Annotated in this window: 57 protein-coding genes, 1 tRNA gene and 1 pseudogene (2 of these 59 running past the window's edge); 28 read left to right on the top strand and 31 right to left on the bottom strand. The window is 63.6% G+C overall.

Translation table 11 applies throughout. The features are described from left to right. Nucleotides 1-147: the beginning of a Xaa-Pro peptidase family protein gene (locus tag JJE66_RS19425; RefSeq protein WP_200516030.1), read on the bottom strand. 1,050 nt of this gene lie to the left of the window's left edge; 147 of the gene's 1,197 nt are visible here — the first part of the coding sequence; its start codon is at nt 145-147; its stop codon lies off the left edge, out of view. 479 nt (nt 148-626) lie between these two features. On the opposite strand from JJE66_RS19425, the gene JJE66_RS19420 reads away from it, so the two are divergent. The 4 genes from JJE66_RS19420 to JJE66_RS19405 all read left to right on the top strand — a co-directional run bounded on the left by JJE66_RS19420 (nt 627) and on the right by JJE66_RS19405 (nt 6,876). Continuing rightward, nucleotides 627-1,646, top strand: a complete 1,020-nt coding sequence (locus tag JJE66_RS19420; protein ID WP_200516028.1) for a TRAP transporter substrate-binding protein — start codon at nt 627-629, stop codon at nt 1,644-1,646. Between the two features lie 15 nt (nt 1,647-1,661). Then, on the top strand, nt 1,662-3,551 hold the full coding sequence (locus tag JJE66_RS19415) for a TRAP transporter large permease subunit (RefSeq protein WP_200516026.1): 1,890 nt from the start codon (nt 1,662-1,664) through the stop codon (nt 3,549-3,551). An 18-nt stretch (nt 3,552-3,569) separates the two neighbouring features. Continuing rightward, nucleotides 3,570-5,219, top strand: a complete 1,650-nt coding sequence (locus tag JJE66_RS19410) for an acyl-CoA synthetase (protein ID WP_200516025.1) — start codon at nt 3,570-3,572, stop codon at nt 5,217-5,219. Nucleotides 5,220-5,451: 232 nt separating this feature from the next. Next, entirely contained in the window at nt 5,452-6,876 is a 1,425-nt protein-coding gene (locus JJE66_RS19405) for an autotransporter outer membrane beta-barrel domain-containing protein (protein ID WP_200516023.1), read from the top strand. A 63-nt stretch (nt 6,877-6,939) separates the two neighbouring features. Here the strand turns inward: JJE66_RS19405 and JJE66_RS19400 are convergent, their stop codons facing one another. From JJE66_RS19400 to JJE66_RS19360, 9 genes are all read right to left on the bottom strand, one after another. Then, nucleotides 6,940-7,917, bottom strand: a complete 978-nt coding sequence (locus tag JJE66_RS19400; RefSeq protein ID WP_200516021.1) for a TRAP transporter substrate-binding protein — start codon at nt 7,915-7,917, stop codon at nt 6,940-6,942. Nucleotides 7,918-7,957: 40 nt separating this feature from the next. After that, nucleotides 7,958-9,271 (bottom strand): TRAP transporter large permease, encoded by a 1,314-nt coding sequence (locus JJE66_RS19395; RefSeq protein WP_200516019.1) that lies wholly within the window; start codon nt 9,269-9,271, stop codon nt 7,958-7,960. Nucleotides 9,272-9,273: 2 nt separating this feature from the next. Then, nucleotides 9,274-9,873: a TRAP transporter small permease gene (locus JJE66_RS19390; protein WP_200516017.1), complete on the bottom strand. Its 600-nt coding sequence runs from the start codon at nt 9,871-9,873 to the stop codon at nt 9,274-9,276. A gap of 158 nt (nt 9,874-10,031) precedes the next feature. After that, a complete protein-coding gene (locus JJE66_RS19385; protein ID WP_200516015.1) occupies nt 10,032-10,829 on the bottom strand; it encodes an MBL fold metallo-hydrolase in 798 nt (265 codons plus the stop codon). A 13-nt stretch (nt 10,830-10,842) separates the two neighbouring features. After that, complete coding sequence (locus tag JJE66_RS19380) at nt 10,843-11,619, bottom strand: TatD family hydrolase (RefSeq protein ID WP_200516013.1); 777 nt, start codon at nt 11,617-11,619, stop codon at nt 10,843-10,845. Nucleotides 11,620-11,631: 12 nt separating this feature from the next. After that, nucleotides 11,632-13,593: a methionine--tRNA ligase gene (gene metG / locus JJE66_RS19375; protein ID WP_200516011.1), complete on the bottom strand. Its 1,962-nt coding sequence runs from the start codon at nt 13,591-13,593 to the stop codon at nt 11,632-11,634. A 41-nt stretch (nt 13,594-13,634) separates the two neighbouring features. Next, nucleotides 13,635-14,681, bottom strand: coding sequence for a DNA polymerase III subunit delta' (locus JJE66_RS19370; protein WP_200516009.1), 1,047 nt, complete (start codon nt 14,679-14,681; stop codon nt 13,635-13,637). Next, on the bottom strand, nt 14,678-15,364 hold the full coding sequence (gene tmk / locus JJE66_RS19365; protein ID WP_200516008.1) for a dTMP kinase: 687 nt from the start codon (nt 15,362-15,364) through the stop codon (nt 14,678-14,680). Before tmk ends, JJE66_RS19370 begins: the two co-directional genes overlap by 4 nt. Nucleotides 15,365-15,366: 2 nt before the next feature. Then, a complete protein-coding gene (locus JJE66_RS19360; RefSeq protein WP_200516006.1) occupies nt 15,367-16,629 on the bottom strand; it encodes a D-alanyl-D-alanine carboxypeptidase family protein in 1,263 nt (420 codons plus the stop codon). Between the two features lie 151 nt (nt 16,630-16,780). Here JJE66_RS19360 and JJE66_RS19355 point away from each other — a divergent pair, with 151 nt between their 5' ends. Next, entirely contained in the window at nt 16,781-17,737 is a 957-nt protein-coding gene (locus tag JJE66_RS19355; protein ID WP_200516004.1) for an alpha/beta fold hydrolase, read from the top strand. An 11-nt stretch (nt 17,738-17,748) separates the two neighbouring features. Here JJE66_RS19355 and JJE66_RS19350 read toward each other — a convergent pair whose 3' ends face one another. After that, nucleotides 17,749-18,675: a septal ring lytic transglycosylase RlpA family protein gene (locus JJE66_RS19350; protein WP_200516002.1), complete on the bottom strand. Its 927-nt coding sequence runs from the start codon at nt 18,673-18,675 to the stop codon at nt 17,749-17,751. An 814-nt stretch (nt 18,676-19,489) separates the two neighbouring features. Here JJE66_RS19350 and JJE66_RS38480 point away from each other — a divergent pair. Continuing rightward, on the top strand, nt 19,490-19,618 hold the full coding sequence (locus tag JJE66_RS38480) for a hypothetical protein (RefSeq protein WP_283818509.1): 129 nt from the start codon (nt 19,490-19,492) through the stop codon (nt 19,616-19,618). 32 nt (nt 19,619-19,650) lie between these two features. Here the strand turns inward: JJE66_RS38480 and JJE66_RS19345 are convergent, their stop codons facing one another. Then, the gene (locus JJE66_RS19345; RefSeq protein WP_200516001.1) at nt 19,651-19,959 is read right to left on the bottom strand and encodes a hypothetical protein; all 309 of its coding nucleotides are present in this window, start codon (nt 19,957-19,959) and stop codon (nt 19,651-19,653) included. Between JJE66_RS19345 and JJE66_RS38125 the strand changes: the two are divergent. Further along, nucleotides 19,946-20,062 (top strand): annotated as a pseudogene (locus JJE66_RS38125) (TIGR00645 family protein); the annotation flags it as partial. The gene JJE66_RS19345 and the pseudogene JJE66_RS38125 sit on opposite strands and share 14 nt — an antisense overlap. A 31-nt stretch (nt 20,063-20,093) precedes the next feature. On the opposite strand, the gene JJE66_RS19340 reads toward JJE66_RS38125, so the two are convergent. Continuing rightward, on the bottom strand, nt 20,094-20,426 hold the full coding sequence (locus JJE66_RS19340) for a DUF1476 domain-containing protein (protein ID WP_200515999.1): 333 nt from the start codon (nt 20,424-20,426) through the stop codon (nt 20,094-20,096). A 151-nt stretch (nt 20,427-20,577) separates the two neighbouring features. Here JJE66_RS19340 and JJE66_RS19335 point away from each other — a divergent pair, with 151 nt between their 5' ends. Beyond that, the gene (locus tag JJE66_RS19335; RefSeq protein ID WP_200515997.1) at nt 20,578-20,808 is read left to right on the top strand and encodes a hypothetical protein; all 231 of its coding nucleotides are present in this window, start codon (nt 20,578-20,580) and stop codon (nt 20,806-20,808) included. A 37-nt stretch (nt 20,809-20,845) separates the two neighbouring features. Here JJE66_RS19335 and JJE66_RS19330 read toward each other — a convergent pair whose 3' ends face one another. Further along, nucleotides 20,846-21,037, bottom strand: a complete 192-nt coding sequence (locus tag JJE66_RS19330; RefSeq protein ID WP_200518590.1) for a hypothetical protein — start codon at nt 21,035-21,037, stop codon at nt 20,846-20,848. Between the two features lie 481 nt (nt 21,038-21,518). Here JJE66_RS19330 and JJE66_RS19325 point away from each other — a divergent pair, with 481 nt between their 5' ends. After that, a complete protein-coding gene (locus tag JJE66_RS19325) occupies nt 21,519-22,790 on the top strand; it encodes a hypothetical protein (RefSeq protein ID WP_200515995.1) in 1,272 nt (423 codons plus the stop codon). 160 nt (nt 22,791-22,950) lie between these two features. Here the strand turns inward: JJE66_RS19325 and JJE66_RS19320 are convergent, their stop codons facing one another. Together JJE66_RS19320 and JJE66_RS19315 are read right to left on the bottom strand one after the other, a co-directional pair. Next, nucleotides 22,951-23,247 (bottom strand): hypothetical protein, encoded by a 297-nt coding sequence (locus JJE66_RS19320; RefSeq protein WP_200515993.1) that lies wholly within the window; start codon nt 23,245-23,247, stop codon nt 22,951-22,953. 99 nt (nt 23,248-23,346) lie between these two features. Further along, a complete protein-coding gene (locus JJE66_RS19315) occupies nt 23,347-23,616 on the bottom strand; it encodes a hypothetical protein (RefSeq protein ID WP_200515991.1) in 270 nt (89 codons plus the stop codon). A gap of 500 nt (nt 23,617-24,116) precedes the next feature. Between JJE66_RS19315 and JJE66_RS19310 the strand changes: the two genes are divergently transcribed. The 4 genes from JJE66_RS19310 to JJE66_RS19295 all read left to right on the top strand — a co-directional run bounded on the left by JJE66_RS19310 (nt 24,117) and on the right by JJE66_RS19295 (nt 27,288). Next, nucleotides 24,117-25,484, top strand: a complete 1,368-nt coding sequence (locus tag JJE66_RS19310; RefSeq protein ID WP_200515989.1) for an HD domain-containing protein — start codon at nt 24,117-24,119, stop codon at nt 25,482-25,484. Further along, nucleotides 25,472-25,996: a hypothetical protein gene (locus JJE66_RS19305; RefSeq protein WP_200515987.1), complete on the top strand. Its 525-nt coding sequence runs from the start codon at nt 25,472-25,474 to the stop codon at nt 25,994-25,996. The genes JJE66_RS19310 and JJE66_RS19305 overlap by 13 nt, the downstream gene beginning before the upstream one ends. Before the next feature lie 2 nt (nt 25,997-25,998). Next, on the top strand, nt 25,999-26,502 hold the full coding sequence (locus tag JJE66_RS19300) for a Panacea domain-containing protein (RefSeq protein ID WP_200515985.1): 504 nt from the start codon (nt 25,999-26,001) through the stop codon (nt 26,500-26,502). An 81-nt stretch (nt 26,503-26,583) separates the two neighbouring features. Further along, complete coding sequence (locus JJE66_RS19295) at nt 26,584-27,288, top strand: hypothetical protein (RefSeq protein ID WP_200515984.1); 705 nt, start codon at nt 26,584-26,586, stop codon at nt 27,286-27,288. Nucleotides 27,289-27,433: 145 nt separating this feature from the next. Here JJE66_RS19295 and JJE66_RS19290 read toward each other — a convergent pair whose 3' ends face one another. The 8 genes from JJE66_RS19290 to pncA all read right to left on the bottom strand — a co-directional run bounded on the left by JJE66_RS19290 (nt 27,434) and on the right by pncA (nt 36,569). Next, nucleotides 27,434-28,174, bottom strand: a complete 741-nt coding sequence (locus JJE66_RS19290) for a DUF2786 domain-containing protein (protein WP_200515982.1) — start codon at nt 28,172-28,174, stop codon at nt 27,434-27,436. 49 nt (nt 28,175-28,223) lie between these two features. After that, nucleotides 28,224-28,313, bottom strand: a tRNA-Ser gene (locus JJE66_RS19285). A 275-nt stretch (nt 28,314-28,588) separates the two neighbouring features. Further along, the gene (locus JJE66_RS19280) at nt 28,589-28,912 is read right to left on the bottom strand and encodes a hypothetical protein (RefSeq protein ID WP_200518588.1); all 324 of its coding nucleotides are present in this window, start codon (nt 28,910-28,912) and stop codon (nt 28,589-28,591) included. Between the two features lie 372 nt (nt 28,913-29,284). After that, a complete protein-coding gene (ilvD, locus tag JJE66_RS19275; protein ID WP_200515980.1) occupies nt 29,285-31,135 on the bottom strand; it encodes a dihydroxy-acid dehydratase in 1,851 nt (616 codons plus the stop codon). 203 nt (nt 31,136-31,338) lie between these two features. Beyond that, nucleotides 31,339-32,154, bottom strand: coding sequence for a sugar phosphate isomerase/epimerase (locus JJE66_RS19270; RefSeq protein WP_200515978.1), 816 nt, complete (start codon nt 32,152-32,154; stop codon nt 31,339-31,341). Between the two features lie 453 nt (nt 32,155-32,607). After that, on the bottom strand, nt 32,608-34,641 hold the full coding sequence (locus JJE66_RS19265; protein ID WP_200515976.1) for an NAD(+) synthase: 2,034 nt from the start codon (nt 34,639-34,641) through the stop codon (nt 32,608-32,610). Between the two features lie 148 nt (nt 34,642-34,789). Beyond that, the gene (locus JJE66_RS19260; RefSeq protein ID WP_409362849.1) at nt 34,790-35,911 is read right to left on the bottom strand and encodes an alpha/beta fold hydrolase; all 1,122 of its coding nucleotides are present in this window, start codon (nt 35,909-35,911) and stop codon (nt 34,790-34,792) included. Between the two features lie 19 nt (nt 35,912-35,930). Further along, entirely contained in the window at nt 35,931-36,569 is a 639-nt protein-coding gene (gene pncA / locus JJE66_RS19255) for a bifunctional nicotinamidase/pyrazinamidase (RefSeq protein ID WP_200515974.1), read from the bottom strand. A gap of 258 nt (nt 36,570-36,827) precedes the next feature. Here pncA and glk point away from each other — a divergent pair, with 258 nt between their 5' ends. The 3 genes from glk to JJE66_RS19240 all read left to right on the top strand — a co-directional run bounded on the left by glk (nt 36,828) and on the right by JJE66_RS19240 (nt 38,457). After that, complete coding sequence (glk, locus tag JJE66_RS19250; RefSeq protein WP_200518584.1) at nt 36,828-37,808, top strand: glucokinase; 981 nt, start codon at nt 36,828-36,830, stop codon at nt 37,806-37,808. A gap of 143 nt (nt 37,809-37,951) precedes the next feature. After that, on the top strand, nt 37,952-38,155 hold the full coding sequence (locus tag JJE66_RS19245; protein ID WP_200515972.1) for a hypothetical protein: 204 nt from the start codon (nt 37,952-37,954) through the stop codon (nt 38,153-38,155). A gap of 152 nt (nt 38,156-38,307) precedes the next feature. Further along, a complete protein-coding gene (locus JJE66_RS19240; protein WP_200518947.1) occupies nt 38,308-38,457 on the top strand; it encodes a hypothetical protein in 150 nt (49 codons plus the stop codon). An 86-nt stretch (nt 38,458-38,543) separates the two neighbouring features. Here JJE66_RS19240 and JJE66_RS19235 read toward each other — a convergent pair whose 3' ends face one another. Further along, the gene (locus JJE66_RS19235) at nt 38,544-38,921 is read right to left on the bottom strand and encodes a response regulator (RefSeq protein WP_200515970.1); all 378 of its coding nucleotides are present in this window, start codon (nt 38,919-38,921) and stop codon (nt 38,544-38,546) included. A gap of 104 nt (nt 38,922-39,025) precedes the next feature. Continuing rightward, a complete protein-coding gene (locus JJE66_RS19230) occupies nt 39,026-39,853 on the bottom strand; it encodes a Spy/CpxP family protein refolding chaperone (protein WP_200515968.1) in 828 nt (275 codons plus the stop codon). 487 nt (nt 39,854-40,340) lie between these two features. Between JJE66_RS19230 and JJE66_RS19220 the strand changes: the two genes are divergently transcribed. From JJE66_RS19220 to JJE66_RS19195, 6 genes are all read left to right on the top strand, one after another. Further along, on the top strand, nt 40,341-41,681 hold the full coding sequence (locus JJE66_RS19220) for an ABC transporter substrate-binding protein (protein ID WP_200515964.1): 1,341 nt from the start codon (nt 40,341-40,343) through the stop codon (nt 41,679-41,681). Nucleotides 41,682-41,820: 139 nt separating this feature from the next. Continuing rightward, complete coding sequence (locus tag JJE66_RS19215; RefSeq protein WP_200515962.1) at nt 41,821-42,759, top strand: carbohydrate ABC transporter permease; 939 nt, start codon at nt 41,821-41,823, stop codon at nt 42,757-42,759. Then, nucleotides 42,759-43,664, top strand: coding sequence for a carbohydrate ABC transporter permease (locus JJE66_RS19210; protein WP_200515961.1), 906 nt, complete (start codon nt 42,759-42,761; stop codon nt 43,662-43,664). Before JJE66_RS19215 ends, JJE66_RS19210 begins: the two co-directional genes overlap by 1 nt. Nucleotides 43,665-43,670: 6 nt before the next feature. Continuing rightward, nucleotides 43,671-44,771 (top strand): ABC transporter ATP-binding protein, encoded by a 1,101-nt coding sequence (locus JJE66_RS19205; protein ID WP_200515959.1) that lies wholly within the window; start codon nt 43,671-43,673, stop codon nt 44,769-44,771. A gap of 34 nt (nt 44,772-44,805) precedes the next feature. Continuing rightward, entirely contained in the window at nt 44,806-45,795 is a 990-nt protein-coding gene (locus JJE66_RS19200; RefSeq protein WP_200515957.1) for a hydroxyacid dehydrogenase, read from the top strand. A 165-nt stretch (nt 45,796-45,960) separates the two neighbouring features. Further along, a complete protein-coding gene (locus JJE66_RS19195; RefSeq protein ID WP_200515955.1) occupies nt 45,961-46,437 on the top strand; it encodes a hypothetical protein in 477 nt (158 codons plus the stop codon). A gap of 113 nt (nt 46,438-46,550) precedes the next feature. Here the strand turns inward: JJE66_RS19195 and JJE66_RS19190 are convergent, their stop codons facing one another. After that, complete coding sequence (locus JJE66_RS19190) at nt 46,551-47,048, bottom strand: DUF1993 family protein (RefSeq protein WP_200518582.1); 498 nt, start codon at nt 47,046-47,048, stop codon at nt 46,551-46,553. A gap of 114 nt (nt 47,049-47,162) precedes the next feature. Here JJE66_RS19190 and JJE66_RS19185 point away from each other — a divergent pair, with 114 nt between their 5' ends. The 3 genes from JJE66_RS19185 to JJE66_RS19175 all read left to right on the top strand — a co-directional run bounded on the left by JJE66_RS19185 (nt 47,163) and on the right by JJE66_RS19175 (nt 49,515). Then, complete coding sequence (locus JJE66_RS19185; RefSeq protein ID WP_200515953.1) at nt 47,163-47,945, top strand: transporter substrate-binding domain-containing protein; 783 nt, start codon at nt 47,163-47,165, stop codon at nt 47,943-47,945. 169 nt (nt 47,946-48,114) lie between these two features. Next, nucleotides 48,115-48,987 (top strand): DUF2147 domain-containing protein, encoded by an 873-nt coding sequence (locus tag JJE66_RS19180; RefSeq protein WP_200515952.1) that lies wholly within the window; start codon nt 48,115-48,117, stop codon nt 48,985-48,987. Between the two features lie 177 nt (nt 48,988-49,164). Then, nucleotides 49,165-49,515: a hypothetical protein gene (locus JJE66_RS19175; RefSeq protein WP_200515950.1), complete on the top strand. Its 351-nt coding sequence runs from the start codon at nt 49,165-49,167 to the stop codon at nt 49,513-49,515. An 11-nt stretch (nt 49,516-49,526) separates the two neighbouring features. Here JJE66_RS19175 and JJE66_RS19170 read toward each other — a convergent pair whose 3' ends face one another. Both JJE66_RS19170 and JJE66_RS19165 read right to left on the bottom strand, forming a co-directional pair. After that, a complete protein-coding gene (locus JJE66_RS19170) occupies nt 49,527-49,931 on the bottom strand; it encodes a cupin domain-containing protein (RefSeq protein ID WP_200515949.1) in 405 nt (134 codons plus the stop codon). Between the two features lie 23 nt (nt 49,932-49,954). Beyond that, nucleotides 49,955-50,653, bottom strand: coding sequence for a ribonuclease activity regulator RraA (locus JJE66_RS19165; protein ID WP_200515947.1), 699 nt, complete (start codon nt 50,651-50,653; stop codon nt 49,955-49,957). 261 nt (nt 50,654-50,914) lie between these two features. Between JJE66_RS19165 and pxpB the strand changes: the two genes are divergently transcribed. From pxpB to JJE66_RS19150, 3 genes are read left to right on the top strand one after another with little or no spacing between them, the layout of a single operon-like run. Continuing rightward, nucleotides 50,915-51,646 (top strand): 5-oxoprolinase subunit PxpB, encoded by a 732-nt coding sequence (pxpB, locus tag JJE66_RS19160; RefSeq protein WP_200515945.1) that lies wholly within the window; start codon nt 50,915-50,917, stop codon nt 51,644-51,646. Continuing rightward, nucleotides 51,643-52,680 carry a biotin-dependent carboxyltransferase family protein gene (locus JJE66_RS19155; protein WP_200515943.1) on the top strand — a complete coding sequence of 346 codons (1,038 nt, stop codon included), beginning with the start codon at nt 51,643-51,645 and terminating at the stop codon, nt 52,678-52,680. Before pxpB ends, JJE66_RS19155 begins: the two co-directional genes overlap by 4 nt. A 31-nt stretch (nt 52,681-52,711) precedes the next feature. Further along, nucleotides 52,712-53,482 carry a LamB/YcsF family protein gene (locus tag JJE66_RS19150; RefSeq protein ID WP_200515941.1) on the top strand — a complete coding sequence of 257 codons (771 nt, stop codon included), beginning with the start codon at nt 52,712-52,714 and terminating at the stop codon, nt 53,480-53,482. Here JJE66_RS19150 and JJE66_RS19145 read toward each other — a convergent pair whose 3' ends face one another. After that, the gene (locus JJE66_RS19145; RefSeq protein WP_200518945.1) at nt 53,483-53,656 is read right to left on the bottom strand and encodes a hypothetical protein; all 174 of its coding nucleotides are present in this window, start codon (nt 53,654-53,656) and stop codon (nt 53,483-53,485) included. 262 nt (nt 53,657-53,918) lie between these two features. Continuing rightward, nucleotides 53,919-55,271 carry the 3' portion of a sulfite reductase subunit alpha gene (locus JJE66_RS19140; RefSeq protein ID WP_200515939.1) on the bottom strand. Its footprint extends 258 nt past the window's final position, so the window shows 1,353 of its 1,611 coding nt (coding positions 259-1,611); its start codon lies beyond the right edge, outside the window; it ends in the stop codon at nt 53,919-53,921.

Raw genomic sequence — 55,271 nt, 5'->3', positions numbered from 1 at the left:
GCGCTCGGCACCCAGCAGGTACTGCACATTATGCTTGGAGGTCGCGACTAGCACGTCGAGGTGGGCTGCCTCCATCAGGCGGTCGAGCTTGGCGGCATCGAACGGAATGGCGCGCGAGCCGCTCGCGCAGGCGACGTTCTCCTGCATGAAGACCTCCCAAAGAGCCGGCGGTTCGGACCACCTGTGTTCGTGTCGGCGACCATCCGATTAGCAGTCGGAGCGTCGTCCCTTGTCGACCGATTGTCGACCGGGAGCGGGTTTCTGGGTAGCCTCGGATTTGGCTGGTCTGTCCTGCATGGCTATATCCGTAATTCGCATAAGGTATATTATGGAATATATTTATATTCAATCAGATCAGTTATTTAGGTGAAACTCCTGCAACATCGCCTTCGCCCAGCGTCTGTTTTCGGCCCAGACGATCGATGATCCCCCCAGCTCTTGACGGCTACTGTGCATGGGGTTGTTTTTCACTTTTTGAATCCGGCCCATGTGTTGAAAGCCGATATTGCGGCAACGTTGCCCGGCTGCAATAAGCGAACTTCGCGAGATCGCAGATGACTGCTGACCTGACGTCCGTATAGGTTTGCGTCTCAAAACAAAAACAATTCTTCCGAGGAAGCAGACCCATGAGTTTTTCCCGCCGCACGCTTCTCAAGGCCTCCGCTGCGACCGCCGTCTTTGGCGGCATCAGCGCGCCCTCAGTGGCCCGCGCCCAGGCCGCCGAGTTCACCTACAAATACGCCAATAATCTGCCGGACACCCATCCGCTGAACCTGCGCGCCAAGGAGATGGCGGCGGCGATCAAGAGCGAGACCAACGGCAAGTTCGACCTCCAGATCTTTCCGAACAACCAGCTCGGCTCCGACACCGACATGCTGAGCCAGATCCGCTCCGGCGGCGTCGAGTTCTTCACGCTGTCCGGCCTGATCCTGGCGACGCTGGTGCCGGCGGCGTCCATCAACGGCATCGGCTTCGCGTTCCCGGACTACCCCACGGTCTGGAAGGCCATGGACGGCGACCTCGGCGCCTATGTCCGCGGCGAGATCAAGAAGGCCGGCCTCGAGGTCATGGACAAGATCTGGGACAACGGCTTCCGCCAGACGACATCGTCGACCAAGCCGATCAACGGCCCGGATGATTTCAAGGGCTTCAAGATCCGCGTGCCGGTGTCACCGCTGTGGACATCGATGTTCAAGGCGTTCGATGCTTCGCCCGCCTCGATCAATTTCAGCGAGGTCTATTCCGCGCTCCAGACCAAGATCGTCGAGGGCCAGGAGAACCCGCTGGCGATCATCTCGACCGCAAAGCTCTACGAGGTGCAGAAGTACTGCTCGCTGACGAACCACATGTGGGACGGCTTCTGGTTCCTGGCCAACCGCCGCGCCTGGGAAAAGCTCCCACAGGACGTGCGCACCATCGTCGCCAAGAACATCAACGCCGCCGCCGTCAAGGAGCGCGAGGATACCGCCAAGCTCAACGCCAATCTCCAGCAGGAGCTGGCGGGCAAAGGCCTGACCTTCAACCAGCCGGCGGTCGCACCGTTCCGCGACAAGCTGCGCGCTGCCGGCTTCTACGCCGAGTGGAAAGGCAAATATGGCGATCAGGCCTGGGCGCTGCTGGAAAAGGCCGCCGGCAAGCTGTCGTAACGTGTTGGGGCCGTCATGGCTCATGTCGAAGCTGAAGTGACCGACGTGGTGGGCGAGGTGGCTGTTCAGTCCCCTCGCCGACCTTCGTTGCTGGCTTCACTGGAGCGCGTGCTCGGCCTCGCGGTCGAAGTCCCGGCGGCCATTTTGGTGGTCGCCGAGATCGTGATCCTGTTTGCCGGCGTGGTCGCGCGCTACGGCGTGCACCGGCCACTGATCTGGTCGGATGAGCTCGCCTCGATCCTGTTCCTGTGGCTCGCCATGCTGGGCGCGGCGGTCGCGTTCCGTCGCTCCGAGCACATGCGCATGACGGCAATTGTCGCCAGCGCGGGGCCGGCCATGCGCGCCTATCTCGATGTGGTCGCGACCTGCGCGGCACTGGCGTTCCTGGCGCTGATCGTCTGGCCATCGGCCGAGTACGCCTACGAGGAAAGCTTCATCACCACGCCAGCGCTCCAGATCTCGAACATGTGGCGCGCCACGGCGCTGCCGGCCGGCATCTGCTTGATGGCGGTGTTCGCGCTGCTGCGGCTGTTGCGCGCCGCCGATTACCGCATGGTGCTGACGGCCGTGATCTCCGTTGCAGTCATCATCGGTCTGTTCTGGCTCGCGCAACCTTATCTGCGGCCGCTCGGCAATCTCAACCTCGTCATCTTCTTCGTCGGGGTTGCCGGCTTCTGCGTCTTTGCCGGCGTTCCCATTGCGTTCGGCTTTGGGCTGGCGATCTTCGGCTATCTGGCGCTGACGACGCGCACGCCGGTGATGGTGCTGGTCGGGCGGATGGACGAGGGCATGAGCCATCTCATTCTGCTCTCGGTGCCGCTATTCGTGTTCTTAGGGCTCCTGATCGAGATGACCGGCATGGCGAAGGCCATGGTGGCGTTTTTGGCGAGCCTGCTCGGCCATGTCCGCGGCGGCCTGAATTACGTGCTGGTCGGCGCGATGTACCTTGTCTCCGGTATCTCCGGCGCCAAGGCGGCCGACATGGCGGCGGTCGCCCCGGTGCTGTTCCCCGAGATGAAGCAGCGCGGCGCCAAGCCCGGTGATCTCGTCGCGCTGCTTGCGGCGACCGGTGCCCAAACCGAAACCATCCCGCCCAGCCTTGTGCTGATCACGATCGGCTCGGTCACTGGCGTCTCCATCGCGGCGCTGTTCACCGGCGGCCTCCTGCCCGGCGTCGTGCTCGCGGTCACGCTTTGTATGCTGGTGCGGTGGCGCTACCGCCACGAGGACATGAGCCATGTCCGCCGCGCCACTGCGTCCGAGATCGGCAGGACCTTTATCGTCGCCCTGCCCGCGCTCGCGTTGCCCTTCGTGATCCGTTACGCAGTGGTCGAGGGCATTGCCACCGCGACCGAAGTCTCAACCATCGGCATCGTCTATGGCGCCATTGTCGGAATCCTCGTCTACCGCCGCTTCGATTGGCGACGACTATTTCCGATGCTGGTCGAGACCGCGGCGCTGTCGGGCGCCATCCTGCTGATCATTGGCACTGCGACCGGCATGGCCTGGGGCCTGACCCAGTCCGGCTTCTCGCGCGAGTTGGCGGCCTCCATGACGGGCCTGCCGGGGGGATCCGCGACCTTCATCGCCGTCTCGATTCTGGCCTTCGTGGTCCTCGGCAGCGTGCTGGAAGGCATTCCGGCGATCGTATTGTTCGGGCCGCTGCTGTTTCCGATCGCGCGCCTCGTCGGCGTGCACGAGGTGCACTACGCCATGATCATCATTCTGGCGATGGGTATCGGGCTATTCGCGCCGCCGTTCGGCGTCGGCTATTATGCCGCCTGCGCCATCGGAAAGGTCGATCCGGCCGAAGGCATCAGGCCGATCTGGGGCTATCTGCTGGCGCTGCTGGTGGGACTGATCATCGTTGCGGTCTTCCCCTGGATCTCGATCGGATTCCTGTAGGCGCGAAGGAGAATGTCGATGAGTGACCGGCAGAACCAGTACGACATCGGCCTCGGCAAGACCCCCGCCAACTACGTTCCGCTGAGCCCGCTGAGCTTCCTCGCTCGCAGCGCCGCGGTCTATCCCGATCACGTCAGCACGGTCTATGAGGGCCGCAGCTTCACGTGGCGGCAGACGCATGAGCGCTGCAAGCGCTTTGCCTCTTATCTCGCCGGCAGGGGCATCGGCGTCGGCGATACCGTGGCGGCGATGCTGCCGAACATCCCGGCGATGAACGAGGCACACTTTGCCGTTCCCATGACCGGCGCCGTGCTCAACGCGCTCAACATCCGCCTCGATGCGCCCTCGATCGCATTCCAGCTCGATCATGGCGGCGCAAAAATCATCCTGGTCGATCCCGAATTTTCCGGCGTGATCACCGATGCGCTGGCGCAGATGAGCGGGCCAAAGCCGTTCGTGATCGACGTCGATGATACCACCTTCAAGGGCGGCAAGCGCATCGGCGAGATCGAGTACGAAGCCGCCGTCGCGCAAGGCGATCCGAATTTTGCGGCGATCCCGCCAAAGGACGAATGGGATGCGATCGCTCTGAGCTACACCTCGGGCACGACCGGCAATCCCAAGGGCGTCGTCACCCATCATCGCGGCGCGTATCTGAACGCCATCAGCAACATTCTCGCAGGCCAACTCGGCCAGCATCCGGTCTATCTCTGGACCTTGCCGATGTTCCACTGCAACGGCTGGTGTTTTCCCTGGACCCTCGCGGCGGCCGCGGGCGTCAATGTCTGCCTGCGCAAGGTTGAGCCGACCAAAATTTTCGATCTGATCAAGCAGCACGGCGTCACCCACATGTGCGGCGCGCCGATCGTCTACAACACGCTGATCAACGCGCCCGATGCGCCGAAGGGTAGCGCGGCTCGCCGCGTGGTCGGCCTGATCGCAGGTGCGGCGCCACCGGTCGCGGTGCTCGAAGGCGCCGAAAACATCGGCATCAAGCTCACGCACGTCTATGGCCTGACCGAGGTCTACGGCCCCGCCTCCGTCTGCGCCGAGCAGCCCGGCTGGGACGAGCTTCCCGCCGCCGAGCGAGCGCGGATGAAGCGCCGGCAGGGCGTGCCCTACCCGCTCGAGGAAGACGTCACCGTCATCGATCCGCAGACCATGAGGCAAGTGCCGCGCGATGGCGAGACCATCGGCGAGGTCATGTTCCGCGGCAACATCGTGATGAAGGGCTACCTCAAGAACGAGAGGGCGACGAAAGAAGCCTTCGAGGGCGGCTGGTTTCACACCGGCGATCTCGGCGTGCTCGACGCGCACGGCTACGTCACCATTAAGGATCGCTCCAAGGACATCATCATCTCCGGCGGCGAGAACATTTCCTCCGTGGAGGTCGAGGACATCCTCTACAAGCATCCCGCCGTGCTGTTCGCGGCGGTCGTGGCAAAGCCAGATCCGAAATGGGGCGAGGTGCCCTGCGCCTTCGTCGAATTGAAGGACGGCGCCAGCGCGAGCGAGGCCGACATCATCGCCTTCTGCCGCACGCATATGAGCGGATTCAAGACGCCGAAGGCCGTCGTGTTCGGGCCGATCCCGAAGACGTCGACAGGAAAGATCCAGAAATTCCTGCTGCGCAACGAGGTCGGATCGGTCAAGGCGATCACGGCCTGAGGCGCGTTCCGGCCTCAGACACATGTAGAAACATGCGCTGTCTCGCTGCGGTGTTGTCCCGAAACCGATTTTGCATGTTCGACGACATCGAGACACGACAGGAAAAGATTGGAAAACGTTAGAGACGCATTTACGTTTCTCTCCCGTCGGATTCGCTGATTCCACCTGATTCGCCGCGCAGGCTGCGCGGCCGGCGACCGGCGCGGTTGGGGCGCTTCATGCGGTTGGTGTCGTGAGCACAGATGTGCGTGCGCGTCTGGCGCTGCTGCTATTGACGGCCGGATTGCTGCTGCCGCGCGCGGCGGATGCGCAGGTCATGCGCGAATTAGGCGCCTTCGCAGCTTCCGAAAATTTTGGCTATCCCGGTCCGAACGCGCCGGGCGGCGGCTTCGCCAATTTTGGTGGCGGCAGCAACTTTGGCTTCAGCATGGGCGGCCCAACGTTCGGCGCGCCGCAGCAGTCACCGGGTTTTGGCGGCGCGCCGTACGGCTACGGCAATAGCGGCGGCCCGGGGATGCAGCCGAACTATGGCTGGAACGGTGAGCCGCCGGGTCTCGCCGGCGCGGCCAGGTCCGGCATGCGCCAGGCCTTTGGCGGCGACTCCGCGGCCGCGTCGCAGACTGAAACGGCGCAAGCCACATTCCTGGCGATGACGCAGTTCACGCAGACTCTGCTCGATCCCGCCATCGACGGTCGCGGCATCGGCCAGCCCGAGTTCGACGCCGAGCTCTCGGCCTATGCTGATCTCGGCAACGACCGCACGCATGGCGGCATCGGGCGCCAAGCCTACGAGGCGATCTACGGCAAGCCATCGCTCGCGGCCCCGCACTGGAGCATCTGGGCCGCGGGCTTTGGCGGCTCGCAGACAGCGACCGACGGCGCGGGCTCGTCCGCACGCAGCTTCGCCACCGCCGTCGGCGCCGATTACTCGCTCTCACCGCAGACGCAGATCGGCTTTGCCCTTGCCGGTGGCGGCACCGGCTTTGCCAATAATTTCTCCAGCGGCCGCTCCGACCTGTTCCAGGCAGGCAGCTTCGTCAGGCATTCCATCGGCGCGGCCTATGTCGCGACGGCGCTGGCCTATGGCTGGCAGGCCATCACCAGCGACCGTCAGGCGACGCCGGCCGGTAGCGATCAGTTCGGCGCCGCCATCAACGCCAATGCCTATTCCGGCCGCATCGAGAGTGGCTACCGCATTGGGACGCCGTGGCTCGGCATCACGCCTTATGCGGCCGGCCAGGTCACCATGTTTCGCCTCGCCGCCAGTGCTGGCCAGCCGGCTTATGCCGCCGATCCATCCGCGGCGCCATCCGGCAGCAACAGCTTTGCCGACGGCCGCAGCGAGCTCGGCCTGCGTACGAGCACGTCCTTCGTGCTGGCTGGCGGCCTCTTCGATCTGCGTGGGCGTTTCGCCTGGGCGCATGATTTCAGCGCGACGCAGTCGATGCCGGCGGTGTTCCAGGCGATCTCCGGCCAGGGATCCGGTCAGGGCTTCGTGATCGGCAGCACGGCGCTTGCGCCGAACTCGGCGCTGACAGGCGTTGCATTCGAGCTGCGCGGCATCAACGGCTGGTCCGCCAGTGCGAACCTCGACAGCGAGCTGTCGAGCCTGGTGCGCGCCTACACAGGCAAAGCCGTGGTGCGCTACGCTTGGTGATCATCAGCATCGATAGATGAGGGCGCCCGAGCGCCCTCACCCGTTCGTGCCGCGATCTCCCCATCACATCTTCTTGTAAGCGTCGATCACCGCCTGGCCGTCTGCGCCAGCCTTTTTGAGCCAGTCGGCGGTGAGCTGCTGACCGATCTTCTCGAAGCCGGCCTTCAGCGCCGGGCTCGGCGGCTCGACCGTCATGCCCTTGGCCTTGAGTTGATCGATGTACCAGTTGGCCTTTTCCTCCCAGGCCTTCCAGCCGCGCGTTTCGGCCGTGGCGGCGGCCTTGAGAATGGCTTCCTGGGCAGGCTTGTCGAGTGCCTCGAACGCCGCCTTGTTCACGAAAGTATAGTCCTTCGGGATCCAGGCCTGCACGTCGTAGAAATATTTCAGCGACTCCCAGGCTTTCGAATCGTAGCCCGTGCCACCCGACGACATGAACGAATTCACCACGCCGGTGGCGAGCGCTTGCGGCAGTTCGGCAGCCTGGATCGTAACCGACTGGGCGCCGACGAGGTCGCCGATACGCGCGGTTCCGACATTGTAGGCGCGCCATTTCAGGCCCTTCATGTCCTCGATCGAGGCGAGCGGCTTGTTGACGTAGACGCCCTGCGGCGCCCACGGCACCGCGAACAACAGCTTCAGCCCCTGCGCATCCAGCTTCTTCGCGATCAGGGGTTTCGACGCCTGATACAGTTTCATCGCTTGCGGGAAGCTGGTCGCAAGAAACGGCACGACGTCGATTCCGAATATCGGATCCTCATTTTCGTGGACCGAGAGCAGCAATTCGCCCATTTGCGCCTGCCCCGTCGCCACCGCACGCTTGATGTCGGGCGCCTTGAACAGCGAGGCATTCGGATGAACGGTGATCAGGAGCTTGCCGGACGTTGCAGCCTCGACGTCCCTCGCAAAAGCGACCAGATTTTCCGAGTGAGGATTGTCGGCGGGGTACGCTGCCGGCAAATTCCATTTGGTCTGGGCCAAGGCAGGCGTGGCGGCCAGCACCGCTCCGGCAATTAGTCCTGAGAGCAACAAACGAGACTTCATCGAACTTCTCCTCACGGTAAAGCGGAAAAACCTGACGCGATCAGTCGGGGAAAGCGAGCTTGGGTAGAAGCAGCACGATCTGCGGGTATTCGGTGATGATAAACACGGCGGCCAGCAGCATCACAAAGAAAGGGAACGCCGCTCGCGCGACGGTCAGGGTATCGCGACCGCTCATGTTTTGCAGCACGAACAGGTTGAAGCCAACCGGCGGCGTGATCTGCGCCATCTCGACATGGATGATGAGGTAGACGCCGAACCAGACGAGATCGAGCCCGGCCTGCTTGACCATCGGCAACACGATGACGGCGGTCAGCACGATCATCGAGATGCCATCGATCAGGCATCCAAGGATAATGTACATGACGCTCAGGTAGAGCGCGAGCATGCCTGGCGTGAGCTGCTGCCCCTGGACCCAGGTGGCGAGCGCCGCCGGAATGCCGGTATAGGCCATCGCGGCTGTGGTGTAGGCGGCCCCTGCCAGGATCAGCATGATCATACAGGTCAGCCGAGTCGCGCTCATCACGCTCTCGAGAAAATTTTTGCGCGTCAGCGTGCCGCTCCACCATGCCAGGATCAGCGCGCCGGAGACGCCCCATGCTGCACATTCGGTCGCGGTCGCAAAACCGAGCACCAGCGAGAGGAAGACCGCGAGGATCAGCAGCAGGCACGGGGCAAGCTTGGCCGACTCGCGCAGCTTCTGCCCGAACGGCATCGGCGGGTCGCGCGGCGGGACTTTCGCAGGATTCAGCAGCGACCAGATGATGATGTAGCCGGAATAGAGCACCATGACGAGCACGCCGGGCAGGAAGCCGCCGAGGAACACCTGCAATACGGAAACGTTCGCCGTGACCGCATACACCACCATCGGAATTGACGGCGGAATCAGCAGGCCGAGCGTGCCGGATCCCGCCAGCGAGCCGAGGCTGAGGCCCTTGTCGTAGCCGCGCTTGTCGAGCTCGGGCAACGCGATCTTGCCGATGGTCGCACAGGTCGCGGCCGAAGAGCCGGATACGGCAGCAAAGATGCCGCAGCCGATGACGTTCACATGAGTCAGCCGTCCGGGCAACCATTGCACCCAGGGCGACAGGCCGCGGAACATCTCTTCTGACAGCCTGGTGCGAAACAGGATCTCGCCCATCCAGATGAACAGCGGCAACGCCGCGAGGGTCCACGACGCACTCGCGCTCCAGGTCGTCGTCGCGAGCACGCTCCCGAGCGGCAGGCTCGTGGTCAGCGCCATCGCCACGAAGCCGACGAGCCCAAGCGAGACCGCGATCCAGACGCCGCTCGCCAGCAGCAGGATCATGACACCGAGCAGAATGAACGATAGTTCGATCATGCCGAGACTGGCCATCCTCAGCCCCCGCCGCCCTGCGAGATGCGCTCGATGAACTCGTCCGGCGTTTCCTCCGGCGACCCCTTCTCGTAGCTCGGCCGACGACCGCGCAGGACATTGACCATTTCATCCATGACCGCGATCCCCAGGATCACGAGGCCGCCGGCAAAGCCCAGCTGCGGAATCCAGAGAGGAACGGCAACGACGCCTTGTGCCACGTCGTGAAAGCGCCAGGAGTCGTAGGCCATCTGCATTGCATATCGGGTGAAGTAGAGAATGAAGGCTGTCGCGATGCCGAGCGCCACGATCTCGGCACACTGCCTGGCCCTGCCATGCAAACGCTCGAGCAGGAGGCCGACGCGGATCATTTCTCCGCGCTTGAATGTGTGCGCGAGGCCGAGAAAGGCCATCGCAGCCATGCACCAGGACGCGAAATCGTCGCCGGCCGGAATGTTGATGGCGAATTGCCGACCGACAGACATCACCATCATGATCGCGAAGATCGCAACGAGGAACGCGCCCGCCGCGTAGCCAGCGCCGAGGTAGAGAAAGTCGAGAGCGCTCCGGAGCAAGCCCGGCGCCGCTACCTCATCGTTATGCTCCGCCAATACGGCCCCCATCCTCACGCCACGCGGTCCAAACCAGACGACTTGCGAACCCGTCGGTGCTGGCTGATTATCGCTGCCGTCCCGCGCCTGTCTTTGAGACGTTAGACCAACACGATCGCGTCCATGCAGGCAAGGACCATGCCGGTCTGGGCCGGAGGCTTCGGGTACTTTTACACCGTGTCGAGCCGCAGCCCGTCATAGGCCGGCACCACGCCTGCGGGCAATGATTGCCGGATCACCTCGTAATCGACATCGGCGGTCATGTTGGTGATGACGGCGCGCTTCGGCTTGAAGCGTTCGATCCAGGACAGCGCGTCATTGATGCTGAAATGGCTGGGATGGCCGGTGTAGCGCAGGCCGTCGACGATCCAGAGGTCGAGGTTTTCAAGGGCACCCCAGCTCTCGCGCGGGATGTCGTTGAGATCGGGCGTGTAAGCGGCATTGCCGATGCGATAGCCGAGCGCAGGGATCTGGCCGTGCTGGACCAGGAACGCGGTCATCGTCACCTCGCCGCCCTTGCCGCTGATGGTCTGGCTGTGGCCGGCCTCGATCGAATGCCGGGTGAGGATCGGCGGATAGTCGCTGCCCTCCGGCGAGATGAAGCAATAGGAGAACCGCGCCATGATGTCCTTGGCGGTCGACTGGTTGAAATAGACCGGGATGCGCTTGCGCATGTGGATCACGACCGAGCGCAGATCGTCCATGCCGTGGGTCTGGTCGGCATGCTCATGCGTCAGGAACACCGCGTCGATATGGTCGACATCGGTCGAGATCAGCTGTTCGCGCAAATCCGGCGAGGTGTCGATCACGATGCGCGTGGTGCCATGGCCTGATGTCTGTTCGACCAGCAGTGAGCAGCGGCGACGGCGGTTTTTGGGATTGTTGGGATCGCAGGCGCCCCAGCCCAGCGCCGGGCGGGGCACGCCGGCGGAGGAGCCGCAGCCCAGGATCGTCAGCGTCAGCGTCATGCGGCTTTCAACCTCAAGCTTTCACCTTGGAGAACAGGCGGAAGAAGTTTTCGCTGGTCTGGCGTGAAATCTCCTCGAGCGACACACCGCGCGTTTCGGCCAGCACCTTGGCGACCTCGACCACATAGGCCGGCTCGTTGCGTTTGCCCCGGAACTTGCCCGGCGCAAGGTAGGGCGAGTCTGTTTCAACCAGAATACGATCTGCCGGCAATTCGGCCGCGAGCGCACGCAAGGCATCCGACTTCTTGAAGGTCAGGATGCCCGTGAAGCCGATATAGAGCCCGAGCGACACCGCCTTCAGCGCCAGCTCGCGCCCGCCGGTGTAACAATGCAGCACGGCACGAAACGATCCCTTCGCCGCCTCCTCCTCCAGGATGCGGCTGCAATCCTCATCCGCCTCGCGGGTGTGGATCACCAGCGGCAGGCCTGTGGCGCGCGCCGCCGCGATATGGGCGCGAAAGCCCCTCGCCTGCGCCTCCGGCGAGCCGTCGTCGTAGAAATAATCGAGCCCGGCCTCGCCGAGCGCGACGACCTTCGGATGCTGCGTCAGCGCGATCAGCTCGTCCGGCGAAATGCCGTCTTCCTCATCCGCGTTGTGCGGATGGGTGCCGACCGAGCAATAGACGTCGTCGTAGCGCTCGGCGATGGCGAGAAGCTGATCGAGCTTTCGCACCCGCGTCGAGATCGTGACCATGCGCGTGAGGCCCGCCCCCCGCGCGCGCGACACGATTCCGTCGAGATCCTCCGCAAAATCCGGAAAATCCAGATGGCAGTGACTGTCGACCAGCATCGTACGAACGCCTCAGGTCGCCGGCTCGATGTAGCGCGGGAACGCCGGCGTCGGCGCCGGCAGCGTCGAGCCGGGTGCGATCCGCTTGGCGCCGCCAAGCATCGCAAAATTGCGCTCGTCCGCGGGGATGCCGAGGCTGTCGAGCAGCAGGCTAGATGCAGTCGGCATCGCCGGCTGGGCCAGGATCGCGATCTGGCGCACGACCTCAGCGGTGACATAGAGCACCGTCTTCTGGCGTGCCGGATCGGTCTTGGCCAGCGCCCACGGCGCCTCGCCCGCAAAGTAGCGGTTGGCTTCCGCGACCACGGCCCACACGGCGTTGAGCCAGTGGTGAATCTGCTGCGTTGCCATCGCCTCGCGTGACGCGACAATCATGCCGTCGGCCTGCGCCAGCATGGCCTTGTCGTTGTCGCTGAACGCGGCGGGCTCCGGCAGCACGCCGCCGAGCTGCTTGGCGATCATCGACAGCGAGCGCTGCGCAAGATTGCCGAGGTCGTTGGCAAGGTCGGCATTGATGCGCGCCACGATAGCTTCGTGATTGTAGCTGCCGTCCTGCCCGAACGGCACCTCGCGCAGGAAAAAGTAGCGCATCTGGTCGACGCCATATTGGTCGGCGAGGTTGAAGGGATCGACGACATTGCCGATCGACTTCGACATCTTCTCCCCCCTGTTGAACAGGAAACCGTGGGCGTAAACGCGCTTCTGCACGGGAATGCCGGCCGACATCAGGAAGGCGGGCCAGTACACGGCATGGAAGCGGATGATGTCCTTGCCGATGATATGCACGTCCGCCGGCCAGTAGCGCCAGTTCTTGTCGCTTTCGTCGGGGAAGCCGACGCCGGTGATGTAGTTGGTCAGCGCGTCGACCCAGACATACATCACGTGCTCTTCGTCGCCGGGCACTTTTACGCCCCAATCGAAGGTGGTGCGCGAGATCGAGAGATCGCGCAGACCGCCCCTGACGAAGCTCACTACCTCGTTGCGACGCGAGTCCGGGCCGATGAAATCAGGGTGCTCCTCGTAGAGCTTCAGGAGCTTGCTCTGATAGTCAGACAGGCGGAAGAAATAGCTTTTCTCCTCGACCCACTCGACCGGCGTACCCTGCGGACCGAGTCGCACGCCCTCGTCGTTCAGACGCGTCTCGTCTTCGGCGTAATAGGCTTCATCACGCACCGAGTACCAACCGGCGTAGGTATCGGCATAGATGTCGCCATTGGCGGCCATGCGCCGCCAAATCTCCTGGCTGGAGCGATGGTGCTGTTCCTCGGTGGTGCGGATGAAGCGGTCGAACGAGACGTTCAGACGCTCGTCCATCTCCCTGAAGCGGCCGGCGTTGCGGGTGGCGAGCTCCGAGGCGGACATCTTTTCATTGGCCGCAGTCTGAACCATTTTCTGACCGTGCTCGTCGGTGCCGGTCAGGAAGAACACGTCCTTGCCGTCGAGCCGCGCGAAACGCGCCAGCGTATCGGTCGCGATCGCCTCGTAGGCGTGGCCGATATGTGGGCTGCCGTTGGGATAGGCGATCGCGGTGGTGATGTAGAAGACGTTGTCGCGCGTCGGCACAGCTGCGGGCGCCACCGGCTTCGGCGCAGGCGGCACCTTTGGTTTCGACACTTTGAGCTTCACGGCCTTCGGCGGCGTGGCGACCGGAGTCGGCGCGGCGATCACGGCGGGCGCGGTCACCATCGCCTTCTTGGCCGCCTTCATCGTCGGAGCCTTGGCGGGTTTTTTAGCGGCCTTCTTTGTCGCGGCTTTCTTGGCGACGACTTGCTTCTTCGCAGCTTTCTTGCCGGCCTTCTTGACCGCCTTCGCAGTGCCCTTCTTCGCGCTTTTCTTGGCGGCAGCCTTCTTGGTCTTCTTGACCGTCTTGGCGGCTTTGCGCGCGAGCGCCTTCACAGTCTTCTTCACGGCCTTCTTGGCAGCCTTCTTCTTGCTGCTCTTGGCCTTTGCGGTTTTCTTAGCTCGCGCTGCCACGACGAATTCCTTTGCCGGCTTCTCGAAATTTGGAAACGCGCCTAGCGCGTTGCGTCCGCCAGCCAGCCGAACACCGAGAAAACCAAGGGCTTTCGCTCCAGATTGTAGGTTTCGGTGTCGCGCGCGGCGCGGACGATCTTTTCCCATACCTCAGCTAGGCGCGCAAGGCGCGGCAGGTTCTGGTTGGCATTGGCCTCGTCCGCATGCAGGCGCTCGGCGATCCAGCGATCGATGCCGTCGACGAAGGCCGCAAGCGCAACGCGGTCGTTGGTGGGAAGCGAATCGCCGAGCGTGTGCAGCTCGCGCGGATCCACCTGCGGCAGGCGCGCCAGCATCGCAGCCGTGCGCTGTTGGAGTTTTAACGCATCGCCGCCGAGCAGCGTCAGCGCACGCGCGACACTGCCCTCGGAGGCCTCCGCCGCCTCGCGCAGCGCCAGGTCGGTCGGAGCGAGGTCGGCGGCCGCGGCGGCTGCGCCGATCACCTCGTCGGTTGCCAGCGAGCGCAGGCGCAGCTTGCGGCAGCGCGACTGGATGGTGGCGAGCACGCGCGCGGGCGCGTGGCTCACCAGCAGGAACAGCGATTGCTGCGGCGGTTCCTCAAGTATCTTGAGCAGCGCGTTCGCTGCATTTGGATTGAGCTCATCGACGGTATCGACGATGCAGACGCGCCAGCCTTCCGCTGCCGCGGTTGAACCGAAGAACGAGATTGTCTCACGCGTCTCGTCCACGGTGATGACGGTGCGCATCACGCCGCGGTCGTTCGCAGTGCGCTCCAGCGTCAGCAAACCGCCATGCGAACCAGCCGCCACCTGCCGCGCCACGGCGTCGTCCGGATCGATCGCGAGGTCTTCGGCACCCTGCACGACAGGCGCCAGCGGCTGGCCGTGACTGAGCACGAAGCGCGCCATCCGATAGGCCAGCGTCGCCTTGCCGATGCCCTGCGGTCCCCCGATCAACCAGGCATGCGGGATGCGCCCGCTGCGATAGGCCGTCAGTAGCGCCATCTCGGCCTCAGGATGGCCGAACAAGAGGCTCGTCTCGCGCGGATGCGGAATCGCGGTCTCGCGCTCGGCCTGACGCGGGCTCATGCTGAGGCCGCCGAGGCAGGAGTCGGCAGCAGACGGTCGCGTAGCGCGATCCAGACGCGCCCGGCAACCGTGTCGGGGGCGGAATTGGCGTCGATTAGCACGCAGCGCGCGGGATCCTCTGCTGCGATCTTGCGATAGGCCTCGCGCAGGCCTTCATGGAAGGCGAGCTTCTCGCCCTCGAACCTGTCGGGCGTGCCTCTGCCGCGCCGCGCCGCCGCACGTGCCAAGCCGATCTCGACCGGCAAATCGAGGATGATAGTGAGATCCGGCTTGAGATCGCCGATCGTGACCCGCTGCATGGCGTTGATCAGCGCGGTCGGCACGCTGCCGAGGCTGCCCTGATAGGCCCGTGTCGAGTCGGCGAAGCGGTCGCAGAGGACCCAAACGCCCTGCTTGAGCGCGGGCTCAATCACCGTGCGGACATGGTCGTCACGCGCGGCGGCAAACAGCAGCGTCTCCGCATCGGGCCCGAGCAGCTTGCCCATACCCGACAGCACCAGATGGCGCATGATCTCAGCGCCCGGCGAGCCACCGGGCTCGCGCGTGACGAGGGTACGTAGCCTCGCCGCAGTGAGGCGGTCGGCGAGCTTCTTGATCTGGGTCGACTTGCCCGTCCCCTCGCCGCCTTCAAAGGTGATGAAACGTCCGCGTCCGGACGGCCGCTGTCCCGTGCTCTCACTCATGATCAGAGTTTCTCGGCGCCTGCGCGGAACATGCCGATCACGAGCTCGCTGGCGCCGTCGATCGCGCGCCGCACGGTCGAGCCGGTGCCGATCGCTTCGGCCGCATAGACCGGCGTTTCCACCGCGATATTGCCGCTGCGCCAGACCCTGACCACGCCGACCCGCTGACCGGCCTCGACCGGCGCGCGCACCGGCCCGCTATAGACGATACGCGCGATCAGCTTGTCGCCGCCGCTCTTGTGCACCATCACCTTCACGGGCTCTTTCGCGACCAGCTTCACCGAGCGGCTCTCGCCGCCGAACACCTTGGCATAGCCGACGGGCTGGTCAGCCGCGAACAGCGTGCGGGTCTCGAAATTGCGAAAGCCCCATTCCAGCATCTTCTTGGCTTCGGTGGCGCGGTCCTCGCTATCTTCAAGCCCGTTGACGACCACAATCAGTCGTGTGCCGTTCTGCACGGCCGAGCCGACCATGCCGTAGCCGCCCTCCTTGGTGTAACCGGTCTTCAGGCCGTCGGCGCCTTCCATCGAATTGAGCAGAGGATTGCGGTTGGGCTGGCGGATCTTGTTCCAGGTGAACTCCTTCTCGCCGAACAGTTTGTAGAATTCGGGGAAGTCCAGGATGATGTGACGGGCGAGCATGCCGAGCTCGCGCACCGTCATCTTGTTGCCAGGGTCGGGCAAGCCATTGGAATTGCCAAAAGTCGATTTGGTCATGCCGAGCTCGCGGGCGCGCTTGGTCATGAAATCGGATGCAAAGATCCGCTCGCTGCCGGCGATGCCTTCGGCGAGCGCGATGCAAGCATCGTTGCCGCTCTGGATAATCGCGCCATGCAGGAGGTCGTCGACCGAGACCTTGCTGTTGATGGCCGCGAACATGGTCGAGGTGCCGGATGGGGCACCGCCCTTGCGCCAGGCATTCTCGCTGATCCGGTATTCGTCGGTCAGCTTGACGTCGCCCTTCCTGATCGCATTGAACACGACTTCCGCCGTCATGAGCTTCATCATGCTGGAGGGCGCACGCAGCTCGTCGGCGTTCTTCTCGAACAGCACGCCGCCGCTGGAAGCCTCGATCAGGATCGCGGTGGGAGCATCGCCGTCGAAGCCGGCATCTTCGGTTTTCTTGGCGCCCTGGACGCTCTGGTTGGCGGCGTAGATCACCCCACCCCAGCTGAGGCTGACCGCGAGCGCCGCCGCGACCAGCCCGCGCGCCAATGCTCCGGCCGTGAATTCGGTATGACGGAGCGAGATGAGACGAAATGCCATGGCGAAGCCCTGAGAGCGGCGTTCTAACAGTTGGAACCGGTGCGAACAACACGAGGATCGCTGCTACCCCGAGATTGCACGATTCTCGTCACGTCCCTATCGTGGCACCTCATGTTTCCCGACCAAACCCCTGAAACAAGGCGGAAAAGCGATGTCCACCACCCGCGTGATCAAGGCCAACGGGGTAGACCTCTTCGTCCGCGAGGCCGGTCAGGGGCCGCTGGTGGTGCTGTGCCATGGCTGGCCGGAATTATCCTATTCCTGGCGGCACCAGATCCCGGCGCTGGCGGCCGCCGGATTTCACGTCGTGGCGCCGGACATGCGCGGCTACGGCCGGAGCACGGCGCCCTCTGACGTCGCCGCCTACTCGATCTTCGACCTGGTCGGCGACGTGGTCGGCCTGGTCCAGGCGCTCGGCAAGACCAAGGCGATGGTGGTCGGCCACGACTGGGGCGCGCCGGTCGCCTGGCATGCGGCGCTGTTCCGTCCGGATATCTTCACGGCGGTCGCGGGCCTGAGTGTGCCGCCGCCCTTTCGCGGACGCGGCAAGCCGCTTGAGCTGTTGCGCCAGGGCGGCATCACCAATTTCTACTGGCAGTATTTCCAGGCGGCCGGTGTCGCGGAAGCCGAGCTCGAGCATGACGTCGCCCGCACCATGCGTGTCCTGCTCGCCGGGCGCGGGCTTGCCGATCCCAATGCCGCGATGTTCGTGCAGGAAGGCAAAGGCTTTCTCGGCCATGCCACCAGCGAGGAGCCGCTACCGGAGTGGCTGAGCGAAGATGATCTCGCTCACTTCACCGAAAGCTTCCGCTCATCCGGGTTTCGCGGAGGGCTGAACTGGTATCGCAACCTCGACCGCAATTGGGAGCTGACTGCGCCCTGGCAGGACGCGAAGATTCACCAGCCTTCCCTGTTCATTGCCGGCGCGCAGGACGCCGTCATCACCGGCTTGATCGGAGCCAAGCGTGTCAACGAGCTCGAGCGCGTGCTGCCCAATCTCACGCGCAAGCTGATCATCGACGGCGCCGGCCATTGGGTGCAGCAGGAGCGTCCCGCCGAGGTCAACGCCGCGCTGGTGAAGTTTTTGCGCGAAGCGGCGTCGCGCTAATGCGCTTGCAGTCAATACAAGCCGCGGCCGGTCAGAATGCTGCGGGCCTCGGCGGCGCCATCGGACGCGTCGGGACCGCTATCGGTGGCATAGCGGCCATTCTCGTCATAGGACACTTGCCGGGCGTTCTGGAGCGCCCGGCCCCGGCTGCGGCTCGAAGCCGACATCTCGGAAGTTGCATTGATCGAGGCGACGTCGGCTGAGGTGTTGCCAAGGCTATAGGGCCGCCCCTCCGGCATCGGAACTTCGCCGCGGATGGCGCCGCGGTTCGATGACGGCAGTTCCGGCACGAACGGCCTGGCCGAGGCGACCCGGACCATCGAGGGCGACGGCGCCGGAACGCCGGTGCGCAGGGTCGCCATCAGCTGGCGATCATCGGAGCCTTCGAGCGGCGCCCGGCCGACATATTCGACGCGGACCCTGGCAACGCCATTACCTTTGAATTCAAGGAGTTCGGCAGCCTTGTTCGAGACGTCGATGAGGCGGTTGCCGTGATAGGGCCCGCGGTCATTGACGCGAACGATCAGTGACTTGCCGTTAGACAGGTTGGTGACCCGCGCATAGCACGGCATCGGCAGGGTCGGATGCGCTGCCGTCAGCGAGCCCATGTCGAACACTTCGCCATTGGCGGTCTGGCGGCCGTGGAAATCGTCGCCGTACCAGGATGCCATGCCTTCGGCGCGGTAGTTGACGTCCTCCTCCGGCACGTAGGTCCGGCCGGCCACCACGTAGGGCTTGCCAACGCGATAGGTGCCGCCGCCCTTGGGGACGGGATCGCCCCAGGCCACGACGCGCGGACTCGAGGACACGCCGTATTTGGGATCGACCCGGCTGGCGAACTTGTTGGACGAGGCGCAGTTGGCGAGCGCGAGGCAGGTGGCGACCGCCGCAACGCACCGCGCGGCCCGCACCACCGAATCTGACCGTCGGATCCCCATTCGCCCCAAATACCATTTCGCCGGAGACGAACCCAACCCGCTTTAGCTACGGGGAGCGCCTTCCGGTCCTCAAGCTCCGAGGAAGCCCACCACTGCCCCAGACGTTGCGACGATATCGCAACCCGAACACGGCGGAAATGGGGAGCCCGTAGCGTTCGCACTGGGATGGTAAACAGGACGTTTGGCATTCTCCGTTGATCTACGGAGCGCGAGCGCCTCGCGCGCGCTTCGTTTGTGCCAGTCTTGCACAAGCTGTTGCGCCAAAACCTCACTCCACCCCCATTGTCGCAGGCTGCACTGGAATTCTTTTGACTGTGCAAGGCCGCCCGCGTTTTCTCGCGTGCAGGGCGGGATTGGAATTTAACGATGATCGAGACGGTTTCGGCACTGATGGGTCTGTTAAGCGCGGGGATCTTCCTGGCCCATGCGTTTGAAGGCTACCGCACGAGGGCCTGAAGGCACTCGCGCGGGCGACATTGCATCACCTCTTCATGGCGGCGCGTTCGGACAATTTTAATGAGTCCGATCGAGCATCGAAGACGAGAGCAGCAGGTGTCCCATGCGCAAACATGACCTCGTATCCGATGGCTTTCTGGCATTGACCGCAGGCGGTCTGGTCCTGCTCTGCTCGAGCCTTGTGGCGCTGGCCTTCGGCTAATCCTCACCGCACTCCGCGATTTTCAGACCGCTCGGCTACTGCGATGCAGCATGCACGTTTGATCCGGGATTGCTCTGCTCCCATTTAGTTGATTGAATTTCTGCGTCGGCACCTCGACTCATTTTTACGAGGCCATCACCAACGAGGCTGACGCACATGCTAGCCGAGAAATTCTTCCTGGTTCTGGAATCGCTGATCCGCGGCGGCCGGACCTATTCCGACGGAAGTCCCCGGGTCATCAGCACCTCCCCGCACGTCCCGGTGAAGCTGCCTCGCCAGAACTAGCGGCGCCCGCCGTCAAGCAAGGCGCACACTGCTCAGCGCAAGCCTAGCGGCGAGCTACGATAGAGGCTGTCGTGCGCTTCAGTCAGGCAGACGAAGCTGCCGTCGAAGCCCTGGCCATAGAGCTTCTGTCCCTTGCGGTAGTAGACGCCCTTCCTGAAATCCAGCCACACCACGCTGTCGCCGGGGCAATGGCGCTGGGCCTGCGCCTCGTAGCGAAACGGCGTCAGCGGTGTCGCCGACACATGCGCCGCGCCAAGGATCGTCCCAAGAATCGTCCCGAGGATCGCAGCGCTTGCAAGCGCGACCCCGCCGGGCCCTTTGCCAAAGCTGCCGCGCAGCATTGTCCGCCCCTCCCGATCCCGACCGCCCTCGCCGCGACTCGGCCTGCTGCCGATGATCATCTTCGGTTCGCGCTGGCTGCAGCTGCCGCTCTACCTCGGGCTGCCCCACCGCGCGCAAAAATGCCGAGTGAAGATCACGCGCTGGCTTTGCTCGCTGCGGCCGCGAGCTGCGCCAGCGCCTGGTGCAGGCACTCCTGCAGCTTCCGCGCAACCTGCTCGCGTGAAATCCCCTTCGCGGCGAGGTCGCTCGACACCTTGCTCAGGGTCGCGTCCATCGTCTGGTTGGCCAGATTGTCCGTGACCAGCGCCGTCGCGTAAGCTGCCGCGGCATCGCCGCTGAGCCCGAGCTGGCCTGCCGCCCAGAGCCCGAGCAGCTTGTTGGATCGGGCCGTGGCCTTGAACATGAGGTCCTCGTCATGGGCGAATTTGGCCTCAAAGCCCTGCTCGCGCTTGTCGAACGTGGTCATGGTCAGCTCCATTTGCGTTGCGCTGATGGGATCTGGATGGGGAGCGCGTCGTCTCCAGGCCCGGACCAGCTGACCGGCTAACGGGATCGTATTTACGATTTGTTAAGCAGACTCGGGGCCGCATGGTCCCGGGGAAATCGAGAGCCGACGCATGAACAGAGAGCTTCGGGAATTTCGGCGGCTTGAGCGCGTGTGCCTGGAGCAGGCCGCGCTGTCGAACATGGATCATCTGGCGCGAACCGGATTGCTCAAGGTCGCTGCTGACTGCCGCCTGGCGGCAGAAGCCATCGAGGCCCTGCCCGTGCCCCGCGGGGCTATTGCTGTCGCCGTTCAGGCCCTCAAGCACGTCCTCACGACGACGCGCCCGTCCAGCCGACACTGACCGGCTCAGCGCGCGTTCAGTCCTTGTCAGCTCTCTTTCAGCTTTTCGCTGCAGCCGCCTCGCGGGCGAGCCGTTCCGCCCGCAGTCGTTCCCGATTGTCATAAAACGCCTTCTGCGCGGCCTCATGGTCGCGCATGGCCTTCTCGGCCTCGACCCGGCGAGCCGCATCGCGCGCCTGGCGTTGTTCGGGCGTCAGGGGCTTGCGTCGATAGGAAAGGTCTTCTGTCATGCCGAGACAACGCGGCGGTGACCAAACGGTTCCATCAGTCGCCCCGAACCAGACCTCGCGCCGCCCCGCCAAAACCCCGAAAACAACCCCATGCACAGTAGCCCGGGCGTGTCGGATCAAGGTCTTGCGCCTCCCACCTCGCGCCTCCCGCAAAATCATTTGACGGGTCGGGCAAAACACCGGCACAATACCATTATTCCGAAATTCATCCGAGCGTGTCGCTGCTCGCCTCAGGGCCAAAAATTGCTGGCGGCATTTGGCCGGCTCGAGACGCTCGAGTTTAGCCGTTTTGAAGAAGGAGCCTCTTTTGCATTATGTCAGGGTTGGTTTGTTGATTTCATCGATCTGGTTCGTGGTTGCGCCCGCGGCTGCGGCTCCCCCGGCAAGTTGCGCAAGCAAGTTCGTCGGGAGCTGGACCGTCAGGGTCAACGCAACCGGCCAGACCTACCCCTCCGTGATCTCGCCGGACGGAAGGACACACGTGACCTGCCCTTTGTGCACTCCGGGCGGCACCTGGACCTGTTCGGGCAACACAATCACCGTCTATGTCGATAACGGCGTGACAACGCAGCATCAGCTGCAGGCGGACGGTCGAACCATGTCCGGCGGATGTTGCACCATCACACGCTCGGGTGCGGCTCCACGGGTGGCGAGCGCCACACCCGAACAACAGGCGAAGGTGCCAGCACCGGAGAAGCGCGTTGCGAGGCAAAGACAGTCCTGCAGCGACATCACCGGCACCGGCGGGGCCTCGGCGGCGCCGTCCGGTTGCGGGACCAACCGCAGCGCCCCTCCTCCCCATCAACAAGCGCGGCTGAACGAGGGCGACACCCGCAAGTCGAGCAAGCCGCGGCCGTGGAAGGATGGCGGCCTCTCGGCCGACGACACCGCTCAAATTCTCGCTCTCGGCGACTTGGTGATGGCAACGCCGGATACGTCGCCGCAGCGCGAACGGCTGCGCTACCTGCTCGAACGCCGGCTAGCCTCGCTTCGCGTGCGCGCGAAAGCGCGCGACCTCGTTTGCCTGCAACCTGTCAGCGGGACCAGCCGTCCCGCGCTCGATGTTCCGCTACGCTGGCACCCCGAGCATATCGAAAAGGAAGCCATCGATCGCTCGGGCTTGTGCGATGACGTTCCCGAGGGCGATGCAAAGACCGCGTGCCGCAAGGCCAAATATGGCGAGGCGGTGATGTGGGCCGAGCCCGAGCTCGCCGGGCAGTGCCGCGGCGAAGGCGGCGCAGAGCACGATGTCGAGAAGGTCGCGGAATGTGCCAGGCGCAAATTCCTGAACGCCTGGGCGAAACCCGGCGAGGCTCACGGCGTCGTCGTGGGCCCAACGCCGGACAACTGGGTCTTGCCGGCGGATTGCAATGCGACCGCACCGCCCGAGAAGCGTCGGGAAAGTCTTCGCGACAGGCTTCGGCGCATGCTCGCCGAAGCGGCCTCGCAACCGCCTGCAAGGGATGATCCCGTCGCGACGGCGCCCTCCACACCGGCCGCTGACACCGCGCAAGCCCCGGAACCGCCGCCGACGGACGACGACGAGGCCTATTGTAGTGCCATGGCTGACGACCTGGTCCGCGGGACGCTGACCGCCGGTGGTGGCGCAGCGATCCCGCCGGGGTGCAAAGCAACGATTGCGCGGCTCGAAGCCAGGCAAAAGCGCGAGGGCAAGGGCGCTTTCCGCATGGATGGATCCGAGACCGACAAGGACATCAAACGCCTCACGGCACCGCTACCCGCACAACCATAGGGGGCGCCGATCCTGGTCGGAGATTGCGCTGCCCGAAACGCCCCGAAGGCGTAGCCCGCTCTCGTGTAGCTCAAGCCAGTCGAGTTCGACTGGCCGTGCGGCGGGTCGCGGTCGGTCCACCTCCGTGCGTATCTTTTGCTGATCGACGGTGCCGCCGCTGCTAATTGGTGGCGCTGCCGCTTTTGGCCTTGGACGAGTGCTTCACCGCTGGCTTGGCCGGCGCGGCCGACTTCTTCGACGCATCGTCGCCGCGGGCAGCTCCCCAGGGATCGACCGGCTTCTGGTCCGGCACGTTGTCGAGGGAGCGTTGATAGGCGCGCTCAGCCCGGGCGTCGGCCGCCTTCTCCGCCGCCGACTTCTCCTTGGGCTGTTCGCGATACTGCTGAATATGGTCGTCCTGCGCCAGTGCAGGGGCGGCGATCAGGGCAAGCAGGACGGCGACGGCGAATTTGCGCATCGAAACACTCCGGGTTCTGCGACGACCATAACATCGCACCGACAGCGCACGCCAGATCAGACGGTGACTGAGGCGGTATGGGCAACGGGGTTCGCCGGCTTACGCTGGCGGGCCTCGTTTGGCTGGCCCGATGCTCGAGGGCTTCGCGTGCAGCGCGGTCCGGTCGCCGGTGATCTGCCCGGCATAGTCGTCGATCGCGTCGATCAGCGGCTGTGTGTGGCCGAGCCTGCTTTGCATGAGGTATCTGCGAAACCGGTCCAACGCGACGAGCGCGGCACTGATCGCCTCAGCCTGCGCTTCCTCCGCACGCTGGCGCTGCCGCTCGTCATGCCAGGCCTTCGCGGCCGCTCGGTTCTCTGCCTTCGTCATGGCGCCATCGAAACGCGGCGCAGGCGAGAGTCAAATTATCGATTCCTAGCGGCGCGGAACGCGCGCGAGCTACTGCCGGTCGTGGCTGTGGAGGAATCGGCGTGTGACGCCTTGTCGGATGTACACAAGGCGTCCGGGGAATGTCTCGGTGGAACGGCGGACGCTCTAGCCGCCTTCGTCTTGGGAAAACTGTGTGCGAAGGGCTGCTGAGCCGCCGCCAGCCCCCGGCACATCCCCCGGATAGTGTCGAGAAGTAGCTCGAGATGTTCGCGATAAGTCAGGCGAGCGCCGCGCGAAAAATCGCCACTGGCAGCCCGCGGGGGCTCGCGGTTTCTCCGCAGCGGGCAGCACGCTTCTAGCCGATAGCGCCTCAATGAAAACCGGAGCGGATAATTATGTGGACCTTGACGCGTTCCTATTTTGTTCTATGATACAACTCCCCTTGAGGATCCTCCGATTCCCTTGGGGCTATGCCGAAACAACAACGCATCCGCGACCCCTTGCACGACATCATCGATTTCAATGTCGGTGATGTGCACCTGGAGCGAGTGTTGTGGCGAGTGATTCAAACCAGGCCGTTCCAGAGACTGCGAAGAGTTAAGCAACTTGGATTTTCAGATTTTGTTTATCCCGGTGCAACACATTCTCGGCTTCTGCATAGCTTGGGTGTTTTTCACACAGCAAGAATTCTAATGGATGTCGTTCGAAAGTATACGCACCCGTTTGAATCGGCAAAGGCGGATCAAGCGCTGGCTGCTGCGCTGGTGCACGATGTTGGTCATGGTCCATTCAGCCACGCATTCGAAGATGTCGGAAGAAGGCTCGGCCTCAAATTGGCTGATCATGAGCTTGTAAGTGAAACCTTGATACGCAACGGAGAGATCTCGGCGGAGTTTAAGGAACTTGGTTCTGGTTTTGCTGATGACGTGGCTGACATCGTCAGTGGAAACGGTAGTAGCTCAGTTTATTCCGCAGTCGTATCGAGTCAATTTGATGCAGATCGGCTGGACTATATGCGCCGCGACAGGATGATGGCGGGCACTGAGCATTCCGGAATTGATTTTGAGTGGCTTATCCAAAATCTAGAGGTTGCCGATGTAGCTTACGGTGTAGACGAAACATCACTTGGGCAAGTTCAAACATTTGTTCTCGGGCCGAAGGCCATTTTTGCTGCAGAAGCTTACGTGCTTGGCCTTTTTCAACTTTACCCCACAGTCTATTTTCATAAAGCGACGCGCGGAGCAGAGAAGCTCTATGTTGAACTGCTGGCTCGTGCGGTTACGCTAGTTAGAGACGGGTCTACAAAAATGACCGGTTTGGCGGCTTCGCACCCGCTAGTTAAATTTGCGAAGGATCCCGAAAATATCGATTGCGCAATCGCACTTGATGACACGGTCGTATGGGGTGCGTTGTCACTGATGGCAGATGCAAAAGACGAGTGTCTCGCAACGCTCGCGAAACGACTTCGCGATCGAAAATTGTATAAGTGCATCGATGTTAGGACTTGCATTGCCCACGAAAAAGGGGACGCCGCCGTAGGCAGTCCTGAAGCTGATCGTGTTTGTGCCGACATTCGCGACGAGATAGCTGCGTGGTCCGATCCACAAACAGGTTCCGCTCCCCGCGCATTGGTCGACCAGCAAACTCGTTCGCCGTACAAGAAAATTACAGAAACAAAGGGGCCGTTAGATCAAATAAATATTCGGACCGATGGCGGACATTTGGTTGACTTAGCCCAGCGCTCCAAAGTCGTTGCTGAACTCCAAGCGTACAAGTTATTCCGCGTCTATCACGATGGTGATGACTTCGAAGCTAAAAGCAAAATTAAACAGATAGTCGACGCGAGGATTACAAAATGGCAACAGTAGAAGAAGCTCGCAGAGCGGCGGCCATAATTCGAGATGCTGGTGGCCGCGTTGTTGGCCGAACACGGCTTCAAAAAATGGCCTTTATTTTGGAGGCTGCGGGGCTTGGGTCAGGTTTCCCGTTCAAGTACAAGCACTACGGTCCTTACTCAGAAGAACTGTCAAATGCCTCACGCACCGCTGCAATTCTTGGATTGTTAAATGAGACTGAATTGCCAGCGTCTTGGGGCGGCTTGTTTTCGACTTTCGAAGTTAATATGCCGCCAGATCCCAACATTCCGGAATCGAGGCGGAGAATTGCTCAGGAAACCGTCAGTTCTGATGCTATCGCGCTAGAGTTGGCGGCGACCGCGCTTTTCCTATTTTTGGCGCGTCTAACCCCGTCTGACCCTTGGTCAGAGACCAAACGCCGCAAGCCTGAAAAGGCTGCAAATGGCCGCTTGGATCAAGCTCGCGTACTTTATGAACGAATTCGGCAAATTCAAACGCCAATTCCACTTCCCCCGTTAGGGTAGCAATGTACGAAGCTCGCAAGATATGTAACTTCCTTCTGGCAAATTTCGACGCAGTCGAGTTCGACCTAACAAATCTGCGTATGAATAAGCTCCTTTTCTTCATTCAGGCGGGCGCGCTGCGGCAGATGCCCGAGGGTTTGATCCGAAATCATTTTGAGGCTTGGCAGTTCGGACCCGTGATAAAGCCCGTTTTCGACGCCTTTAAAATTCACAGGGAAAGCCCGATCACGGGGCCTGCTCAATTCCTGGACTATGCGTCCGGTCAGCGTATCCCAGTGCCATTCGACGATATTCGCGAGGAGCATCGGAAGATCGTAGTTCGCGAATTCCGATCGTATAGCCATTTCACCACCGGCCAATTGGTCTCGCTATCGCACGAAACAAATGGGCCGTGGGATATCGTGTATCGGGCGCATCTCGCTGATCCAACGTTGAGTCCGCGTATTCCAAATCAGCTCATCCGAGAGCATTTTGCTGGGGAGAGGAAATCCACAGTTCGTCATTAGCGGTTCCTTAGGCTATATTGTCTGTGGGGGCCGAATCAGCTTAAGCGTTTCTGTTCGGCTCCATCTCACCGGAGAACCTAGATGGCGGGTCGCGGAAAGTTCTTTGAGTTGTTAGATTTGCCAAAGTTTGCGTACCCGTCGATCACCGGCATGGATGCCGGTCTAACCGCAAACAATCTTTCGGAGCGATTGGCTGGTGGTGGCTTCATGTCATACCAGATGGTCTGGCCGCGATTGGAACAGATCATCTCGGGCCTTGCCACCGACGCCTACATCAAGACCGCGTTCAGCCCTTATCCTGACGATCCTCAGCAAAGCTGGAAGAACGACGCACTTCAAGATGTCGCGCGGCTGCTCAGAGATCATTTTGGTGGCAAGGGCCGCTGGTATCGTCACATCGAAAAGCCGAAGAAGGTGCTGGGTTTCTGGTTCAAGCCGAGCATCAAAGGCGTCTGGTGGGTCGACGGCAAGGGCTACGCGGTCCTCATCAATGCGCGCAAGGGACAGCCGCTGTTTAATGACCACGTTCGGTTCCTCGCGCGAGGCATATACGAGCTTCATTGCGTCGAAGACCCGAACGATCCGATCCCCCTAATCATCGATGTCAGTGCGCCCGAACTCGGCAAAAGCCGAATTCTCCGTACCTATGAGATGCCGGTGGAGAAAGCCATCTCGCTCGAGGAATTCGACGACGCGCTACGCCAATTCTTGAGGGCACTGGCGCTTGCCGGGGTTGCTTTGCCGACCGACACGGCGGACGTAATCAGCTTGTTCAAGAAGCCCTAGCGCCGAGGCGACAATTCCGCGCTGGGAATTACGGCGACGCTGCACTTTATTGGCACGGGCAGAATGGACGACAGGCGGTGCTGATGAACCGGAATGGATCGCCATGCTCTCAGCTCCGGCCGAGGCCGCGCCCTCTCCCTGTGCGTCAGCTTCCCTTGCGCGCGGTCCCTGACTGCCCGCCAAGGCCGGGATTGATGGCCAGCGACGCTCCGGCAGCGCCGCCGGCTTCATAGGCCGTCATCGACACCATCCGGCCGGTGCTCCGCTGGGTTCGGAGCTTGAGGTCGAGCTTGCCGAATTCTGCATCGACCACCGAGGTCTTGAGAACCACCAGCCCGCGGCCGCTGCCTTCGTTGACCTGATCGCGACTGGCCTTGATAGCCACCAGCCTATTCGCGATCGACGCCACCATCCCGAGCGCGAAGGAAGCATTGGCCAGATGCCGCTCCTGGTGCCGGAACCGGGCGTAGTCGGCCGAGGTCTTGAAGCGGCCGAGTTCGGCGCGCACGGCGCCGTCGATCAATTCGGCCAGATAATGCGCGACCTCGACATCCGCGCCGAGACCGAAGAACACATAGCTGCTCTCGCCGGCCGCGTTCTTCTCGCGCCAGACCCGGCAATCACAGAAAAGAGCGATCGCGCCGATGCAGTCGTCCAGGGGAATTCGCTTCTTGCGATGGGTGTCGTAGACCCTCCTTTCGCACGGCGACGCGCGCAGCTCGACGTCGGAGAGCGACAGATCGTGGCGATCCAGCAGCTCGGCGACCTTGGCAGCGGCAGACAGCGCCTCGTCCTCGGTGCAACCATTGGCGATCGTCTTGGCTCGCAACGCCTGAATGCGGAGCTTCAGCTTGTCGAGCGCGGCCGGATTGGACGTCTGATTCACCGATTACCTGCCCGGGAAAGCCCGACCGGCAGACCCCGGTCGGATAGACTGGCGGAAGGGGTGGGATTCGAACCCACGGTACCCTTGCGGGCACGCCGGTTTTCAAGACCGGTGCCTTAAACCACTCGGCCACCCTTCCAAACCCGGAACGGCTGTCGCTTAACGTAGTCGGCGGCACAAGGCAACGCGAAGTTGGTCCGCTCCCTGTGCCTGACCTCTCCGCCGCCGGAGCGGGGTCTGTCAGGCGCGCGTCAGTTTGGTCCTTTGGCCTACGAGTGAGACAGGCGGCCCGATTGGATTGGATTCGTCTCCATTTCCGGGCCTCGTTTGGCTCGGCCCGCAAAAGAAAACGCGGCGCCCCAAGGGGCACCGCGCGAAGTTTTCATTGTTGCGCTGGTTTCTTGTCGCCTCGGCTCAGTAGCCGCAATTGCCGCAGCGCGGCGCCACCGGCGCGTAATAGGAATAGCCCGGCGAGACCATCTCGACGCGCTGGCGGGTGGCGTATTGCGGCGGGATGCGCTCGTACTGGACGCTCGGCGGCGCGACCATCACGGTCTGCGGAACCATCACGGTGCGGTATTGCGCCGGCGAGCGATGCGCGACGGTCGCGCCGGGCGACACCATCACGGTCTCGTCGACGGTGCGGTATTGCGGCTGCACATATTGCTGCTGATAGCAGGTCGTGCACGGCGGCGGCGCGTAGCAATTGGTGCAGCCGGCCGAGGCCGCGCCCGTCATCGAAATCGCAGCGACAGCCGTGGAGAAAACGACAGCAAGAGTACGAGACATTGTGGTGGCGCCCCAGTTGCCCGAAATGGATTTTGCGAAGGTCGCTGAGCAGTATACGCCGCAAAATCCGAAGCTGCCGAAGTTCGTCGGGGCATCCTTAATGCGAGCGCGATGAGCGGGCGATCGATAAGGATTTGTTGACCATGCAGGCTGACGCCGCGCGGGAGATTCGTAGCCCGGATGGAGCTTCCGCCGCAGCTCGAAGAGCGAAGGCGGAAGCGTAATCCGGGAGATCTCTCGTCTGGTCTCGCACTTGCCCCGGATTACGCCCTTGCTCGGCACTTCGCGCCGACCAAGGGCTTCATCCGGGCTACAAGAAACTCACTTCATCCGCCGCTTCACTTCGCGCACGGCGCCGCGCGCCGCGCTGGTGGTGAGCGCGGCGTAAGCCTGAAGCGCGGTCGAGACGTTGCGCTTGCGGGCAGCAGGCTGCCAGGCGGCGTCGCCCTTCGCCTCCTCCGCCGCACGGCGATTGGCGAGCTCCTCGTCGGAGACCTCCAGGTTGATGCTGCGGTTCGGAATGTCGATGGCGATGCGGTCGCCGGTCCGCACCAGACCGATGTTGCCGCCTTCGGCCGCTTCCGGCGACAGATGTCCGATCGACAGGCCCGACGAGCCGCCGGAGAAACGTCCGTCGGTGACGAGGGCACAGGCTTTGCCGAGGCCCATCGATTTCAGATAGCTCGTCGGATACAGCATCTCCTGCATGCCGGGGCCGCCGCGCGGACCTTCATAGATGATGACCACGATCTCGCCGGCCGTGACCTTGCCGCCCAGAATGCCTTCCACCGCCGCGTCCTGGCTTTCGAACACGCGCGCGGGGCCGGAGAACTTCAGGATCGAGGCGTCGACGCCCGCGGTCTTCACGATGCAGCCGTCCTGCGCGAGGTTGCCGTAGAGCACGGCGAGGCCACCATCCTTGCTGAAGGCGTGTTCGAGGTTACGCACCACGCCCTTCTCGCGATCGGTGTCGAGCTCGTCGTAGCGACGCTCCTGGCTGAAGGCGACTTGCGTCGGGATGCCGCCGGGCGAAGCGCGGAAGAAGGTGCGGACGGACTCGCTCTTCGAGCGCTTGATGTCCCAACGCTCCAGCGCGTCGTTCATGGTCGGCGCATGCACGGTCGGCACCGACGTGTCGATCAGGCCGGCGCGATCGAGCTCGCCCAGAATGCCCATGATGCCGCCGGCGCGGTGCACGTCCTCGACATGGACGTCGGCGACCGAGGGGGCGACCTTGCAGAGCACGGGGACGCGGCGCGACAGCCGGTCGATGTCCTGCATGGTGAACTCCACCTGCCCTTCATGGGCGGCGGCGAGCAGATGCAGCACGGTGTTGGTCGAACCTCCCATCGCGATGTCGAGCGTCATGGCGTTCTCGAATGCCTTGAAGTTCGCGACATTGCGCGGCAGCACCGAGGCGTCGTCCTGCTCATAGTAGCGCCGCACGATGTCGACGATGGTGTGGCCGGCCTCGACGAACAGGCGTTTGCGATCGGCGTGGGTCGCGACCACCGTCCCGTTGCCGGGCAGCGCCAGGCCCAGCGCTTCGGTCAGGCAGTTCATCGAATTGGCCGTGAACATGCCGGAGCACGAGCCGCAGGTCGGGCACGCCGAGCGCTCGATCACCTTGACATCCTCGTCGCTGACTTTGGAGTCGGCGGCCGCGACCATCGCGTCGATGAGGTCAACGGCCTTGGTCTTGCCCTGGAGCGTGACCTTGCCGGCCTCCATCGGGCCGCCCGAGACGAACACGGCGGGGATGTTGAGCCGCAGCGCGGCCATCAGCATGCCGGGCGTGATCTTGTCGCAGTTCGAGATGCAGACGAGGCCGTCGGCGCAGTGCGCGTTGGCCATGTACTCGACGCTGTCGGCGATCAATTCGCGCGACGGCAGGCTGTAGAGCATGCCGTCATGGCCCATGGCGATGCCGTCATCGACCGCGATGGTGTTGAATTCCTTGGCGACGCCGCCGGCCTGCTCGATCTCGCGGGCGACGAGCTGGCCGAGGTCCTTGAGATGGACGTGGCCGGGCACGAACTGGGTGAAGGAGTTGACGACCGCGATGATCGGCTTGCCGAAATCGCCGTCCTTCATGCCCGTCGCGCGCCAGAGGCCGCGGGCGCCCGCCATGTTGCGGCCGTGGGTGGTGGTGCGGGAGCGATAGGCTGGCATGGCGGTTTCCGTCCTCGGGTTTGGCTGGCCGGGGCGGGAAAATGGAAGCCGCCTCAGGCCTTTCCGGCCGGATAGCGCACGGGATGGGCGGGCGCAACGGGAACTTGGGCCTCACAGGGCTCCCCTGCTCCCGGCGCGGGCTATTGCAAGCGTTCGCCGGGCGCAGCGTGCGACGACGATGATCCCTGCCCTCTGCGATCTGGTTATTCGGCGAGACCGAGCGCAGCGAGATGCGCTGCACCGGCACGGACGTCGTCGTGGTTGCGGAGTTCGAGGATCAGCCGCGGGTTGGAATTCAACCGGCCCAGCGCACGGAATACGGCGACCCAGCGGATATTGCCTTCGCCCGGTGCCCAATGCCGGTCGGCAAAGCCGTCGGTGTCCTGGAGGTGCACATGGGTCAGCATGTCACCGGCGGCTTCGACATAATAGTCGACCGGCGGCGCGCCGGTGGAGATGTGGGCGTAATTGGCGTGACCGGTGTCGAGCGAGACGCGGACCTTGCTGCTTTCGAGCGCCTTGGCGAGGCGTACGCGGTCGCGCGGATCCTTGTCCTCGATGTTCTCGATGACGATCTCGCAGCCGATGGTTTCGGCGCGCGCGATCACCTCGGCCAGCGTCGCCTTGACGCGTTCGACCAGATTGGCCCGGTTGTCCGGATAGAGATCGAGATTGTTATGGTCCCAGGTCGTGAACGGCGAATGCATCACCATCTGCGTCGCGCCAAGGAATTCAGCCGCATCAAGACCCTGAAGCAGGCGCCTGGTCACCGCCTGGCGGATCATCGGATCCTGGCTGTCGATCTTGAAGCCCCAGAACGGGCCGTGGATGCCGAGACGCCCGGTGTGGCCTGACAGCATCTGCTTGATGTCGGCAGCGACGCTGCGCCAGTCGCCGTCGAGCAGATCGGCGCGGACGAAATCCTGGATTTCGAGATCGCGTTGCCGCTCCAGCAGCCAGTCGCGATGAGCGGGGATCGATTTGATGGACAGCGCGGCGCCCAACACCGGCTTCGACATGGCTTGCCTCCCTGACTGTCAGCGATGACAGCGGCAGCGCTAGTCCAGTTCAATGACAGGCCCGTGAAATGCAGGTTGCGCATGCCGGCGAGATGTGGACATCCCGGTGAGCGCCTGCATCGATTTCGAGCAGCGGTGAGCGCAGCGCGTGCAGCATGCATCAGCGCGCGGAATCAAGTGCAATTGAGTCCGTAGTGATCCGGAATGGAGTCCTATCAGGATCTCGCGTACATCGCGCTCATCGATCGGCGGCCTTCCAAGGGCATCACCTTCTGATCGCGCACCATGGGGTTGGGGGACCACTCGGGGCGGGGGGATCAAAGGCTGGGGCAAGGTTACGAGGTCCGGACTCCTAGGCACTCCGGACCTCGTGCTTTCTAGATTGAACGTGATTTCGCGCCGCCGGCCAAATGGGCCGCGCGGCGCGAAGTCGTTTGGGCCTGCCCTCTTCGCTTACTTCGGCACGTTCCGCTCGAGATCTTCGAGCCAGGCCGCTGCACTCGAGTCCGATGGCGCCCGCCAGTCGCCGCGCGGCGACAGCGAGCCGCCGGCCGAGACCTTCGGTCCGTTCGGCATCGCCGAGCGCTTGAACTGACTGAAGGCGAAGAAGCGGCGCAGGAACACCTCTAACCAGCGGCGGATCTCGGGAAGATCATAGGCCTTGCGCTTATCGGCCGGGAATGCCGGCGGCCATTCGCCCTTGGCGACGTCCTTCCAGGCCTGCCACGCCATGAACGCGATCTTCGACGGCCTCATGCCGAAGCGCAGCGTGTAGAACAAGTTGAAATCCTGCAACTCATACGGCCCGACGGAAGCCTCTGTGCTCTGCGGCTTCTCGCCCGCCTTGACCGGAACCAGCTCCGGCGAGATTTCGGCCGACAGGATCGAGGCCAGCGTCCCGTTGACGTCGCCGCTGAATTGTTTTGAGGCGATCACCCAGCGGATCAGATGCTGGATCAGCGTCTTCGGCACGCCGGCGTTGACATTATAGTGCGCCATCTGGTCGCCGACGCCATAGGTGCACCAGCCGAGCGCGAGCTCGGAGAGGTCGCCGGTGCCGATGACGATGCCGCCGTGGTGGTTGGCGAGCCGGAACAGATAATCCGTGCGCAGGCCGGCCTGCACGTTCTCGAAGGTGACATCGTAGACCTTCTCGCCCTTGCCGAAGGGATGGCCGATATCTTTCAGCATTTGCGTGGCCGTGGTGCGGATGTCGAGCTCTTGCCAAGAGGTCTGCAACGCCTCCATCAGCGCGAGCGCGTTGGTCTTGCTCTCGCTGCCGGTGGCAAAGCCCGGCATGGTGTAGCCGAGGATGTTTTCGCGCGGCAGGCCGAGCAGGTCGACCGCCTTGGCGGCCACAATCAACGCGTGGGTGGAATCGAGGCCGCCGGAGACGCCGATCACGACGCGCTTGGTGCCGGTCGCGCGCATGCGCTGCACGAGGCCCGCGACCTGGATGTTGTAGGCCTCGTAGCAATCCTGCTCGAGCAGGCTTTCATCGCTCGGCACGAACGGAAAGCGCTCGATCCTGCGCAGGAAGCCGATATCGGCAGCCGGCGGCTTCAGGGCAAAGGTCACCTTGCGGAAGAAGCCTTCGCGCTGCCGGCGATTGTCGTCGAACGTGCCCATCAAGGTGCGCTCCTGCCTGAGCAGGTCGAGATCGACATCGGCCAGCGTGACCTGGCCGTCCTGCCTAAAGCGCTCGCCCTCGGCGAGCAGCACGCCGTTCTCATAGATCGAGGTCTGACCATCCCAGGCGAGATCGGTGGTGGATTCCCCAGCGCCCGCGGCGGAATAGACATAGGCCGCAAGGCAGCGCGCCGAGGTCGACTGGCACAGCAGCGCGCGGGCGCGCGCCCGGCCGATGGTGATCGGGCTGCCCGACAGATTGATCAGCACGCTGGCGCCGGCAAGCGCGAGCTCGGACGCCGGCGTCACCGGGATCCACATGTCCTCGCAGATCTCGACGCCGATGGTGAGGCCTGGGACGTCCTCGGCTGCAAACAGCAGATCGGTCCCGAACGGCGCGTGGAGCTTGCCGATGGTAATCGCCTCGCCGGCGATGCCGGCGCCGGAGGCGAAATGGCGTCCCTCGTAGAATTCGCGATAGGTCGGCAGATAGGTCTTGGGCGCGACGCCCAAAATGCTGCCGCGGTGAATGACGACGGCGCAATTGTAAATACGCGCCCCAAAGCGCAGCGGCGCACCGACGATCAGTACGGTCATCAGCGCCGCGGAGGCCTCGACAATGGCGGCGAGCCCGCGCTCGACGGCGTCGAGCAGCGGATCCTGCTTCACGAGGTCTTCAATCGCGTAGCCGGACAGGCACAGCTCGGGAAACACGGCGACCGCCGCCGACTGCTCGTGACAGGTTTTCGCCGCCGCCATCACCGCCTTCGCATTGGCCGTGGGATCGGCCACATGGGAGGTGGTGACGCAGGCCGCAACGCGCGCAAACCCGTGGGCGTAGATCGAGTGAAAGCTCATCGCGCAAAGGATCCTTAAATCTTGTCGAAGCGGCCCGTCGTCGGGCGGCCCCAGCACAGGCTATATGTAGCCCATCGCCATGGCCCCGTGCAGGCCATCCGCCGTCATGCATAACGGATTTGCAGCTTCGCCGGCCCCTCTGGCGGCGTCAGGCGCGACGCGCCAATACACCCGCCAGATCGCTATGAAGCCACTCTGCGATCCGGGGCCAGGCATAAGCGTGCGTCCGCGCGCCCATGAACAGGCCGAGATGATTGCAGGGCTCGGAGCTTGCCGCGACGAAGGCCGGCGGCGTGCCGAGCAGACCGGCGGTGCCAAGCGCCTGCACGGCCGGCACGACATCGTCGTCGAGCCCGGCCAGCAGGAAAATGGGCGACTTGACGTCCTTCAGATCGATCGCGCGGCCTAGCGCCGTGAAATTGCCGCAGGCGATCCGGTTCTCCCGAAAGATCCAGTTGACGATCTGGAGATAATAGGCGCCCGGCAGGTTGAGCGTCTCGGTGTTCCAACGATCGAAGCGCGCCAGCAGGGCCGCCCCCTCCTCGTCAGAGAGGTCTCTCTGCAACGCGGCCGCGATGTCGTCGCGGCTTGGTGCTTTCGACCAGACATGCAGCATCTCTTCGCCGCTGACATTGCCGCCGCCGCGCGCGACGAGCTGGTCGTAGACCATCACGGGCGCATTGCGGGCGAGTTGCGCCAGCCTGGAGTCGATCGACAGGTCGACCGGCGCACCTGCTAGCACCAGCCGCCGCACCTTGGCCGGAAAGCGCGCCGCATAGAGCAGCGACAGCCAGCCGCCCTGGCACAGTCCGACGAGATCGACCGGCGCGCCGATCTCGTCGATGGCTACGTTGAGATCGCCGAGATAGCTGTCGATCGAGAGATGGCGCATGTCAGGCGTGGCCGAGCGCCAGTCGGTGAGATAGATCCGATCGATGCCGCCATTCTGGAGGGACTGCACCACGCTGTGGCCGGGTGCAAAATCAGCGATCAGGGCCCGATGCAGCGCATAAGGCGCGCAGACCAGCGCCGGCTGGCCGGATCGCGTCCGCGAGCAATCGCGCAGACGCATGGTGGCCAGCTCCAGCGCTAGGGTCCCGGGCGTGGACCAAGAGAGGTAAGGGAGGTCGCCGTCGCCCTGCTCCGCCGGGCCGCGCTCCAGCCACCAGAAGCAGGCATCCATCGCGAGTCGTGCCGCCGCAAACGGCCACAGCATGGGGTCGTCGGGAGCGCGCCCCGCCTCGCCGGGCCTTTGACCGCTCTTCTGCATCACCATCACCGCGTGATCCTCACAGAAAGGCCTCCAGGCTAACGACGGAAATGCCAAGCTCCCTCAAGCTGTGATGGGTCGCTGCGACCGAGCCGTCGAGGTCGATGCCGCGGCAAGCGTCCTCGATCACGGCAACCTCGAACCCCGCCCTGCGCGCATCCTCCGCGGAAAAGCGGACGCAGAAATCGAGCGCGAGGCCCGCGACGAAGACCGTCTTCAATTCGCGTTCGCGGAGATATCCGAGCAGGCCAGTCGGCGTCCTGTGGTCGTTCTCGAAGAGTGCCGAATAGGAATCAATGCCGCGGCGAAAGCCCTTGCGCACCACCAGGCTGGCGCGCGTGACATCCAGATCCCGATGGAATTCGGCGCCGGCCGTGCCCTGCACGCAATGCGCCGGCCAAAGCACCTGGGTGCCATAGTCGAGCTCGATGGTCTGGAACGGCTGGCGGCCCGCATGGTTCGGCGCAAAGGAGACGTGGTCGCCTGGATGCCAGTCCTGCGTCAGCACCACGTTGGTGAATTTTTGGGCGATGCGGTTGATGGCTGGCACGACCTTTTCGCCGCCGGGAACGGCGAGCGCCCCGCCGGTGCAAAAATCGTTCTGCACGTCGATTACCAGCAGCACGTCGCGGTCGGATATCTTCATCGCGGGCCTCATTCGATCCGCCCGGCGCAATTGGCGCCGGCCGCTCTCGTCAATGTCGATCTTCCCGTGCTGCTTCGCAACCACCGGTGCTGCAACGATGTCGCGCGAATGGCGGGCGGATCTCCCCGGGATGCAACGCTCTGACGTCGTCCGTGTTGACTAGATGCGCCCGAGCGCGGATTCTTTGGTGTCCGCACCATGCGGATCGGTTTCGAAGCAGTGGAGGAGAAAGGTTCCCGCAGCCTGCAAGGCTACGGCAGCCGAATGGTCATGAGTGTCGGCAAGACAGGAAGTAAGCAAGGAAACATTCTGCTCGCCGACATCGGCGGCACCAATGCGCGCTTCGCGCTGAGCAATGGCGACCAGATGGGGACGATCGACCACGTCAAGGTCGCCGACTATCCCACAGTCCGCGAAGCCATCACCGACGTGCTCCAGCGGGGCGGCGGCGAGACGCCTGCGAGAGCCGTCCTGGCCGTCGCGGGTCCCGTCACCAACAACCGCTGCGTCATGACCAACAGCCCCTGGGTCATCGACGGCAACGAGCTCCAGCCCGCGCTCGGCTTCGACAGCGTCCACGTGCTCAATGATTTCGAGGTGGTGGCCTGGTCCCTGCCCGCGTTGCAGCCGGCCGACCTGATCCCGCTCGGAGGCCGGGATGGCCTTCCCGGGGAACCGTTGCTCGTGGTCGGCCCCGGGACGGGTTTCGGCGTCTCCTGTCTTGTCGAGCGCCATGGCGCCCGGCTGGCTGTCGTCACGGAGGCCGGCCACGCCACCCTGCCGGCGGAGAACGAACGCGAGGAGCGCGTGATCGCCTCCATGCGCCGGCGCTTCGGCCATGTCTCCATCGAGCGCGGCGCCCTCTCCGGCTCCGGCCTGCAGTCTCTCTACGAAGCGCTGGCCGAGGTCGATAGCGTCCAGGTGCCGCAACGCGATGCGGCAGGTATCACCAAGGCGGCGCTGGATGGCAGCTGTGAGCTCAGCCGCGCCACGCTGGAGATGTTTTGCGCCATCCTCGGCTCCGTTGCCGGCAATCTCGCGGTGACCTTCGGCGCCAGAGGCGGCGTCTACATTGCCGGCGGGATCGCGCCGCGCTTTCCCGAGTTCCTCGCGGCCTCTGCATTCCGCGCCCGCTTCGAGGCCAAGGGACGCTTCCAGGACTATTTGCGCAACATCCCGACGCGCCTGGTCATGAAGCCCGATGCGAGCTTCGCCGGCCTGAAGATGTTCGCCGACCATAACGCGGATTGAGGCGCGCCCGCCCTCGCCTCGTCCGGTCCAGTAATTCACAGCTGATTGCAGCGCACACGCGGTTCCACGCAGGATCGTGCTTGCCCCCTTGTTTCCGATGAGAAACAATTCGGGCGTGTGTGGCGTAGGTGCAGGGGCGTGACATGCGTAAGCAGGATGTGGGCTTCGACTATCACCGCTATCATCGGTTGCTGACCGAGGCGGACGATGACGATAAGCGCATGGCGCTGATCGATCTGTTGATCGAGGAGAAGGCCAGGGACCGGTTGGCTGCCCAGCGGGCCTCGGACCGCGCCGCCATGACGGCCCACACCATCGCCACAGTGCTGAAGGCGGGTCGCAACTAAGGCGTGCAGGACCTCCTGCCGCACGGTGACGAGTCCGTGATCGATTGCGATTCCGTTAAGGATCCCTCGCAACCTTGCGTCAAACTTCTTGCTCTAAGAGTTCCCTCACCTGATGCAATTCAGGATCAACACAGGGGGGAATGAACATGAGCATGATTTCGCTCGCCGAAATGCCGGCTGCCATCCAGACCCGATCGACTGACTATTCTTTTAAAGCCATTGTCATCTTCTGCTGCGCAGGCTTGCTCGCCTCGTTCAGCCTGGTGGCGCACGGCATCGACATCAGCGTCGGCCTGATGTGAGACATTGACGGAACTTCTGTCCCAAATGGCCGCCCCTTCGGGCGGCCATTTTCGTTGACGATGTCAATGTCAGTCCCGCGCCTTGATCAGTGAGGCGCTTTGGCGGCCGAATCCGGAAACAGCGAGTCGATCATGATTTTGAGCTGGTCCAGCGCAATCGGCTTGCGCAGGATCGGCCTGCGCCGGAGCAAGGACGGCAGCAATTCCGGCCCATAACCCGTCGCGAACAGGAACGGCTTGCCGCGACGCTCGATCAGGTCGGCGACGGGGTCGACGTAAACGCCCATCAGATTGATGTCGAGAATGGCGAAATCATAGTGCGCGGTCATCGCATAAGCGCTCGCGTCGCGCACATTGTCCGCTTCAGCGACGACATGGTGACCGAGCTCGACCACCATGTCGGCCATCATCATCCGGATCAACGCCTCGTCTTCGACCAGGAAAACGGAGAGTCCGTCCGCCATATCACCCTCGCAGCCACCTTGCGAAGCTAAGCATACTCCAATTGCGGAAAGGATTCACGAATTCGTGGCGGACAATAAACGCGCGCAATCCAATTCAAATTCGATCAGTCGAGGCCGCGTTCATGGCTGAGGCGAACCATCTCCTGGATGAACAGCTCCTTCTGCTTGTCGTCGAGGCTCGAATACAACGGTTCGGCGGCATCGGCGACATTGCGCTGGTCGGCGGCGCGGTCGGTCAGGAATTGCGCCTCGTTGCGCATCTGCTCGATGATGTCGTCCGGCGGATCCCGTTTCGCGCGCGTCATGCGCAGATTGAGCCGTTCCGCGCCGTTATGCCCCAAGTAGTGCATGGCGCTGGAGAAGCCGAACCAGTGCTTCTCCTGATCGGGCGTGAGGTTCAGTTCAGTCTTGATCCGCTCGATGTAAGAATCGCTGTTGGCGACAATCTGGTCGGCGGTCAGTTGCGGCGCACCGGTCTGGGTTAGGACCGTGACGTCCTTGTCCTTGATGTCCGGCGGAGCGTTCTTGGCCTCCTTGCTCGCTTTCGCGCCCTTGCCGGCCTTAGTATTCTCCTTGGCATTCTCCTTGGTGCCCTTGGCATCCTTGTCCTTGCCGGCGCCGGGCTGCTTGGCGTCCTTGCTCGCATCCTTGGATGCGTCCTTATTCGCGTCCTTGGCGGTCGGCACCTGGCCATTGTTGTTCCCGACGCCGAGAACACCGGTGAAGACGCCGACCACGCCACCAATGGCGCCGCCGAGAACGCCACCGACAGGACCGGCTGCCTTGTTACCGGCCGCAGCACCGTCCTGAACGCCCTTGACCAAACCTTGTGCATTCGCAACTGCGGCCGCGCCAACCAGCAACGTCAGCACGGACCCGCGCGCGAACCATCGTCGCAGGCCAAGCCGCGCAGGCGGCGCCGGGGTGATCATTTTGGTCTCCATCTCGATCTGCTTGCCTTTAGACTTGAGAACGGCAGGCCTGCTGCCGGTTGCAACTCTATCGTTTTCGCCGCACCGAGGTCTAGGTGCGGACAATCGCTGTCCCGTTCGAAAAACCTTTTGGCGAGGTGGTTATGCAGGCTCATTCGGAACTGCGGCGTAATTGCGCATGGATCATCTCGCGGCCCGCTTCGCTCGACGTGTGCGTCGCAATAAGAGCGGCAGCAGCTCACCGGGCCACGCAGGCCGCGGCCCCTTCCGTACACAACGTTAGTTCTAGAAAGCGAGGCGTTCGGCTTTCTCGACAGACGCAATCAATCATGATCTGATCGCGCTACCAATTTGCCGCGTCCGCGCGTGATTTGCCGCCCGCGACGATGGCGCCAACAAGAAACGCCCAACGACAAGATCAAAAACAAACTCAGGAAAGTCACAGGAAACGACAGAATAATAAAACACACCAAGGCGAGGAAACGAGATGTCACGCAAGACACTGACGCGACGCCAATTTGTAGCTGCCACTGCGATGTCCTCCACGGCGCTGATCGCGGCGCCTTATGTCCGAGGCGCTTACGCCGCCGGCAAACTCTCGATCGGCTTCTGGGACCACTGGGTGCCCAACGCCAACGACGCCTCCACCGCGCTCGTGAAAGAATGGGCGGCCAAGGAGAAGGTCGAAGTTTCGATCGACTACATCACCAGCAACAACAAGAAGATCGAATTGACCGCAGCCGCCGAAGCGCAAGCGAAGTCCGGTCATGACATTCTGCAGATGCCGAGCTGGTGGCCGCACGCCTATTCGGAGAATCTCGAGCCGCTCAACGACGTCATGGAACCGCTCATCAAGCAGAATGGCGAGGTCAACGGCACCGTCAAATATCTGGGACAGTCGGGCGGCAAATGGCTCGCCGTGCCCGCCACGCCAGGAAGCCAGATCAAGGGCCCCTGCTCCCGCATCGACCTCATGAAGAAATACGCCGGCATCGACGTGCAGGAGATGTATCCGGCCGGCAGCCCGCCGAAAGCCGACAATTGGACGCTGGAGACGTTCCTGAAGGCAGCGGAAGCCTGCCACAAGGCCGGCTTCCCCTTCGGCATCGGTCTCGGCGAGACCACCGACAGCGTCGACACGGCGGGGGCGATCTTCCAGTCATTCGGCGCCGAGCTCGTCAATGCCAAGGGCGACGTCACGGTCAAGACCGACGCGGTGCGGCAGGCGCTCGAATTCTACAAGAAGCTGATCGCGGTGCTGCCCACGGACGCCCCGTCATGGGACGATGCCTCCAACAACAGATGGCTGATCTCGGGCCGCGGCGCGATGATCATGAACCCACCGAGCGCCTGGGCCGTCGCCAAGCGCGACGCGCCGCAGATCGCCGAGCAATGCTGGACGCATGGCTTCCCGGCCGGGCCGAAGGGCCGCTTCGCGCCGTTCCTGCCCTATTTCTGGGGCGTCTGGAGCTTCGGCAAGAACAAGGAGGCCGCCAAGAGTCTGCTGGTCCATCTGTCCTCGCCCGCGGCGATTGAAAAGTTCGTCGCGGCGAGCGGCGGGTACGATCTCCCGGCCTACGCGAACATGACGAAGTTCAAGACCTGGGCCGAGGAAGGGCCCCCGAAAGGTACGCTCTTCCATTATCCGGATCCCTACCATCAGCAGACGCTGTCGATCGCCGCGTCACCGGCGCCGCCGAAGATCGCCCAGCAGATCTACTTCCAGGCGACGCTGACCAAGATGGCGCTGCGCTTTGCGCAGGGCGAGAAGCTGGAAACGGCGCTCGCCTGGGCCGAGGACGAGTGTGAGGGCTTTATGCGAACCTGAGCCGGGTGTGTGCCATGGCGGTTCACACTTTCGGGCGTGAGCCGCCGAGGCGCGCTTCAGCATGGCGACGAGGCCGACTGGTCGCCGGCTTCGTCTTTGAATCTTCCGTGAGAAAGTTTGCCCCAGAAAGTCTGATCCAATGGCCGATGTCGTCGTTGAGCAAGGTCGCCGCATCAGTTCCGCGCGCTCGCGCAAAGGTGCTGGTCTGCGCAATGTGCTGGGTCGAAAATCGACGGTGGCGTTCTTCCTGACGCTGCCGCTGATCCTCCTGATCGTGCTGCTCGTGCTCTATCCGGCCTTCTATTCGCTCTATCTGGCGACGCTGAACAAAGCGATGACGAAATTCGTCGGCCTCGGCAATTTCACCTTTCTGTTCAAGCGCGAGACGTTCTGGATGGTGGTGAAGCAGTCCTGCCTGTTCGCTGTCACCGCCGTGATCTTCAAGGCGCTGATCGGCTTCATCGTCGCGCATTTCGTCCACAACATCCCCGGCAGGAAGCAGCGCAAATGGCGCGGCATGCTGCTGGTGCCTTGGGTGATTCCGCCGGCGATGAGCACGCTGGCTTGGCTCTGGCTGTTCGATCCCTCCTACAGCGCGTTCAACTACACGCTCTCCTTCTTCGGCGTCGGTCCGATTCCCTGGCTCGGCGACACCTTCTGGGCGCGCTTCTCCGTCATTCTCGTCAACGTCTGGTACGGCGCTCCGTTCTTCCTGATCATGTATCTCGCCGCGCTGAAGTCGGTTCCCGACCAGCTCTACGAGGCCGCCGCGATCGACGGCGCCAATTGGTGGCAGAAGATGTGGTATGTCACGCTGCCGATGATGCGCAACATCATCGCTATCACCACGCTGTTCTCGCTGATCGTCACCTTCGCCAATTTCGACATCGTGCGCATCCTGACCTCGGGCGGACCGCTGGATACGACGCATCTATTCGCCACTTGGGCGTTCCAGGTCGGCATCCAGAGCAGCGACATCCCGCTCGGCGCCTGCGTCTCGCTGTTCATGGTGCCGATCCTCGCCGTCGCGGCGGTCTTCATCCTGCGCGATGTCAATAAACGTGGGAACGAAGCCTGATGAGCACGCTGGCGATCGACAAGGCCGGACCAACCCGCAAACTCCGTAGCATGAGCCGGGACCGCGCCTGGGCCCTGCGCTGGTCCTACTTCTTCCTGATCCTGTTTGCGATCTTCTTCCTGACGCCGCCCGTCTACATGCTGATCACCTCGCTCAAGAGCAGCGCGGAGATTTCGGCGGCGACCAATCCGTGGTGGGTGTTTCACCCGACCCTGTCGAACTATGTCGAGCTCCTGACCTCGAACCAGTTCCTGAGGTTCTTCTGGAATTCGTCGATCATCTCGATCGTGGTCGTGATTGTGACGATGCTGATCAGCATCCCTGCTGCGTTCGCGCTGGCGCGGATGAAGTTCTGGGGCTCGGCGACGCTCGCGACCGGCGTCTTTCTCACCTACCTGATCCCGGACAGTCTCCTGTTCATTCCGCTGTTCAAGATGCTGGCGGTGATCCAGGAGTTCACCGGCATTACGCTGCTGAACCGCTGGTATGTGCTGGTGTTCATCTATCCGACGCTGACCGTGCCGTTCTGCACCTGGATCATGATCGGCTATTTCGCCTCGATTCCGAAGGAGCTCGATGAGGCAGCGCTCATCGACGGTGCCTCCTGGCTCCAGACCTTGACGCGGATCTTCATTCCCGTGGCGCTGCCGGGGCTGATCGCGGCCACCATCTTCGCCTTCACGGTGTCCTGGGCCCAATTCCTCTATCCGCTGGTATTCACGACATCGATTGATCAGCTCGTGCTGCCGGTCGGCATCACCACCACCTTGATCAAGGGCGACGTCTTCAACTGGGGGCAGATCATGACCGGCGCGCTGCTTGGCGCGGCTCCGCCGCTCGTCATCTACGCCTTCCTGATGGACTACTACATCGCCGGCCTGACCGCCGGTGCGACAAAGGGTTGAATTCTCATGGCCGACGTTACGTTGCGGAAAGTGATCAAGCGCTACGACGAGGTCGAGGCCGTGCGCGGCATCGATCTCGACATTGCGGACCATGAGTTCATCGTGCTGGTCGGCCCCTCAGGCTGCGGCAAGTCGACGACGCTGCGCATGATCGCGGGTCTCGAGGATATCAGCGACGGCGACATTTCGATTGGCGGCGACGTCGTCAACGACGTGCCGCCGAAGGACCGCGACATCGCCATGGTGTTCCAGAACTACGCGCTCTACCCGCACATGACGGTCGCCGAGAACATGTCGTTCGGTCTGCGGCTGAAGCACTATCCCAAGGCCGAGATCAAGGCGCGGGTCACCGAAGCCGCGCGCCTGCTGGACATCACCGATCTGATCGACCGCAAGCCGAAGCAGCTCTCCGGGGGCCAGCGCCAGCGCGTGGCGATGGGACGCGCTATCGTGCGCAATCCAAAAGTCTTCCTGTTCGACGAGCCGCTGTCCAATCTCGACGCCAAGCTGCGCGTGCAGATGCGCATCGAGATCAAGAAGGTGCACCAGAAGGTGCGCACCACCACCGTCTACGTCACCCACGACCAGGTCGAGGCGATGACCTTGGCCGACCGCGTGGTGGTGATGAACAAGGGGCGCATCGAGCAGATCGGCACGCCGAACGAGCTCTACCACAAGCCGGCGACGCGTTTCGTCGCGGGCTTCATCGGTTCGCCGGCGATGAACTTCCTGCCGTGCCGGCTGGAGGATGTCGGCGGCGCGCTCCAGGTCCGCCTGACCGATCGCATCGCCTTTGCGCTGCCGCCGGCCCGTGCCGCCCGCTACAATGCGCTGCCGCGCAATGACAAGCTGCTGCTCGGCATTCGGCCCGAGCATCTCACCGAAGCCCACGCCCATCTTGAGCCCGGCGTCGAGACTTTCGACACCGTGCTCGACGTCACCGAGCCGATGGGAATGGAGACGCTGGTTTATTTCGGGCTCGAAGGCACGCCCGTCTGCGGCCGGGTCGATCCCAATGCCGGCGCCAGGGACGGGGCTCCCATGCGTTTGGCGATGGACCTCAACAATATGCACCTGCTAAACGATGAGACCGGCGTCGTGCTGTGACGCCGGTCCAAGAAACGCAAGCAGGCGGGGAGCGATGGCGACCAACAAGAAGAAGATTTTCGTTACACAAACTTTGTCGCAAGGGGCACGCGCCCTCCTCACCCAGCGGGACGAGATCGAGCTCGTCGAGTTTCCCAACCTGATCTCCGCCAAGGACTTCGAAGCCCTGCTGAAGAGCCATGCGCCGGTCCACGGCGTGGCGCTGGGCGCCACTGCTTTTGGCGAGACCGAGCTCGAAGCCTCCAGGGACATGAAGGTGGTGACCCGCATCGGCGTCGGCTACGACGCGGTCGACGTATCAGCCCTCTCCCGCCGCAAGGTGCCGCTGATGGTCGCCGGCAGCGCGAACTCGCCCTCGGTCGCCGAGCAGGCGCTGTTCATGATGCTGACGCTGGCCAAGCGCGCCCAGGAGATGCATGCCTGTGTCAAGGACGGCAAATGGGCCGACCGGCTCGGCATGCTGCCGTTCGACCTCTACGGCAAGACCGTGCTGATCGTCGGCTTCGGCCGCATCGGCACCCGCACCGCCAAGCGCTGCCTGGCGATGGAAATGAAGGTTCAGGTATACGATCCCTACAAGCCGGCCGCCGAGATCACGGCCGCCGGCTGCGAGCCCGTGGCCGATCTCGACGCCGCGCTGCCCAATGCCGACTTCGTCACGATCCACTGCCCGAAGACGCCGGAAACCATCGGCCTGTTCGACGCAGCGCGGATCGGCCGGATGAAACCGAGATCCTATCTCATCAACACCGCGCGCGGTGGCATCGTGAAGGAAGCTGCACTCTACGACGCCCTCGTCTCCGGGAAGCTTGCAGGCGCCGGCATCGACGTGTTCGAGGTGGAGCCGCCGCCGGTCAGCAACGCGCTGTTCGCGCTGCCAAACGTCATCATGGCGCCCCACGTGGCCGGCGTCACCGTCGAGGCAGTCCAGCGCATGAGCGAGCAGACCGCGCGCAACATCCTGAGTGTGCTGGACGGCGATCCGATCCGGCAGAACATCATCAATCAGGACGTGCTGGGCTGAGGCGAACCTGGGGCGGCCAGTCCACACGCCTTCGGAAGGCCAGAATGCGTCCCATTTTGGTGCAGATCGGGCCCCAACTCAGCCTTAATCAAACCCGCGTAATAAGTCCGGCCGCGGCGGCAGTGGGACAGACTTGCCGGCCGCATCGAGTTGGAGGATGGACCCTTGTCAGAGATCGACCCGACCGACCAAGCGCTGGCGACCATCGCCAGCATTTTCGAGCATCCCGAGTCTGCCTTCGTCGTCCGGGACACCATGGAGACGGAAGCGGTCGTCGCTGACGAGCATCCGGTCGTTGCCGAACATTCTGCCGTCGACGAGCATGAGCATCTCGTGGTCGAGGAACAGCCGCTTGTGCCCGAGCACACCGATGCCGACGGCTACAGCAAGGTCGGCCCCGGGCCGATGGTGGCAATCCGCCTCAAATGGACTGTGCATCGCGGCGATGACGGCCAGTACTACGTGCACGAGACCATCGGCGAACAGTCCGCGCCCGTGATCAGCGGCCCGATGACGAGCGAGGCCGCCGTGCATTTCGTCGACGAACACGAGGGCGAGGCGCATCGACGCTTCGAGCTGCTGCGCAGCGAGATCGCCGGCCGCAGCTCGCTCGCCGAGTACGAGCGCAAGGGCGAAGCGTAAGGCAGCTTGCAGGTCGGGCTCGCCTCACCCGGATTGCTCGGGACGATGCTTCGCACCGCCCGGCGCAATCCGACCTCTCCCCGTCGGGGAGAGGTGAACATCGAGCCCGCCAATTACTTCCGCCCGAGGAAATCCTTCTTCGCGAGCTCGACGCCTGCGTGCCGCAGAAGGTCGTAGGCCGTTGTGACGTGAAAGAAGAATTGCGGGACGCTGTTCGTGAGCAGCAGCGTCCGCCCGGTAAAGGGCAGCTCGGTCCCGTTCTTGAGCTTGAAGAAGACCTTCAGCTCCGCAGCCGCGTCGATCTCGGCGCGCGGCAGGCTTTCAATGAATTCAATTGACGTGGCGATGCGCGCCTGAAGCCCGGCCATGTCGTGCTCCAGCGGCGGCAGCGCGACCGGTTCGCATTGTGTCAGCAAGGCCGGGGCGACCGTGGCATGGCGGCAGGCCTCGCCGATCTGCTGCGCCAGATCGTACATGTTCGGCGATAGCCGCATACCGAGCAGGACGGTGGGATTGAACTTGCGGGCCTCGGCATAGGCAACGCCCTTGTCGAGCAGGACCGACAGATTGCGCAGGTAAGGCACGAAGAGGCCGACCGAGGCCTCGTACATCGAAATCGTCACTTCAAGATTCCCTTCAATTCCGTCTCGCCAGAAACTGGCATCTGGTCTAAATCCACGTCTCAAGAGCTACACAATGACAGCTTGGGCATGGGTGGAAAAGAGATGATCGTTCGAATCGTGACGGCCTTGGCCGTGATGCTGCTGGCAAGTTTTTCGGCCCACGCACAGCAGCCGGCCCCCTCGCGTCTCGACGAGATCGTCAAGCGCGGCACGTTGCGCGTCGGCATGACCGGCGACTACAAGCCCTTCACCTACCTGGACAAGGCGACGCAGCAGTTCGCCGGCTTCGACGTCGACATGGCGGAGGCGCTCGGCAAGGCGCTCGGCGTCAAGGTCGAGTTCGTGCCGACGGCCTGGCCGAAGCTGATGAGGGACTTCGAGGCCGACCAGTTCGACATCGCCATGGGTGGCATCTCGGTCACGCTCGACCGCCAGAAGAAGGGCTATTTCTCGATGCCGATCATGCGCGAGGGCAAGACGCCGATCGCGCGCTGCGCCGACACGGCCAAGTATCAGACGCTCGCCGACATCGACAAGAAGGGCACCCGCGTCATCGTCAATCCCGGCGGGACCAACGAGCGCTTCGCGCGCGCCAACGTCAAGAACGCCGAGATCAACGTCTTCCCCGACAACACCGCGATCTTCGACGAGATCGCCAAGGGCAATGCCGATTTGATGATGACGGACGCTTCCGAGACGCGTTACCAGCAGAAGCAGCATGCTGGCGTGCTCTGCGCGGTGCATCCCGACAAACCGTTCGACTTCTCGGAGAAGGCCTATTGGCTCCAGCGCGACATGGCGCTGAAGGCCTTCGTCGACCAGTGGCTGCACCTCTCCATGGAGGACGGCAGCTACAAGAAGATCTACGCCGCCTGGTTCGACTGACCCCGCGCCCTCTCGTCGCCTCCGCCGGCCAAACTTTGGACCGGCTCTTGATCTATTGAACCCGGCTACCCCGGAAGGCGACTCATACCGTGACAGTGATCTAGATCACTTTTCGCGATCGAGCCGAGGCGTAAGCGTCGGTGCGGGACCACCTGCTCAGGAGATGGAAATGAGGAAGCTGTTGGCCACGGCCGCATTCCTTTTGGCGAGCACTGCTGCGCAGGCGCAGTACACTTTCGAATATGGCGGGCGCACCATCCGCATCGATCCCGACCGCGGCACGGTGCAGATTCCCGGCGTCTACGACAACACCGGTCAAGGCAAGGCCAAGAAGGCCAAGAAGAACGACACCAAACTCGACCAGCAGGCCCCGCAGCAGGCCAAGGTCGATCCGCAAACGCCGGCCAATCCAGCGCCAGCCCCCGCACCTGTCACCGCGCCCCCGGCGGCCGAGCAGGCCCCCGTCCAAGCTCCCGTGGCCGTTGCGCCTCCCGCCTCGCCGGCACCTCCGGCCGCCACTGCAAACAACGGTCCGGCAGAAGATACGCTGGTGCCGCCGCCTCAACCGGCTCCAGGCGCTGCCCCAACGGTGGCCGCGGTTCCGCCCGCACCGCCTCCGCCGCCGGCTCCGACCGTAGCTGCAGCACCTCCGGCGCCAACTGCGCCGGCGCCTGCCCCCGCTCCCGTTCAGTCCGCCGCCGTCGAACCGCCGGCTCCCGCGGTTGCGCCGACGCGCGATCTTAATTCACCGCTCGGCGTCTGGCTCACCGAGGAGAAGGAAGGCAAGGTCCGCATCGAGCAATGCGGCAACAATCTCTGTGGCTATTCGGTCGACAGCAAATCGAACCAGAACGGCGAACAGGTCCTGATCAACATGAAGCCCAGCAAGGACCAGAAATGGTCCGGCCGCATCCTCGATCCCAACACCGGCTCGACATACGATTCAACGATCGCGCTGAAGGGAGGCGACCGCCTGCGCGTGCAGGGCTGCGCGTTCGGCGGCATGTTCTGCGGTGGCCAGACCTGGACGCGGGTGAACTAGGTTCGCGACATTCCGAGACAGGCAAGGGGCCCGTGATCCGGGCCCCTTTGCTTTTGGTCCGCAGTGCTCGTGTGATGTGCGTTATCTCACACAGCCCATTGCCCACGTGACTGCCCTCACATCGGCAGCCCCACGCTCATGCCACGATGCCCGCAGGTTCAACCACAGGGGCGTGTCATGAATTGCTTTCGCAAAGCGCTGTTCGTTACCGTGTTCGCCTTGGCTCTGCCGATCGCGCAAGCGAGCGCCAGCACCTTCGACGGCGCATGGAATGTCCGCATCTCGTCGTCGAGCGAAACCTGCGGCAACGGCGCGTCCGTCGCGATCGGCATCAGCAACGGCCAGATTGCCTCGAGCAGCGCAGCCGTGACGGCGTCCGGCCGTGTGGCCGACGCCGGCAGCATCAACGTCACTTTGAGCACCGGCATCAAGCGCGCCGTCGGCTTCGGCCGGCTCAGCGGCACCTCGGGCTCCGGCACATGGCGTGGCACCATGTGCACGGGAACGTGGACCGCTGAGCGGATGTGATCAGCCGACGCTCAGCCGATCGCGGCGCCGTATTCCGTGTCCGTCACCGGCTCGAGCCAGGTCGAGAACACGCCATCGAGGGCTTCCTGCATGGCGATGTGGCACATGCTGTTGTTCGGCGAGGCGCCGTGCCAATGCAATTCGCCCGGCGGAATCCAGACGGTGTCGCCGGGGCGGATTTCCTGAACCGGGCCGCCTTTGGTTTGGACGCGGCCGACGCCCGAGATCACGTAGAGTGTCTGTCCGAGCGGATGATGATGCCAGTTGGTGCGTGCACCCGGCTCGAAGGTCACGCACGAGCAGTTCAGCCGTGCTGGCGCGGGCGCCATGATCACGGGGTCCTGCAAGACGGTGCCGGTGAAGTGTTCCTTCGGCGCGCGGCGGGTCGGCCGCGTGCCTGCGACTGTGATGTCCATGGGGTACCTCGCTTGTTGTCTCGTTACTTCTTGCTGGCCGCGTAGCGCGCCTTGGTCTCGGCGTTCATGGGATAGAGGCCCGGCAATGCCGCGCCGTTGTTCACTTCGTTGACGATCCAGGCTTCCATTCGCTCCTGCTCGACGCCCTCGGCGAGCACGTGCTCGAGCATCGCCTGCGGGATCAGCACGCAGCCGTCCTGGTCGGCGACGACGATGTCGTTCGGGAACACGGCGACGCCGCCGCAGCCGATCGGCTCGCCCCAGCCGACGAAGGTCAGGCCGGCGACCGACGGCGGCGCCGAATAGCCGTCACACCAGACCGGAAGATTGGTGCCGAGCACGCCCTCGACGTCGCGCACCACGCCGTCGGTCACGAGCGCAGTGACGCCGCGCTTCATCATGCGGGCACAGAGGATGTCGCCGAAGATACCGGCATCGGTGATGCCCATGGCGTCGACCACGGCGATGCAGCCGTCCGGCATCGCCTCGATCGCGGTGCGGGTCGAGATCGGCGACGACCAGGATTCCGGCGTCGCCAGGTCCTCGCGCGCCGGCACGAAGCGCAGCGTGAAGGCCGGCCCGACCAGGCGCGGCAGGCCCGGGCGCAGTGGACGCGCACCGCGCATCCACACATTGCGCAGGCCCTTCTTCAGCAGGACCGTAGTGATGGTGGCAGTGGTGATGCCGGCGAGTGTCTTGCGGGCTTCGGGGGATAGCGACATGGACGGCGACGAGCTCCGGATGGGCGGGAAAGAACGCGCGCATCTTGCGAGCCGGGCGCTTGCCGTCAAGGGCCAAAGACCTGTTAAGAACGCAGGGCCGCAGAGCTGTTATGGACCGCGATAACAAGGCTTTATCGCTTGCCCTTGCATTAATTTATTGGACTTGCGGGCGCATTTACGCGAAGCAGGGCGAGGCGGAACTCAAGGTCGAGCCCGCATGTTTCCAGAAGCCCGATTTCGACAGCCCGATCTCGACACCCCATGGCCGCGACGCTTCCCCCGCCCCGCCTTCTGCCCAGTGGCGACAGCGCCGTCACGGTCGAGTTCAGCCGCACCATCGACGACGACGCCAACCAGCGCGTGCTGGCGCTCGACAAGGCGCTTGCGGCAGCTCCCATCGACGGCATCACCGAGACCGTGCCGACCTATCGCTCGCTGCTGGTGCATTATGATCCCGGCAAGATCGGTTTCGACGCGCTCGGCGCAAAGATCCTCCCGATCGCGAGCCAGCCGCTGCCGCCGGCCACCAAGGCGCGGCGCTGGCGCATCCCCGTTGCCTATGGCGGCGAGCATGGCATCGACCTCGAGGATGTCGCCAAGGCGCTGAACACGACGCCCGACGATATCGTGGCCCGTCACGTCGCCGGCGACTACAAGGTTGCCATGATCGGCTTCACGCCGGGCTGGTCCTATCTCAGCGGCCTGGACAAATCCCTGCAGATGTCGCGGCGGCAGAACCCGCGGCTGCTGACGCCCGCCGGCACGATCTCGATCGGCGGCATCCAGGCCGGGATCCAGTGTCTGGCCGCCCCGAGCGGCTGGCACCTGCTCGGCCGCACGCCGGTGCGGACCTATCAGCTGCACCGGAATCCAACCTTCCTCACCGAACCCGGTGATCGCGTGACGTTTTTCGCCATCGACCACAAGACGTTCGAGGAGCAGGACCGCGCCGCCGAGGCCGGTGAGATCATCGCCGAGCAGGTGGTCGCATGAGCCGGCTCGTCGTCGCCAGCATTGGGCCTGCCAGCTCCGTCCAGGACGGCGGACGCCACGGTGCGCAGCGCTACGGCCTGACGGTCAGCGGTGCGATGGACCGGCTGTCGCTCGCGGCGGCGAACACGCTGGTTGGCAACGAGCCGCTGGCGGCTGCCGTCGAGATCGGCCCGTTCGGCGCGACCTTCACCGCCCGTGACGGCGCCGTGCGCGTGGCGATCGCGGGCGCGCCGCGCAATGCTGACATCGCCGGCCGCCCGGTCGCGCTGGACACTTCCGTAACATTGAAGGACGGCGAGACGCTGACGCTGGGCTTCGCGCGCGGCGGTGCGTTCAGCTATCTCGCGATCGAAGGCGCCATCAAGGGTGAGCTGGTGTTCGGCAGCCTTGCGGTGAACGCGCGCGCCGGCCTCGGCAGCCCCTACCCGCGTCCGCTCCAGGCCGGCGACGAGTTGACGGTCGATGCCGCGAGCGGCGCGGCCGAGCTGCGCATCGAATTGCCGAAGCCTGCGAGCGGTCCGATCCGTGTCCTGCTGGGGCCGCAGGACGACGAGTTCGACGATGCCAACAAGGCGCTGTTCCTCGACAGCGAGTGGAAGATCTCGGCAACCTCCGACCGCATGGGCTACCGGCTCGAAGGCCCCGCGATCAAGCATCTGCACGGCCACAACATCGTTTCCGATGGCACCGTCAACGGCAGCATCCAGGTGCCCGGCAACGGCACGCCGATTGCGCTGATGATGGACCGCGGCACCTCGGGCGGCTATCCCAAGATCGCAACCGTGATCACGGCCGATGTCGGCCGTCTGGCGCAGACCTCGGCGGGCACGGCGTTCCGCTTCAAGGCCGTCACCATGGCCGAGGCGCAGGACGAGGCGCGCAAGTTTCAAGAGCTGATCCGTACCCTGCCCGATCGCCTGCGCTCGTCCGACACGGTCGAACTCAACATCGAAGCGCTCAGCGATGCCAACGTCGCGGGCTATGCGGTCAGCGCCATGGATGCCGGGACCTGGCAGGTCGCGGCGGAGCCGTAAACGACAAGACGACCAGAGGCGGAGAGCAACCATGAAGACGATCGATCTCAATTGCGACCTCGGCGAAGGTTTCGGCGCGTGGGAGATGGGCAACGACGCCGCGATGATCGAGCTGGCAAGCTCGGTCAATGTCGCCTGCGGCTTCCACGCGGGCGATCCCGACATCATGCGTCGGACGGTTGAGCTGGCGAAAGCGCGCGGCGTCTCGGTCGGCGCGCACCCCGGATATCGCGACCTCCACGGCTTTGGCCGGCATCCGATTGCAGGCCTCAAATCCTCCGAGATCGAGAACCTCGTCGCCTACCAGATCGGCGCGTTGCAGGCGATCGCGACCGCGGCCGGGCACAAGGTCACGCATGTGAAGGCGCATGGCGCGCTCTCCAACGTCGCCTGCGAGGACGACATGACGGCGAAGGCGATCGCTGCCGGCATCAGGGCGGTCGACCCCAGCCTCATCTTCGTCGTGCTCGCCAACTCGAAGCTGGTGAAGGCCGGCGAAGACGCCAATCTGCCGATGGTGCACGAGGTGTTCGCCGACCGCGCCTATGAGGACGACGGCAATCTGGTCTCGCGCAAGAAGCCCGGCGCGGTGCTGCACGATGCCAAGGCCATCGCCGATCGCGTGGTACGCATGGTGCAGGACGGCGCGGTGGTCTCGGTCACCGGCAAGGTGATCAAGATGCGCACGGACACGGTGTGCATCCACGGCGACACGCACGGCGCCGTCGACATCGCGCGGACGTTGCGTCAGGCGTTGAAGAATGCAGGGATCGAGGTCGCGCCGTTCAGGCGCGGGCCGTGATCAGAACGGGTGCACCGATAGCGTGCTGAGGACGAGAACGGCGATCAGTGCGCAGGCGCCGTAGAGCCCGATGTGGTGCGCGCTTGCCCCGGCCCTGCGCGACAGCGACCGCGCAAAGAAATGCAGCCTGGCTTCCGCCGATAGTTCCCGGATGGTCGATTTCCAACGCACCATGCCTGGGATTATGAACGAGCAAACGCGACGGCTGTAAGACCGTCGCGCAAATAGCGATGGAAGCCTCTTCAAAGGCCTCATCGCAGGCTCAAATTCTCCAAACCCTCTGGTTCCGAGAATCTTGTTCGTTAAAGTCCGAGCCGACTGGAACCCGTCCTGGTTCCACCAGATCAAAAACCTCGAAAAACAACCCCATGCACAGTAGACGGCGATCGCCGGCACGTTGCTCCGCGCCGGCAATTCATTCCGATCGCGCAGCACCTTAGTAGACGTCGGCCTGGAATCTGCCCGTCTTCTTCAACTCGGCGACGAAACTGACGGCCTCGTCGGTCGAGCGCGCGCCGAACTGGGCGACGATGTCGACCAAAGCGCGCTCGACGTCCTTGGCCATGCGCTTGGCATCGCCGCAGATGTAGAGATGCGCGCCGTCGGCGAGCCAGGTCCACAATTCGCGGCCGACCTCACGCATGCGGTCCTGCACGTAAAACTTCTTCTCGCCGTCGCGCGACCAGGCCAGCGACAACCGCGTCAGTTGACCCGAGGTCTTCATCGCGTTGAGCTCGTCCTGGTAGAAGAAGTCGCAATCGCTACGCTGATGGCCGAAGAACAACCAGTTCTTGCCGGGCGCGCCGGTTGCCTTGCGGTCGAGCAGGAAGGCGCGGAACGGCGCGATGCCGGTGCCGGGGCCGATCATGATGACAGGCGTCTTCGGATCCTGCGGCAGGCCGAAACCGTGCGCCTTCTGCACATAGACCTTGAGCTTCTCGCCGTCATTGATGCGCTCGCCGAGGAAGGTCGAGGCGACGCCGATGCGCTTGCGCTTGCCGACCACGTAGCGCACGGAATCGACCGTCAGCGACAGCTTTCCGGGCGTCGCATTGTGCGACGAGGAGATCGAATAGAGCCGCGGCTGCAGCGGCTCCAGCGCCTCGACGAAGGCCTCGGGGTGCGGCCGCGTGCCGGAAAACTTCTGGAGCGTTGCCATCACGTCGAGCGTGGCGGCATCGCCATCGGGATCCTCGCCCTGCGCCAGCGCCCGCGCCTTCTCGCGCTGCGCGCCGCCGGTGATGAAGGAGATCAATTCAAACAGCGAGTCCGGCGCGGGCGACAGCGAGACGTCGTCGATCAGCACCTCGCGCAAGGTCTTGCCGTTGACTTTGGTCGTATGGGAGGCGCCGAGCAGCGCGATGATCTGGTCGACGAGACCGACATCGTTGCGCGGGAACACGCCAAAGCTATCACCGACGACATAATCGAGCTTGCTCTCGGAGAGATCGAACTCGACGTGGTAGGTTTCCTTCTCCGACTTCCCCTTGTTGAGCAGGCGCCGCGACAGGAAGGTCGCCGCGACCGGGTTGTCGCGCGAGCGGCCGGGCTCCGCGATCGTGACCGTCACGGCCGGCGCGCTCACGGCATCCGCCTTGTCAGGCGCTTTGGCCGCCGGCGCCTTGTCCAGCTCCTCGTACAGCGACTTCAGCATCCGCGCGGTTTCCTTGCCGCCGGGAACGCAGAGGTTGAGCCGCGCTTCGCTGCGGGTGGCGATCGCCTCCGAATAGTCGTTGCAATTGTAACCGCACTGGCCGCAATCCTGCTGCGCCATCGCCGCCATCATCTT

The organism is Bradyrhizobium diazoefficiens (genome assembly GCF_016612535.1).
Classification (GTDB): Bacteria; Pseudomonadota; Alphaproteobacteria; order Rhizobiales; family Xanthobacteraceae; genus Bradyrhizobium; species Bradyrhizobium diazoefficiens_C.
The sequence above is the reverse complement of the archived record's forward strand: the minus strand, read 5'-3'. Positions and strand labels throughout refer to the sequence as shown.

Coding starts and splice junctions, on each gene's coding strand:
- JJE66_RS19355 (WP_200516004.1), top strand. CDS start 16,781: ATGTCCACCACCCGCGTGATCAAGGCCAACGGGGTAGACCTCTTCGTC.
- JJE66_RS19180 (WP_200515952.1), top strand. CDS start 48,115: ATGAGGAAGCTGTTGGCCACGGCCGCATTCCTTTTGGCGAGCACTGCT.
- JJE66_RS19395 (WP_200516019.1), bottom strand. CDS start 9,271: ATGGCCAGTCTCGGCATGATCGAACTATCGTTCATTCTGCTCGGTGTC.
- tmk (WP_200516008.1), bottom strand. CDS start 15,364: ATGAGTGAGAGCACGGGACAGCGGCCGTCCGGACGCGGACGTTTCATC.
- pncA (WP_200515974.1), bottom strand. CDS start 36,569: ATGAGGCCCGCGATGAAGATATCCGACCGCGACGTGCTGCTGGTAATC.
- JJE66_RS19380 (WP_200516013.1), bottom strand. CDS start 11,619: ATGCTGGTCGACAGTCACTGCCATCTGGATTTTCCGGATTTTGCGGAG.
- JJE66_RS19360 (WP_200516006.1), bottom strand. CDS start 16,629: ATGGCATTTCGTCTCATCTCGCTCCGTCATACCGAATTCACGGCCGGA.
- glk (WP_200518584.1), top strand. CDS start 36,828: ATGAGTGTCGGCAAGACAGGAAGTAAGCAAGGAAACATTCTGCTCGCC.
- JJE66_RS19400 (WP_200516021.1), bottom strand. CDS start 7,917: ATGAAGTCTCGTTTGTTGCTCTCAGGACTAATTGCCGGAGCGGTGCTG.
- JJE66_RS19185 (WP_200515953.1), top strand. CDS start 47,163: ATGATCGTTCGAATCGTGACGGCCTTGGCCGTGATGCTGCTGGCAAGT.
- JJE66_RS19170 (WP_200515949.1), bottom strand. CDS start 49,931: ATGGACATCACAGTCGCAGGCACGCGGCCGACCCGCCGCGCGCCGAAG.
- JJE66_RS19210 (WP_200515961.1), top strand. CDS start 42,759: ATGAGCACGCTGGCGATCGACAAGGCCGGACCAACCCGCAAACTCCGT.
- JJE66_RS19205 (WP_200515959.1), top strand. CDS start 43,671: ATGGCCGACGTTACGTTGCGGAAAGTGATCAAGCGCTACGACGAGGTC.
- ilvD (WP_200515980.1), bottom strand. CDS start 31,135: ATGCCAGCCTATCGCTCCCGCACCACCACCCACGGCCGCAACATGGCG.
- JJE66_RS19235 (WP_200515970.1), bottom strand. CDS start 38,921: ATGGCGGACGGACTCTCCGTTTTCCTGGTCGAAGACGAGGCGTTGATC.
- JJE66_RS19345 (WP_200516001.1), bottom strand. CDS start 19,959: ATGCTGCGCGGCAGCTTTGGCAAAGGGCCCGGCGGGGTCGCGCTTGCA.
- JJE66_RS19245 (WP_200515972.1), top strand. CDS start 37,952: ATGCGTAAGCAGGATGTGGGCTTCGACTATCACCGCTATCATCGGTTG.
- JJE66_RS19385 (WP_200516015.1), bottom strand. CDS start 10,829: ATGACGCTGACGCTGACGATCCTGGGCTGCGGCTCCTCCGCCGGCGTG.
- JJE66_RS19370 (WP_200516009.1), bottom strand. CDS start 14,681: ATGAGCCCGCGTCAGGCCGAGCGCGAGACCGCGATTCCGCATCCGCGC.
- JJE66_RS19260 (WP_409362849.1), bottom strand. CDS start 35,911: ATGCAGAAGAGCGGTCAAAGGCCCGGCGAGGCGGGGCGCGCTCCCGAC.
- JJE66_RS19190 (WP_200518582.1), bottom strand. CDS start 47,048: ATGTACGAGGCCTCGGTCGGCCTCTTCGTGCCTTACCTGCGCAATCTG.
- JJE66_RS19315 (WP_200515991.1), bottom strand. CDS start 23,616: ATGACGAAGGCAGAGAACCGAGCGGCCGCGAAGGCCTGGCATGACGAG.
- JJE66_RS19330 (WP_200518590.1), bottom strand. CDS start 21,037: ATGACAGAAGACCTTTCCTATCGACGCAAGCCCCTGACGCCCGAACAA.
- JJE66_RS19200 (WP_200515957.1), top strand. CDS start 44,806: ATGGCGACCAACAAGAAGAAGATTTTCGTTACACAAACTTTGTCGCAA.
- JJE66_RS19240 (WP_200518947.1), top strand. CDS start 38,308: ATGATTTCGCTCGCCGAAATGCCGGCTGCCATCCAGACCCGATCGACT.
- JJE66_RS19320 (WP_200515993.1), bottom strand. CDS start 23,247: ATGCGCAAATTCGCCGTCGCCGTCCTGCTTGCCCTGATCGCCGCCCCT.
- JJE66_RS19420 (WP_200516028.1), top strand. CDS start 627: ATGAGTTTTTCCCGCCGCACGCTTCTCAAGGCCTCCGCTGCGACCGCC.
- JJE66_RS19295 (WP_200515984.1), top strand. CDS start 26,584: ATGGCGGGTCGCGGAAAGTTCTTTGAGTTGTTAGATTTGCCAAAGTTT.
- JJE66_RS19215 (WP_200515962.1), top strand. CDS start 41,821: ATGGCCGATGTCGTCGTTGAGCAAGGTCGCCGCATCAGTTCCGCGCGC.
- pxpB (WP_200515945.1), top strand. CDS start 50,915: ATGGCCGCGACGCTTCCCCCGCCCCGCCTTCTGCCCAGTGGCGACAGC.
- JJE66_RS19350 (WP_200516002.1), bottom strand. CDS start 18,675: ATGGGGATCCGACGGTCAGATTCGGTGGTGCGGGCCGCGCGGTGCGTT.
- JJE66_RS19145 (WP_200518945.1), bottom strand. CDS start 53,656: ATGGTGCGTTGGAAATCGACCATCCGGGAACTATCGGCGGAAGCCAGG.
- JJE66_RS19155 (WP_200515943.1), top strand. CDS start 51,643: ATGAGCCGGCTCGTCGTCGCCAGCATTGGGCCTGCCAGCTCCGTCCAG.
- JJE66_RS19305 (WP_200515987.1), top strand. CDS start 25,472: ATGGCAACAGTAGAAGAAGCTCGCAGAGCGGCGGCCATAATTCGAGAT.
- JJE66_RS19150 (WP_200515941.1), top strand. CDS start 52,712: ATGAAGACGATCGATCTCAATTGCGACCTCGGCGAAGGTTTCGGCGCG.
- JJE66_RS19280 (WP_200518588.1), bottom strand. CDS start 28,912: ATGACGGGCGCGGCCTCGGCCGGCTGCACCAATTGCTACGCGCCGCCG.
- JJE66_RS38480 (WP_283818509.1), top strand. CDS start 19,490: ATGCTAGCCGAGAAATTCTTCCTGGTTCTGGAATCGCTGATCCGCGGC.
- JJE66_RS19300 (WP_200515985.1), top strand. CDS start 25,999: ATGTACGAAGCTCGCAAGATATGTAACTTCCTTCTGGCAAATTTCGAC.
- JJE66_RS19220 (WP_200515964.1), top strand. CDS start 40,341: ATGTCACGCAAGACACTGACGCGACGCCAATTTGTAGCTGCCACTGCG.
- JJE66_RS19230 (WP_200515968.1), bottom strand. CDS start 39,853: ATGATCACCCCGGCGCCGCCTGCGCGGCTTGGCCTGCGACGATGGTTC.
- JJE66_RS19335 (WP_200515997.1), top strand. CDS start 20,578: ATGAACAGAGAGCTTCGGGAATTTCGGCGGCTTGAGCGCGTGTGCCTG.
- JJE66_RS19415 (WP_200516026.1), top strand. CDS start 1,662: ATGGCTCATGTCGAAGCTGAAGTGACCGACGTGGTGGGCGAGGTGGCT.
- JJE66_RS19340 (WP_200515999.1), bottom strand. CDS start 20,426: ATGACCACGTTCGACAAGCGCGAGCAGGGCTTTGAGGCCAAATTCGCC.
- JJE66_RS19165 (WP_200515947.1), bottom strand. CDS start 50,653: ATGTCGCTATCCCCCGAAGCCCGCAAGACACTCGCCGGCATCACCACT.
- JJE66_RS19390 (WP_200516017.1), bottom strand. CDS start 9,873: ATGGGGGCCGTATTGGCGGAGCATAACGATGAGGTAGCGGCGCCGGGC.
- JJE66_RS19175 (WP_200515950.1), top strand. CDS start 49,165: ATGAATTGCTTTCGCAAAGCGCTGTTCGTTACCGTGTTCGCCTTGGCT.
- JJE66_RS19270 (WP_200515978.1), bottom strand. CDS start 32,154: ATGTCGAAGCCGGTGTTGGGCGCCGCGCTGTCCATCAAATCGATCCCC.
- JJE66_RS19265 (WP_200515976.1), bottom strand. CDS start 34,641: ATGAGCTTTCACTCGATCTACGCCCACGGGTTTGCGCGCGTTGCGGCC.
- JJE66_RS19410 (WP_200516025.1), top strand. CDS start 3,570: ATGAGTGACCGGCAGAACCAGTACGACATCGGCCTCGGCAAGACCCCC.